Here is a 57,671-nt window from a genome sequence, read left to right on the forward strand (position 1 = left end):
CTGATCTGATACTACGGGCTGAAATATAAAGGATATAACTTTTTTTATGATTTTCAGCCTCTGAAAAGCCCCTGACGAATAACGGACTCACCGCATGGGGGTTGGGCGCATCAAGGAAACCTGGCGAGAACGCAGGCGCGCATCCAGGACTGGCCGCCAGGACGGCGGCCAGAGGGCGGGTCGAGACAGGGACAAAATTGCCGGGAGCAATTTTGAACAGCGCTTGCGCTGGCCCTGGAAGGGCGAGTCCCAGGGATGGGACGAGTAGCGTCGAGTCCCGCCCGGTCCGCCAGATGAAGCCGGAGTGGAGCGGACCGCGCAGCGGCAGGTTTTCAGCGCAATGCCGGGGGTGCAGGGGGACGGGCGAAACGTCCCCCTGCCCGTTCACACGCTGTGGATATAACGAATATCCGCGAATTTATCGTGAACGGAACAGACCACGGAATCTGAATGGGTGAAAACGAAAAATGCGTCATGCTCGCCAGAACCACCGATCGACAGAACCGCTCAGCCAGCCATAAACACAACTGACACCCCTTAACTGACCAGCATCAGGACGCAGGCAGGGCCTGTTCAGGCAGCGAACAAAGATGCAGCTTGAAGTATGATGGGTATATAGATTAACTTTATTGCAACATGAATGCTCACAACGCCGTAATGGCGACTTAATAAAAGGCATGTACCAATATGATTACGCTGTGGGGCAGAAATAACTCGACCAATGTGAAGAAAGTTCGCTGGGTACTGGATGAACTTGATCTCCCGTATCAGCAAATTCTGGCAGGCCTGGAGTTCGGCCTGAATCGTGATCCTGAATATCTGGCCATGAATCCTAATGGTCTGGTGCCGCTGCTGAAAGATGCGTCTACCGGCATTGTGCTCTGGGAATCGAATACCATTATTCGCTACCTGGCCGCGCAATATGGTCAGAATCGACTGTGGCTTGAGTCGCCAGCCGAGCGCGCGCAGGGCGAAAAATGGATGGACTGGGCCAATGGTTCGCTCTCTCCCGCCCATCGGCCGGTTTTAATGGGACTGGTAAGAACGCCGCCGGAAAAGCGCGATCCTGACGCAATCGACGCGGCTATCGCGCACTGCGAGACGCTGTTCGCTATTCTTGATGGCGAACTGGCGCAACATCAATGGCTTTCAGGCGACGCCTTCGGCCTGGGCGACATCGCCGTCGCACCGTTCGTTTATAACCTGCTGGAAACGGTGAAAACCTGGCAACCGCGCCCGCATCTGCAGCGCTGGTATCAGCAAATTAGCGCGCGTCAGTCCTGGCGCGATGTGATCGCGATCCCGGTGACCTGATTTAGCCCGTCGGGCTCACCTTCAGCAGTTCGCCGTTGGATTCGTCGGTTAAGACATACAGATAACCATCGGGTCCAACGCGCACATCGCGGATGCGTTTACCGCGATCGCGCAAAATTCTCGCCTGTTCAGTCACCTTATCGCCATCAACATTCAACACAATCAACGACTCATCCTTCAGCGCGCCGATAAACAGCTTATGTTGCCACTGCGGGAACCTCTGCGCATGATAAAAGGCCATACCGCTCACCGCCGGAGATTTTTCCCAGACAAACAGCGGCGCTTCGGTTCCCGCCACCACCTTGCCTTTCGCTTCCGGAATCGGCAAGCCGCTATAGTTAATGCCATGTGTCGCCAGCGGCCAGCCGTAGTTCTTGCCTTTTTGCGGAATATTAATCTCGTCGCCGCCGCGTGGCCCGTGCTCATTCAGCCATAGCGTATCGCTCCACGGATTCATCGCCATTCCTTGCGGATTGCGGATGCCATAAGCCCAGATCTCCGGCCTGACGCCGGACTGACCGACAAACGGGTTATCCGCCGGAACATTACCCTCCTCCGTCAGGCGCACCACTTTTCCCTGTAGCTTGTCCAGGTCCTGAGCGGTCGAACGCTGATTATTTTCCCCTAACCCGATAAATAAATGGCCATGACCGTCGAACACCAGCCGCCCGCCAAAATGATTTCCGGTTGACAGCTTCGGCTGCTGGCGAAAAACAACCCTGAAGTGTTCCAGGCTCAGGCGATCCTCGCTCAATCGGCCATAGCCCACGGCAGTCCCGGCTTTACCGTCGTTACCGCCTTCGGCATAGCTTAGCCAGACCCGGCGCGATTGGGGAAAATCAGGCGCCAGCGCCACGTCCAGCAGACCGCCCTGACCGTGGGCCCACACCTGCGGGACGCCGGATAGCGGAGATGAGAGGCCATTATCCTGCTGCCAGTGCCTGAGTTCTCCTCCACGGAGAGTAATCAGTATTCCCTGGTCATCGGGAAGAAAGGCCAGCGACCACGGGTGTTCAAGCTGGTTCTGCAGCACGTCCACCCGTTCACCGGCAGCAGCTGAAGCGGCGAGAAACAACAGCACGGAAAGAGCAATCAGGGTAACGGTCTGGCGCATGGCATACTCCTCGTGTCAGCGATGCTGATAAGAGTAGCCAGCGTGGGGAAACAGAAATAGATTTTTACATAACATTAATAAGGGGGAGCACGCTCCCCCCGGTTTCAGGCATGGGTAACTGGCGCTAACGCATTCAATTTATGAATATTTAACGTCAATACCGCCAGACAGCGTTCCAGCTTATCTACGTTGATAGCAATGTAAGCCGGGCAGTCATGATGCCCACTCATCAGGCATATGGCCGCAGAAGCAACGGCCTCACCCGCAAGTCGCAAGGATTCCCTTTCCTCCGGCGTGGCGGCGTACTGCAGGAGCGGTGCGTGTTCACGCATTTCATGACACAATTCAAACAAGTTATCACGCAGATGGTCGTTTTCGCTGACTGACATATAGCCTTTTGCTTTACGCAACTGCAGATAAGCATCAATGTCAATATTGGCGTTAATCAGCTTATTCATCAGGTTACGATATCGTCTGTCAACGGTCATCACAGGCCCTCCTCTGTCATCCTTTACCCTGTTTATAATATGGCTATTTTTTGTACAAAAGGATGCGTGAGATCAATAATCCTCAAGCCATTAACATCATTTACAATGTTGCAACGATGATAAAGCGTGTTTTTCCCGCTCGGTGTCGCGGTCAACGCAAAAAACGGGCCTCGCAAGGAGGTCCGCTATCCGTTGCAAACATTAAGTTGATATTCTTATTCGGGGGCCGATTAAGGAAAATCATCCGCATAAAAAGAAAAACTTATCGCGCGGCGCGAACAAGAAAACTAGTATAAACTTTCTGCCAATCCCGGTAGAATCCCTGCCCTCATCATCCCAATAACTGAACACTTTTTAAGCTATGAGCAATGTCACCCATCAGCCGAAAATCGGCTTTGTCTCTCTGGGCTGCCCGAAAAACCTCGTGGACTCAGAACGTATCCTGACAGAACTGCGCACCGAAGGGTATGACGTCGTTCCGACCTACGAAAACGCCGATATGGTTATCGTTAATACCTGCGGCTTTATCGATAGCGCCGTGCAGGAGTCTCTGGAAGCGATTGGCGAAGCGTTGAAAGAAAACGGCAAAGTGATTGTCACCGGCTGCCTGGGCGCGAAAGAAGATCAGATCCGCGAAGTGCATCCGAAGGTACTGGAAATCACGGGTCCGCACAGCTACGAGCAGGTGCTTGAGCATGTCCATCACTACACGCCGAAGCCGAAGCACAACCCGTTCCTGAGCCTGGTGCCGGAACAGGGGGTTAAGCTGACGCCGCGCCATTACGCCTACCTGAAAATCTCCGAAGGCTGCAACCATCGCTGCACCTTCTGTATTATTCCGTCAATGCGCGGCGACCTTGTCAGCCGTCCGATTGGTGAAGTGCTGGCTGAAGCCAAACGTCTGGCGGATGCCGGAGTAAAAGAGCTGCTGGTGATTTCTCAGGACACCTCTGCTTACGGCGTCGATGTGAAGCATCGCACCGGTTTCCACAACGGCATGCCGGTAAAAACCAGCATGGTGAGCCTGTGCGAAGCGCTGGCAGAACTGGGTATCTGGGTGCGCCTGCACTACGTCTATCCGTACCCGCACGTGGATGACGTCATCCCGTTAATGGCGGAAGGCAAGATTCTGCCATATCTGGACATCCCGTTACAGCACGCCAGCCCGCGAATTCTGAAGCTGATGAAGCGACCCGGCGCCGTTGACCGCCAGCTGGCGCGCATCAAACAGTGGCGTGAAATCTGCCCGCAGCTGACCCTGCGCTCCACCTTTATCGTCGGCTTCCCTGGCGAAACGGAAGAAGACTTCCAGATGCTACTCGACTTCCTGAAAGAAGCCCGTCTGGATCGCGTTGGCTGTTTCAAATACAGCCCGGTAGAAGGCGCGACCGCCAACGAACTGGCGGATCAGGTGCCGGAAGAGGTCAAAGAAGCGCGCTGGAACCGTTTTATGCAGCTTCAGCAGCAGATCTCCGCCGAGCGCCTGCAGGAAAAAATCGGCCGCGAGATTCTGGTCCTGATTGACGAAGTCGATGACGAAGGGGCGATTGGCCGCAGTATGGCTGATGCGCCGGAAATCGACGGCGCGGTGTATCTGAACGGGGAAAACAAACTCAGGCCCGGCGACATTGTGCGGGTAAAAGTGGAACACGCCGACGAATACGACCTGTGGGGCAGCCGGGTTTAATTCCGCTTTCTGAAATTATCCAGGGCGACAAAACGACGCCGCTCCCCAGGCCCGGTAAGCGCCAGTTAGCGCCGCCGGGCATATAAGCCACCGCATCCAGTGGTGGCTTATATCTTATCCGACCTGTGGTTCCGGCCGGGAATAACCCCGACGACAACCGCCCGCCTACTCAGCTTCCCGTTACCCTTTTATCTTCGGATCCAGCGCATCGCGCAGGCCGTCGCCAAGCAGATTAAACGCCAGCACGGTGAGAAAAATGGCAATCGCCGGGAACAGCGCTACGTGCGGCGCCATCACCATATCCGCCCGTGCCTCATTGAGCATCGCCCCCCACTCCGGGGTCGGCGGCTGCGCGCCGAGGCCAAGAAACGAAAGACTGGCGGCAGAGATAATCGATACCCCGATGCGCATAGTGAAATAGACCACAATCGACGATACCGTACCGGGCAGGATGTGATTAAACAGAATATTGGCATCGCTGGCGCCAATACTGCGCGCCGACTCGATAAACGTCTGCTGTTTAAGCACCAGGGTATTGCCGCGCACCAGGCGCGCGAATGCCGGGATCGAAAAGATCGCCACCGCAATGATCACGTTTGACATCCCGCTGCCCATCACCGCCACCACGGCAATGGCCAGCAAAATGCCGGGGAAAGCAAATAGCACATCGCAGATGCGCATAATGATACGATCCCACCAGCCTTCGTAATATCCAGCCAGCAGCCCGAGCACAGTGCCGATCGCTGCGCCAATCAGTACCGCCAGCACGCCAGCGGCCAGCGAGATCCGCGCCCCGACCAGTACCCGGCTAAAAATATCCCGCCCCAGCGAGTCAACGCCGAACCAGTGCGTCATCGACGGTCCATCATTGAGCCGATCGTAGTCAAAATAGTTTTCCGCATCGAACGGCGCAATCCACGGCGCAACGATCGCCACCGCAATCAGCAGCAGAACAAATATCCCCGCCCCCACCGCCACCGGTTGATGGCGGAAACGCCGCCAGAACTCATGCCACGGCGTACGTATCTGTCCAGGTTTCACCCCCGGCATCGCGTCGATAATCGCTTGTCTTCTCCAGTTGAGCAATCGCACCTTACTTATACCTGATAGCCGGATTAATGGCGGCATACAGTACATCCACCACTAAATTGATAAGAATAAATTCCAGAGAAAACAGCAGTACTTCCGCCTGGATCACCGGATAGTCGCGCATCTCCACTGAATCCACCAGCAAACGCCCCAGCCCAGGCCAGTTAAAGACCTTCTCCACCACGATTGAACCGCCGAGCAAAAAACCGAACTGCAGGCCCATCATGGTCACCACCGGGATCATCGCATTACGCAGGCCATGTTTAAGCACCACCAGCGTTTCGCGTACGCCTTTCGCCCTGGCGGTACGCATGTAGTCTTCATGCAGAACATCGACGAACGACGCACGGGTAAAGCGCGCCATCACCGCCGCCACCGCCGCGCCCAGCGTCAACGAAGGCAAAATATAATGCCGCCAGCTATCGGCCCCCACGGTCGGCAACCAGCCCAGTTCGACGGAAAAAACCTGCATCAGCAGCATACCGAGCGCAAACGCCGGAAATGAGATCCCGGTAACCGCCAGCGCCATGCCGAGACGATCCGGCCAGCGATTACGCCAGACCGCCGCCACAATTCCCGTCGCCATACCAAACAAAACCGCCCAGCTCATACTGGCGAGCGTCAGCCAGAGCGTGGGCATAAAACGGCTGGCGATTTCGCTGCTCACCGGACGGCGCGAAGCCATCGAGCTGCCAAAATCCCCTTGCAAAATATTGCTGATATAGTGCCAGAACTGAACATACAGCGGCTGGTCGAGCCCCAGTTGCTGGCGCACCATGCCCACCACCTGCGCATCCGCTTCCGGTCCGGCAATCAACCGCGCCGGGTCACCGGGCAGCATATGCACAAACAAAAACACCAGCACCGCCACAATCAGTAGCGTCGGGATCAGCCCCAGCAGGCGTTTAATTACATAATTGAACATGCTTCTCCTTGCGCAACCTACCCACAGCCTGTGTCAGGGAGCGATGGCTATCCCTGAACAGGTCATACTGCAGAATAGCGGTAAATGCGTAAATCCTGGTCACCAACGTAAGCAAGTGACCAGGACGGGCAACACACCGGCCTGAAACAGGTTTAGACATCCCAGAATGCGGCCCGTACTCATCAATCGACCGTCTATTTGTAGCCAATACATCTGCAATGTGAAATATCACGGGGAGACTACTGCAGATCCGCGTGATCGAAGCTAAATCCCGTATCCGGCTGGATATAGAACCCGGTCAAATTTTTACTGTGCGCCGAGACCAGTTTCTCCACCACCAGCGGCACCCACGGCGACGCTTTCCAGATGATGTCCTGCGCATCCTTATAAAGCCGCGCTTTTTCCTGCGTGTCAGTGGTTTTCAGCGCCTCCTTCAGATCTTTATCAACCTGAGGATTGCTGTAGAACGCGGTATTAAACAGAGTGGGCGGCCAGTTTTGCGAAGCAAACAGCGGCGACAGCGCCCAGTCGGCTTCGCCGGTCGACGCTGACCAGCCGGTATAGAACATCCGTACACCGCTCTCTTTCTGCCCTTTGTCTTCCACTTCCGCCGCGCGTTGCCCTGCGTCCATCGCCGTCAGTTGCGTTTTAATCCCCACCTGCGCCAGCTGCTGCTGGGTGAATTGCAGTACTTTCTGCGCGGTACTGTGGTTATGCGACGACCATAGCGTGGTGCTAAAACCATTCGGATAACCCGCTTCTTTCAGCAGCTCACGCGCTTTCGCCGGATTGTATGGCCAGGCGGGGAAGCTTACAGCATACGCAATCGATGGCGGCACCACGCCGGTCGCCGGGGTGGCATAGCCCGCAAAAGCCACTTTCACCAGCGCCTGACGATTGATCGCGTAATTAATCGCCTCGCGTACTTTCGGATTATCAAACGGCTTCTGCGTCACGTTCATGCTGATATAGCGCTGCATAATGGACGGGCTGGTCACCAGCTCCAGCTTACTGTTCTTCGCCAGCAGCGGGGCCTGCTCATAAGGGATCGGGAAAGCAAACTGCGCTTCGCCGGTCTGCAACATCGCCGCACGGGTGTTGTTATCCACCACCGGACGCCAGGTGATGGAATCCAGTTTTGGTAATCCCGGCTGCCAGTAGCCAGCAAACTTCTTCACTTTAACAAAATCGGTCTGATTCCAGGTGTCGAGCTGATACGGACCGGTGCCGACCGGATGAAAACCAATCTCTTTACCGTATTTCTTCAGTGCCGCCGGAGAAATCATCGCCGTCGCCGGATGGGCCAGGATATTAATAAACGCGGAGAAAGGCTGTTTGAGGGTGATTTTCACCGTTGTCGGGTCAACCGCTTCGGTGCTGGCGATATCTTTATACAGATTATAGCGCTTGAGGTGATTGTCCGGGTTGCTGGCGCGATCGAGATTGATCTTAACCGCTTCGGCATTAAAATCAGTACCGTCCTGGAACTTCACGCCCGAATGCAGCTTGATGGTATAAACCAGCCCGTCCGGGGAAACGGTATAGCTTTCCGCCAGCACGTTTTGCAGTTTCATGTCTTTATCAAGACCGAACAACCCTTGATAAAAGGACTTCGCCACCGCCTGCGATAACGTATCGTTGGCGTCGTACGGGTCGAGGGTCGTAAAGTTAGAACCGACCGCCACCACCACATCTTTTGCGGCAAACGCTGGCGTCACGACCAGCGCCGAAGCGATGCTTATTGCCAACAGCCATTTACCTGAAACACGTTGAGTCATGTTGTTCTCCTGAAATGCTGCGTTATTGATGTCGTTGTTATCTTGCCAGTACGTCGGCGACAGGTTCTCTGGCCACAAAATGCCCTGGCCCGACCTGCTGTAACGGCGTACCGATCCCCGCTTCCCCTCGTTGGTAGATATTGCCCGGCAGTTCGTCGGAGAGCAGTATGCGCTGCGGATGACGATGCGCCGGATCGGCCACCGGAACGGCGGCCATCAATTTCCGGGTATAAGGGTGTTGCGGCTGTTCAAACACGGCGCGGCGCGGGCCAATCTCAACAATGCGCCCGCGATACATTACCGCCACCCGATGGCTGATTCGCTCAACCACCGCCATATCATGGGAAATAAACAGAAATGCGATGCCCATCTCACGCTGTAAATCGAGCATCAGGTTGATAATTTGCGCGCGAATCGACACATCCAGCGCCGATACCGATTCATCGGCGATAACCACCTTCGGATTGAGCGCCAGCGCGCGGGCAATACAGATGCGCTGCCGCTGGCCGCCAGAAAACTCGTGCGGATAGCGCCACGCGTGCTCCGGCTCCAGCCCGACGCGCTCCAGTAGCCAGGCCACGCGTTCACGGGCTGCATCACCTGCCAGCAGCCGATGCACGCGTAGCGGCTCCATAATCGAATAACCCACCGTTTTCCGCGGATCAAGCGAGGCGTAAGGATCCTGGAAAATAAACTGAATATCGCGGCGCAACGCCTGAAGCTGACTACCTGTCAGGCGATCGATTTTCTGGCCGTTGAAAGTAATACTCCCGCCCTGGGTTTCCACCAGCCGCAGCAGCGCCCGGCCGGTCGTGGATTTACCGCAGCCGGACTCCCCCACCAGGCTTAAGGTTTCGCCAGGCCATAAATCAAAGCTGACTTTTTCAACCGCATGCACCTCACGGGTAATACGATTGAGAATACCGCTGCGCAGCGGGAAGCGCGCCACCAGATCGCGGACTGAAAGAATCGGTTCACCGGCAACGACGGTATTCTGCCCCTCTTCCTCCACACTTTGGTTTGATAACGGAAAACGACGCGGCAGATCGCTGCCATGCATCGCGCCCAGTCGCGGCACAGCCGCCAGCAGCGCCTGAGTATAAGGGTGCTTCGGCGCGCGAAAAATGGCTTCAACGCTACCGGTTTCCACCGCTTCACCACGATGCATCACCAGTACGCGATCGGCGATATCGGCCACCACGCCCATATCATGAGTTATAAAGATAACGCCCATCGCCATCTCTTTTTGCAGGACGGCGATCAGCTGTAAAATCTGCGCCTGGATGGTCACGTCCAGCGCGGTGGTAGGTTCGTCGGCAATCAGCACCGCCGGACGGCACGATAACGCCATGGCGATCATCACCCGCTGACGCATCCCACCGGAGAGCTGATGCGGATAGCGCGAAAGCATCGTTTCCGCTTCTGGTATCCGCACCTGATCGAGCATCTTTTTCGCTTCGCGAAGCGCCTCATCATGCTTTAAGCCTTGATGCAGGCGGATCGACTCGGCAATCTGTTCGCCGATAGTGAACACCGGATTCAGCGACGTCATCGGCTCCTGAAAGATCATTGCCATATCCGCGCCGCGCACTCTGCGCATGGCCGCATCAGACTGTTCGCTGAGCGAAATCACCTGTCGGTTACGACGACGCAGCAACAGCGCATCACTGCGTACTTCGCTGGTCGTCCGATCGAGCAGGCGCATTAATGCCAGCGCGGTGACCGATTTCCCCGAACCAGACTCCCCGACAATCGCCAGCGTCTCGCCTCGCCGCAGAGTGAATGAGAGGTTGCGAACGGCGACAAAAGTCTGCTGCTGGTTAAACGCGACGTTCAGACCGCGCACCTGCAGAACATCATTAGCATCGATTTCTTGACTCTGCAGCAACGCCCTTTCCTCTTATTCGCGATAAATACCAATCGTGGGCGTATCACCCGCATAACACCAGGCCCGGTACATGCCTTCGCTATTAAACGGCAGCGCCACGTTGCCTTCTCTGTCGATGGCAATCAGGCCGCCGCTGCCGCCCAGCGCGGGTAGCTTCTCCATCACTACCCGCTCACACGCCTCCTGCAGGCTAAGATGGCTGTACCCCATCAGCGCCGAAATATCGTAAGCCGCCAGCGCGCGTATAAAGACCTCGCCGGTGCCGGTACAGGAAACGGCAACGCTGGCGTTATTGGCGTAACAGCCCGCTCCCGGCAGCGGGCTATCGCCGACGCGCCCCGGTAGCTTATTGGTCATCCCGCCGGTTGAGGTCGCCGCCGCAAGGCTACCCGCCAGATCCAACGCCACCGCGCCGACGGTGCCCATTTTGTGCCGCTCATCCAGTGGCGCGGCGTGATGATCGAGCACGATATCGCCGCCCTCCTGCGCCCGCCGTAGCTGTAACAGGCGATCGGGCGTCGAAAACAGATCGTTTTCCACTCGCGTCATACCGTGGGAAGCGACAAAGTTTTCCGCGCCTTCGCCAATCAGCAACACGTGCGGGCTTTGTTCCAGCACCAGACGCGCCGCCAGCACCGGATTACGTAAATGTTTCACTCCCGCGACGGCTCCCGCCTGTAAACTGTAGCCATCCATCACGCAGGCATCGAGCTCATGAGTGGCATCGCGGGTAAACACTGAACCAATACCGGCGTTAAATAATGGGCACTCCTCCAGTAGTCGAACCGCCTCGGTCACCGTATCCAGCGCACTGGCCCCGGCAGCCAGCATTTTTTGTCCGCTATCGACAATCGCCGACAGCGCCGCCACATACTCCTGTTCGCGTTCCGGCGTCATCTGGGCGCGGGTAATCGCCCCCGCGCCGCCGTGAATTGCTATAACCGCCTTACCCATTGCGCCATTCCTTAACCATAAAGTGTATACACACAATCATTCGAGATGCATCAAAGCGACAAAGGAAGAAATCCCCAGAAGCATAGATAACTATGTAACAGGGAGTTCTGAGCTCAGCCGACAAAGAGGCAGCTTAAAAGATAACGTGTATAAATATCATTATCTTGCTGACAGTCCTATACAATTTTTGAATATAGAAAGAGCAGACATTGATGTAAAGCTTGTACTCAGATGGCATATAGCCCGCCTCTCTTTTCTGCCATAATAGGCGTTTTCGATGTTTGCCCGCAGGAGAAAACCATGGATTTTACCGCCGGACTGATGCCGCTCGACACAGCCCTGACCCAGATGCTCAATCGTATTACGCCGCTGGATGCGACGGAAAACGTACCGCTGTTGCAGGCCTTTTCGCGCGTGACCGCCCATGACATTATTTCACCACTTAACGTTCCCGGTTTTGATAACTCGGCGATGGATGGTTATGCCGTACGCCTGGTGGAACTCACCGACGGCGCGGTGCTGCCGGTGGCGGGCAAAGCCTTCGCGGGTCAGCCTTTTCACGGCGTCTGGCCCGCAAATACCTGTATCCGTATTATGACCGGCGCGCCCGTGCCGGAGGGCTGTGATGCGGTGGTCATGCAGGAGCAGACCGAACAAACCGATACCGGCATTCGCTTTATCGCCCCGGTGAAAAACGGGCAGAACATTCGCCGTCTTGGGGAAGATATTGCCTGCGGAGCGGTCGTTTTCCCTGCCGGAACCCGTCTGACCGTCGCCGAACTGCCGGTATTAGCCTCGCTGGGGATCGCTGAGGTTACCGTGATACGTAAAGTGCGCGTCGCGGTTTTCTCCACCGGCGATGAGCTACAGCTACCGGGGCAGCCGCTCGCCGACGGGCAGATTTACGATACCAACCGTCTGGCAGTGCATCTGATGCTGCAGGCGCTGGGCTGCGAGGTCATTAACCTCGGCATTATTCCCGACGATCCGGCCAAACTGCGCGAAGCCTTTATTCAGGCAGACCAACAGGCAGATGTGGTCATTAGCTCCGGCGGCGTTTCTGTCGGCGAGGCGGACTACACGAAAACGATCCTTGAAGAACTGGGTGAAATCGCCTTCTGGAAGCTGGCGATTAAACCGGGCAAACCTTTCGCTTTCGGCAAACTCAGCCACAGCTGGTTCTGCGGTCTGCCGGGCAACCCGGTTTCCGCCACGCTGACCTTCTATCAACTGGTACAGCCGCTGCTGGCGAAGCTATCGGGCAACATCGGGCAGTCACAAGCGATGCGTCTGCGCGTGCGCGCCGCTTCACCCCTGAAAAAATCGCCGGGGCGCCTCGATTTTCAGCGCGGCGTGCTGCAACGCAACCCGGACGGGGAACTGGTGGTGAACAGCACCGGCCACCAGGGCTCGCATATTTTCAGTTCATTCAGCCTCGGCAACTGTTTTATCGTACTGGAACGCGAACGCGGCCATGTTGAAGCCGGTGAATGGGTGGAAGTTGAGCCGTTTAATCATCTGTTCGGAGGCATGTAATGGGCACAGAGCTGAGCGATGCGGAAATGCTGCGCTATAACCGACAAATCATTCTGCGCAATTTCGATTTTGACGGTCAGGAGCAGTTGAAAGCCTCCAGCGTGCTGGTTGTTGGCCTGGGCGGGCTCGGCTGCGCTGCCGCGCAATATCTGGCGGCGGCTGGCGTCGGTCAGCTCACCCTGCTCGATTTCGACACCGTGTCGCTCTCCAACCTTCAGCGCCAGATCCTGCACAGCGATGCCGCCATCGGTCAGCCGAAGGTTAACTCAGCCCGCGCGGCGCTGGCGCGAATTAATCCCAACGTTAAGCTCACGACGCTAAACGCATTGCTGGAAGAAGAGGCGCTATCGGCGCAAATCGCCGCCCACGATCTGGTGCTCGACTGTACCGATAATGTTTCTATCCGCAACCAGCTTAACGCCGGATGTTTCCGCCATAAAACGCCGCTGGTTTCCGGGGCTGCGATTCGTATGGAAGGGCAAATCAGCGTCTTTACCTGGGGAGAAAACGAACCCTGCTACCGCTGTCTGAGCCGCCTGTTTGGCGAAAACACCCTTACCTGCGTCGAAGCAGGAGTAATGGCGCCGCTGGTCGGCACCATTGGTTCGTTACAGGCGATGGAAGCCATTAAGATACTGACCCACTACGGCAGCCCCGCTGTCGGCAAAATCGTGATGTATGACGCGATGCGCTGCCAGTTTCGCGAAATGAAGCTGCTGCGGAATCCGCAATGTGAGGTGTGCGGTACGCCTTAGCCCCTCTCCGGCGGTACTTTCCGCCGGATTATTTGTGACCGCCCGCGACTTTTCCCTCCTGCTTTTATCCCTCACCCGGCTTGTTGACTTATATCAATGTAACTTTCATTCGAAAGTCATTTAATCTTCATATGCAAAATAAAGGGTGAAATATGATCTTCAATATTCAGCGTTACTCAACCCATGATGGCCCGGGGATCCGCACCGTCGTGTTCCTCAAAGGTTGCTCGCTGGGCTGCCGCTGGTGCCAGAACCCTGAAAGCCGCGCCCGCGCGGCGGATTTGTTGTATGACGCTCGTCTTTGCCTTGACGGCTGCGATCTCTGCCAACAGGCCGCGCCGGATGTGATGACCCGCACGCTGGATGGCCTGATTATCCACCGGGAAAAGCTCACCGCTGCGCATATCGGCAAGCTGCGCGACTGCTGCCCGACGATGGCATTAACGGTCTGCGGCGAAGAGAAAAGCGTCGAAGAGATTATGACCACGGTATTGCGGGATAAACCCTTTTACGATCGCAGCGGCGGCGGCGTCACCCTTTCCGGCGGCGAGCCATTTATGAACCCGGAACTGGCCCGCCAGTTGTTTGCCGCCAGCCGCAGCGCGGGGATCCACACCGCGGTCGAAACCTGCCTGCACGTACCGTGGAAATACGTTGAACCTTCCCTGCCTTTTATCGACCTGTTTCTCGCCGACCTGAAGCATGTCAATGAAGCCATTTTCCGTCAGTGGACCGACGGCAGCGCCCGCCGGGTGCTGGAAAACCTGCAACGGGTCGCGCAGGCGGGAAAGAAGCTCATCATTCGCGTACCGCTGATTCAGGGTTTTAACGCTAACGAAGCCGATATTACCGCCATTACCGATTTTGCCGCTGACCGTTTAAAGGTCGGGGAAATTCACTTCCTGCCCTATCACACGCTGGGAATGAACAAATATCAATTACTTGGTCAGCCCTATACCGCCCCGGATAAACCCCTTGCCGCCCCTGAACTGCTCACTTTCGCGCAGCATTACGCGCAAAGCAAAGGTTTAACGGCGACTTTACGAGGATAAGCTTATGACAACATTGAAACTGGATACCCTGAGTCCACGCATTCAGGCGCATAAAATGGCGCTGGTGCATATCGTCAAGCCGCCGGTTTGCACCGAGCGCGCCCGCCACTATACCGAAACCTATCAGCAGCATCTGGATAAACCGATTCCGGTGCGCCGCGCGCTGGCGCTGGCTCATCATCTGGCGGAGCGCACAATCTGGATCAAGCATGATGAACTGATTGTCGGCAACCAGGCCAGCGAGGTCCGCGCCGCGCCGATCTTCCCGGAATACACTGTTAGCTGGATAGAAAAAGAAATTGACGATCTGGCGGATCGTCCCGGCGCGGGCTTTGCGGTCAGCGAAGAGAACAAACGCGTGCTGCATGAAGTGTGCCCGTGGTGGCGCGGCCAAACCGTGCAGGATCACTGCTACGGCATGTTTACCGATGAGCAAAAAGCGCTGCTCGCCACCGGGATCATCAAAGCGGAAGGCAATATGACCTCCGGCGATGCTCACCTTGCGGTCAACTACCCGCTACTGCTGGAAAAAGGCCTCGACGGTATGCGCGTTAAAGTTGCCGAGCGCCGTTCGCGCATTAATCTTACCGTGCTGGAAGATCTGCACGGCGAGCAGTTCCTGAAAGCCATTGATATCGTGCTGGAAGCGGTAAGCGCACACATCCAGCGTTTTGCCGAACTGGCGCGCAGTATGGCCGCCGAGGAGCCCAGAGAATCCCGTCGCGACGAACTGCTGGCGATTGCCGAGAACTGCGACATCATCGCCCATGAGCCGCCGAAGACCTTCTGGCAGGCGCTACAGCTGTGCTATTTCATTCAGCTAATTCTGCAAATCGAATCCAACGGCCACTCGGTCTCTTTTGGTCGTATGGATCAGTACCTCTATCCGTACTATCGTCGCGACGTCGAACTCGAACAGTCTCTGGATCGTGAGCACGCCATTGAACTGCTGCACTGCTGCTGGCTGAAGCTGCTGGAAGTGAACAAAATTCGCTCCGGCTCGCATTCCAAAGCCTCCGCCGGGAGTCCGCTGTATCAGAACGTCACCATCGGCGGCCAGAATCTGGTTGACGGCAACGCGCAGGACGCGGTGAACCCGCTCTCTTACGCAATCCTGGAATCCTGCGGTCGTCTGCGCTCGACTCAGCCAAACCTGAGCGTGCGTTACCATGCCGGCATGAGCAATGACTTCCTCGATGCCTGCGTACAGGTGATTCGCTGCGGTTTCGGTATGCCAGCGTTCAATAACGACGAAATCGTTATTCCGGAATTTATCAGGCTGGGGATTGCGCCGCAGGATGCTTACGATTATGCCGCAATTGGCTGCATCGAAACCGCCGTCGGCGGCAAATGGGGCTATCGCTGCACCGGGATGAGCTTTATCAACTTTGCCCGGGTGATGCTGGCGGCGCTGGAAGGCGGTCGCGATGCCACCAGCGGTCAGATCTTCCTGGCGCAGGAACATGCGCTATCAAAAGGCAATTTCGCCAATTTCGATCAGGTGCTGACGGACTGGGATACGCAGATCCGCTACTACACACGCAAATCCATCGAGATTGAATATGTGGTCGATACCATGCTGGAAGAGAACGTCCACGATATTCTCTGTTCGGCGCTGGTCGATGACTGCATCGAGCGGGCGAAGAGCATCAAACAGGGCGGCGCAAAATATGACTGGGTTTCCGGTCTGCAGGTGGGTATCGCCAATCTCGGCAACAGCCTGGCGGCGGTGAAAAAACTGGTATTCGATCAGGGCGTGATTGGTCAGCAACAGCTGGCGAAAGCGCTGGCTGACGACTTTGCGGGCCTGACCCACGAGCAGTTGCGCCAGCGTTTGATCAACGGCGCGCCGAAATATGGCAACGACGAAGACAGCGTCGATATTCTGCTGACCCGTGCTTACCAGACCTATATCGACGAACTGAAGCAGTATCACAACCCGCGCTATGGCCGGGGCCCGATTGGCGGTAATTACTATGCCGGCACCTCGTCCATTTCCGCGAATGTTCCATTTGGCGCGCAGACCATGGCGACGCCGGATGGCCGTAAAGCGCATTCGCCGCTAGCGGAAGGAGCAAGCCCGGCTTCCGGCACCGACCATCTGGGGCCGACCGCGGTTATCAGCTCAGTGGGTAAACTGCCGACCGGTGCCATTCTTGGCGGCGTGCTGCTCAATCAGAAGCTGAATCCGGCGACCCTGGAGAACGAATCCGATAAACAAAAACTGATGCTGCTGCTGCGCACCTTCTTCGAAGTGCACAAAGGCTGGCATATTCAGTACAACATCGTGTCGCGCGAAACGCTGCTGGCGGCGAAGAAACACCCGGATCAGTATCGCGATTTAGTGGTCCGGGTAGCCGGGTACTCGGCGTTCTTTACCGCCCTGTCGCCGGATGCCCAGGACGATATTATCGCCCGTACCGAGCATACGCTGTAAGGTGGACAATAAATTCGTCACAAGGAATTGACCAGCCCAAGGCCGTAGAGGCTGCTGACAAATCCGTATCAGTCAGTGGCCCCGTTTACGCCGGGTGGCGGCTAACGCCTTACCCGGCCTACATTTCCTGAAATATCCATCTCCTGTACCTCACTTTTAGACCTGTGCAAGCAAATGGCATGCCGCCGGGCAGTTCCTGAACAACGCTCGTTGTCAGTAATCTGGTGAGGGACGCGGATGTTCCTCATGCATCCTCGGGAGCCGGGCTTCCATAAACGGACGGGATAAGGCAGCGCATCAGCGGTTCAAAAAGCGCTGGATAAACTTTCATTCGAAATAAATTTGTGCTCTCCATCACATTGTAATTAGAATGTTACTGGTCGAAGTTAAGCCAGGAGCACTTGTTATGACCGTTAAAGTTATCGTCACTGATATGGACGGAACTTTTCTCAATGACGCCAAGCAGTATGATCGCCCGCGTTTTCTCGCGCAGTTTGCGCAACTCCAGCAACAGGGTATTGAATTCGTTGTCGCCAGCGGCAACCAATACTACCAGTTGATCTCTTTTTTCCCGGAAATCCGCGAGCAGATCTCCTTCGTCGCCGAAAACGGCGCGCTGGTTTATGAACACGGCCAACAACTGTTCCACGGCGAACTGACCCGTCACGAATCCCAGGTGGTGATTGGTGAATTGCTTAAAGATCCCCAGCTCAACTTCGTCGCCTGTGGCCTCGCAAGCGCTTACGTCAGCGACCGGGCGCCCGATGCCTTTGTCGCGCTAATGTCAAAGCACTACCATCGCCTGCAGCGCATCAGCAGCTACCATGATATTGACGACACGCTGTTTAAGTTCTCGCTTAATCTGCCGGATAGCGATATTCCGCAGTTGATCGATAAACTGCACGTCTCGCTGGACGGTATTATGAAGCCGGTCACCAGTGGCTTTGGTTTCGTCGATTTGATCATCCCCGGCCTGCATAAAGCTAACGGCATCAGCCGCCTGCTTAAACGCTGGAACCTCTCACCGCAGACCTGCGTCGCTATCGGCGACAGCGCGAACGACACTGAAATGCTAAAACTGGTGAAATACTCCTTCGCGATGGCCAACGCCGTCGAAAGCATCAAGGCAGTGTCCCGTTTTGCGACCGATGACAATAACCATAATGGCGCGCTAAATGTGATTCAGGCAGTACTCGACCACACCGCCCCCTTCAACGATTGATCCCGCGCCGGGGGGCGCATAAGCTACCCCGTTTTTTGTATTTTGTCTCTCCATGCAACCACGACCAAATAATTGCTTGAAACTCATATCCTCTTCGAATGAAGAGATTATGAGAGATTGATAGTTATTAGCTGAACGGGCAAGGCAATTATTTTATGCACGTTTTGACCTTCCGGTGTCATCGAATGTTTTTTACTGATAAGGCGTACAGATACGTTATGTCAGCGTCATATTGATGGACTGTACGGCTTAGCCGGACATAACGCAGGCACAACATAAATGACTATCATGATAATAAGGGCAATAGGGAGGACGCTTAAAAGTTATACAAATGTGACAATACCATACCAACCCCGCTATTAATTGCAAAAATATAATTATTTGACAAAGATCTCAAAACATCGTTTCAAACTGTGTAAAATAATATTCCATTGAATGGTGTAGTTTTTCACACTAAAACGATTGCTTAATAATAAAGAGTGGATATTACAACGATATACCAGGGGTGATTAAATAATTACTGACAATAAGTAAACTCTGGTGTGATTTAAGAAGTCACTAAAAGCTGCATTAAAGATAATGGTAATATTTCAAAAAATAAAGATGTTGCACTGGATAATGTGGTTTCTAACTCTTACGCCATGACCGTAGACTATGATTATGCCTTGTCTGACACATTAATCCTGACACCAAATATCGAAGCACGCTTTTACTCTGGCGGTACCCGTGGCGAGGAACGGAAAACGATCCGGGCGACACGCAAAAAGCAGGTGCCCGTTATACACCAGGCGAAAAATTGAGCTGGCAGGCCAGCGACCCGTTTGGGGTATATACCCAATATCGTTATGATTACCGAAAAATCACCCGCTCGCTGGCCAGCGATGATGAACAGAATAAACATCGCCACCGTCTGGAAGGCGGCATCAGTTATACGCCGGTCGATACCTTGACCCTTTCATACAAAGCCTGTTATTACCACGCCGATTATATTCTGGCGAACAACAAAAAACATGATTATCAGCAGGATGTCAATATCGACTGGGCCTTTCTTCCGGACTGGCAAATTAACCTCGGCCTTGAGGACGTCGCCAAAAACAAAACCCGCGGTGGCCGCGAAGCATTACTGAAAGCCGGATTCACTTATCGCTTCTGACCACAACGCTTTTCAGGAGAAATAGATGAACACCCCCATGAAACTACTGGCGCTGCTCTGTACTTTTGCAACGACGGCTCAGGCCAGTACCTTACTGCAAGGCGTCGTGTTAGCTGAGACGCCCTTTCGCGGCGCACAGGTAAATATTGTCGACAGTAATGGAATGAAGCTGTCGACACAAACCGATAATACTGGTCGCTATTCGCTGGTAATTGATAGCCTCCGCCCGCCGCTTGCGTTATCCGCCAAAGCCGCTGGCACCGCAACGGACTGTCTGCACAATGATAAGTTACGCGCCCGTTGTATGGCTTCGCTACTGCTGAGCGTAAAAAAAGACAGCGCCAATACCGCCAATATCACTCCATTCAGCGATCGGTTAGTTTCAGAAGTCGCGGGGGAACTGGGATATATTGGCCCGCAACAATGGATCGAACAGGGCCGTCCCGCCGATCTCCGGCCTGAACTGTTAACCGCTCCGCTGACCAATTTTCGCCGGGGTATGGAGAAGGCGTTTATTGCCCTTGGGACTGAATCAGCACGCATAGATCCCATTAAAACGCCGATTATCCCCGGCGATGCCATGACCACAGTGCTCTCGGTTATTAACCACAATCGCGGCTACGATAACAACAGTGGCGAAGCGGGAACTGCCATACTGACCGACAGCGCTTTCCGGCCGATTGTCGGGCTGAAAAACAGCGGCCCCTGGGAGCCCTTCGATCTCAACCAGGCATTGCAGGATAAAGCCCGTATCGCGACGGCAACAAAACGTATTCTGATTGTCAGTGACTCTACGGCCGCCACGTATGAAGTGAGTCGTCTGCCGCGAATGGGATGGGGACAGGTATTTCAGAACAGATTTCTTGCCGATTCAGGGGTTGTGGTTCTTAATGGCGCACGGGCCGGACGCTCCAGCCGGGATTTTTATAATGAGGGCTGGTATCAGCAAATGGGGCGCTATTTGCAGCCCGGCGATTATGTTTTCATTGCCCACGGTCACAACGATCAAAACTGTAATGGCAATAAGCCTATTCGCGGCGCTGCAGATGTGCGCAATCTCTGTACCTATCCGAATGACGCCAACGGTAAACCACAATATCCACAAGGCCATCCGGAGCTGTCGTTTCAGCACTCACTGGAGCGTTACATTAAGATTGCCCGTGATAAAGGCGCTATCCCGGTCCTTTTCACTCCCACGACGCGGGTAAAAAATGCGGCGGGGAAAACGGCATTCCAGCATGGTCCCCAGGATGTCGTGGTCAGCAGCCACCATACCCAGTCAAACCCCGGCTATTTATTCAGCGGCGACTATATCGCCACTATCAAACAAACCGCTGAGCGAAATCAGGTGCCGTTAATCGACCTGGAACAAGCGACTATCGACTTCGCAAATGCCCATCCCAATGACTGGATGGACTATTGGCTGGCGGTGGATGCCAATGATCCGCGTTATCCCTGGTATAAAACCCAGAAGTCAGGGATCCGCACCCATCCCGACACCACGCACTTTCAGCAAAAAGGGGCGGAGGCCGTGGCGGAAATTGTCGCCCGGCGTATTCGTCAGACACCACAATTGCAAGAGTTAGCCAACAAACTCTATCCCTGAGGCGCAAACAATGAAAAAAATCCTCTTCGCCAGCACCCTCCTGGCCAGCGTTAACGCCTGCGCTTTATCCACACAGGCAACACAATGGAATGCGGTGGTTTCAGCCACGCCGCAGGCTGGTCAATATGCGACCATCGCGCAGGCGCTATCGGCGGCCCCCACGCAAGGCACACCATGGCGCATCCTGATCAAAGATGGCCGCTGGCAGGAACGGCTTGTTATCGACAGACCCGTCACCCTGATCGGCCAGTCACGGGAAAAAACGATAATCGAAGCCGATACGCCAGCGGGATCTCTGGACAGTAACGGCAACAAACTCGGCACCTCGCGCACCAGTACCGTCGAGATTCGGGCCAACGGCGTCACCATGGAGAACCTGACGATTCGCAACAGTTTTGACTTTCCCGCCAATCGGGCATTGCCCGAAGGCGATCCGCGTAAGTTGAAAGATACCCAGGCCGTCGCGCTAATGATTGCGGATAACGTGGATCAAGCACGTTTCCGTCGCGTCAAACTGGAGGGTTACCAGGATACGTTTTATAGCAAAAGCGGCAGCCGGAGCTATTTTACGGACTGCATCGTGACCGGGCATGTTGATTTTATTTTTGGGTCCGGTATCGCCGTCTTCGACCGTTGCGACATTATTGCCCGCAACCGTACCGATGTCTCATCACCGCTGGGGTATATCGCCGCGCCGTCGACGCCATCAACGGCGAAATATGGGCTGATCTTTATTAAAAGCAAAATCAGCAAGGAAGCAGAGGTTCCGGCCAGAAGCTTTGCGCTTGGTCGCCCCTGGCATCCAACAACCCAGTTTAGCGATGGTCGTTACGCCGATCCCAACGCTATTGGGCTGGCGGCATTTATTCACTGCGACATCGATGAGCATATCTACGGCTGGGACAAAATGTCCGGTAAAAATAAAGCCGGAGAAAAAACCTGGTTCTACCCACAAGACAGTCGTTTTTATGAGTTCTCAAACAGCGGCCCGGGCGCGGGTCAGGGAGGAGAGCATTACCAGTTAAGCGCCGTTGATGCGGCACACTACACCATCGAAACCATTTTCTCCGGCTGGCAGCCAGAATTACTCAATTAAGGAGTCATCATGTTTCGTCGTTTCACTTTTAACGCCTGCTTCTGCCTGGTCGCACTGGCTTGTCATAGCGCCTACGCCGACAGTCAGCGTTTACAGGCGGTTAAAACCTTCGCCGACAATGTCCTGGACAAAGCGGGGGATAAATATCATGGCGCCACGCCCTCTCCGCTACTTGCCAGCGGCGTCGATCCGCGTACTGGTAAGCAGATGGAATGGATTTTTCCCGATGGCCGCACCGCCGTGTTATCTAACTTTTCCGCCCAGCAAAATCTGATGCGCGTGCTGGTGGGCCTCAGCAACCTGACCGGCGATGATAAATACCAAAAACGCGCGGAAGAGACCGTTCGTTATTACTTTAACCACTATCAGGATAAAAGCGGCCTGTTGATTTGGGGTGGACATCGTTTTGTCGATCTGAAGACTCTGCAGCCGGAGGGACCCAGTGAAAAAGAGCAAGTTCATGAATTAAAGAACGCTTATCCCTGGTATGAACTGATGTTCGCCGTCGATAAACCCGCCACCGTGCGCTTTATTCACGGCTTCTGGAACGCACACGTTTATGACTGGAAAGTCCTGGAAACCAGCCGTCATGGTCAATATGGCAAAACGCCAGGCAAACTCTGGGCGAACGATTTCACGCAACAGCCGCCCTTTTTTGCCACTAAAGGATTAAGTTTCCTCAATGCGGGCAATGATCTGATCTATTCGGCTTCTCTGTTATACAAATACAATAATGAAACTGGCGCGCTGGTCTGGGCAAAGCGCCTGGCGCAGCAGTATGTCCTGCCGCGGGATCCGAAAACCGGCCTCGGCGTATATCAGTTCACTCAGCCGCTCAAGCGGGCGCAGACCACCGACGACAGCGACACCAATTCTAAATACGGCGATCGCGCCCAGCGTCAGTTTGGCCCGGAATTCGGCACCGATGCACTTGAAGGCAATATGCTGCTGAAAGGCCGAACCAGCACGATTTATTCAGAAAATGCATTGATGCAGCTGGCGTTAGCTAAATCTCTCGGGCCGGATGGCCAGGATATTAAGAAGTGGACACTGGATGGACTGAAAGCATTTGCCCGTTATGCCTATGATCCGAGTAACAATACATTCCGTCCACTACTGGCTAACGGTACCGACCTTTCCAACTACAGGCTCCCGCGTGATGGTTACTATGGGAAAAAAGGTACCGTACTCAAACCTTATCCGGCCGGGAGCGATTTCCTGCTCTCTTATGCCCGCGCTTATACGCTGGAGCAGGATAATGAACTGTGGAAAGTGGCGCGGGGTATCGCGAAAGGCCAGGGATTAGGCGATATTGGCGAGCCAAATGGCAAAAAGAGTCAGATGAATTTAGAAACCAGCAACAGTGATGCTTACGCCATCTTCGCGCTCATCGATCTGTGGCAGGCCACAAAGCAGCAGGCCTATCTCGATGTGGCGCAAAAAGTGGCGGACAACATCCTGGCCACTCATCGCCTGAATGGTTTCTTCGTTAAGGATCAACATGTGCAGTACGCCAGTATTGACAATATTGACCCCTATGCCCTGCTGGCGCTTGAAGCGACGTTACAAAATAAAGCGGACGCCGTAGCGCCATTTCTGAATGGTTCTGGCTTTACCGAAGGGGCTTATCGTCTGCCTGACGGCAGCGTACGCGTTTCGACGAGAGATAACGAACTTTTTGCCTTGAAAACAGGCGAACAGCTGAAACCGAATGGCAAAAAATAGCGTTCATCTAAATTGATATTCCTGGCTTGTCCCGCTTTTGCGTTGCCCACCGTTTATTTGTGCCGCGCGTAAAGGCTCAATAACCGCCAGCACCGCGCGCACTATTGCGGGACACAGCCGGAATGCTTCGAATGAAGCATCGACACGTTGTAGCCGTGATTTCCGCGCGGAAAAGTCGTTTCACGCGGGACACGTTAAATATCTACGGTAAACGTGCAGAGGATTGTAGATTAATCGTCATACAATCCCTTAGGTTCGACAGAGGTACGGCGGTTACCAGAACGTATCCGCCGTACCGAATCTCGTACCGCCAGCGTACCATGCAAGAGTAACGATCCATGCTGCGCATCAGGACGAAGCAGTTGCCGCTGTAATAAATGTACCGCCTCATCCCCCAATTCATCACGCGGCACATGTACTGCGGTTAGAGGCACATCCTGAATCGCAGACAGGTTAAAACCATCGATGCTCATGACAGAAGTATCCTGTGGAACACGTAAACCTCGCTTTTGTAAAGCAACCATCGTTCCTGCCGCCATAAAATCGCCACCCACCAAAAAAGCCGTTGGTAGCGCGCGATCGTTCCGTTGATCCAGCCAGGCTCCGACCTTTTCTTCTGTCTCCCTGGCGCTGAAATTAGCCACATCAATTAAATCCATACTATCGACAAAACGCAGATTCCGCGCACGCCACGCTTGCTTAATACCCAGTAAACGTAACTCCATGGTATAGCGACGCAGACACATCACGTTTATTACTGACTGGTGCCCCATATCAAACAGATAACGGGCGGCAAATTGACCAATCAATCGGTGATCCGGCGCAACGGAAGATAAACGCATTCCTGAATCGTGGCAGTTGATCATCACACAGGGTTTTCCCAAATCTGCCGCCAGATCGTGAATATGCGGATCATCAATACCCAATAAAATAACAGCCTGCGTAGATGCGTCATGCATACGCTGCAAAAATAAATTCGCATCACTGTCATTCTCCTCCAGCGCGCAGTATCGCAAGTGGACATCGTGCGGCTTGAGTGCATTGTTGATGCTTTGAATAACGCGATAGTAGTAAATGTCCGTTCGCTCGTCGAAGGCCCGTTGAGGAGCAAATACCAGCAAATTGTTGAGCAACATTCTTCCGGCGGCGAGACCGTCCATCACCCCCAACTCGTGAGCGCAATCAAGTACTTTCTGACGAGCCTTTGTACTGGTATTGGATTTCCCTGCTAACACTCGCGATACCGTACTGGGTGACAGCCCGGTACGCAGCGCAATTTCAGTCACTCTGAGCTTTTTATCCATTTTGTGATCGCGCTCCAATTTGTAAATGAAAAAATTTTCATATTAAAAACAGGAATATTTTTAAGTAAATTTCGCGCGAATTACTGCGATATAGCGCGTTTTATGAAAAAAGTTGCAGAAAAATCGCTACTGCGCACCCCCCTTCTTCCTTAGCCTGAATTGGTCCAACACCTTTGATATTAGTCAACCAAGAGTGGCGGAATATAAACCTTATCAAACAATGAAATACAAAATTTTAGCGACAACTCAGGAAATGGGTTGGTCAATTTTCCCTACTACATGTCTCGTGGAGAGTTCTATGAGCCAAGGCCTCAATAATGATATGGCGGTCAGTAAATCGCGCCGCATAGTAAAGAATCTGCGCTGGTGGATGCTTGTGTTGTTTTTGCTGGGCGTCACCGTCAATTACATCACACGCAATTCACTGGGGATTATCGCCCCGGAATTAAAAACCTCTCTGGGCATTTCTACCGAACAATACTCATGGATAGTCGGCGCGTTTCAACTCGCCTATACCCTTTTCCAGCCGCTCTGTGGTTGGCTTATCGATGTCATTGGCCTCAAGCTCGGCTTTATGATTTGCGCCACGCTGTGGGCTATCGCCTGTATTGCCCATGCTGGCGCCGGAAGCTGGTTGCACCTGGCGATCCTGCGCTTTTTTATGGGCGGCGCTGAAGCGGCGGCGACACCAGCGAATGCCAAAACCCTGGGTGAGTGGTTTCCAAAATCCGAGCGCCCTATCGCCGCGGGCTGGGCAGGGGTCGGTTTTTCTATCGGCGCAATGCTGGCACCGCCGATAATCTATTTCGCGCACGCCTCATTCGGCTGGCAGGGCGCATTCATGTTCACCGGCGCGCTGGCGCTATTATGGGTCGTGCTCTGGTGGGCGTTCTATCATAATCCAGAAAAACATCCGAATCTGGGCAAATCTGAACTGGCGCTGATAAAGCAAGACAATGAAGCGCCACCGCTCAAACAGCCCTTTTTTACCGCGCTAAAAACCGTATCGAAAAACAAACGCTTCTACGGTATCGCTATTCCGGCCTTTATGGCTGAACCCGCCTGGGCGGTATTGAGTTTCTGGGTACCGCTCTATCTGGCGAAAGAGCACGGTATGGATTTAAAGCAAATCGCCATGTTTGCCTGGCTACCGTTTCTGGCAGCCGACCTCGGTAGCGTCGCCAGCGGCTATCTGACCAAACTTTATACCCGCTGGTTCGGCTGCTCGCGGGTGAATTCAGTGATCGCCAGTTCCGTCACCGGCGCCTTTCTGATGATTTCGCTCGCCACCGTTGCGATTACCCGCGATCCGTATATCACCATCGTGCTGATTTCGATAGGCGGTTTCGGCCACCAGATCATTTCCTGCATGCTTAGCGCGCTGGTGGTGGAGTCTTTCGATAAAGGACAGATGGCGACTGTTAACGGTATGCGCGGATCCGCCGCATGGATCGCCAGCTTTCTGTTCTCGCTGTTAATCGGAGTCACCGCCGACAAAATCGGCTTCAACCCACTATTTATCGCCATGGGATTCTTTGACCTGATCGGCGCGGTATTCCTGGTGGCATTTATTGCTGAACGTCGCGCAAAGCGCGCCTGAGAGAGTGGATGTAAAAATGAAGACGTTGAAAAACTGGACCTTACGCCAACAACTGGATCACCACGTTGAGTTGACCGTCGATGGCCAGCACATCCTGTGCCTGTATGTCCTGGAAGAGAATATGTTCCGCGTGTTGCTGAAGCGGCACGGTCAGTTGGCGCTGGATCGTACCTGGAGTATCGCCCCACAGCAGGATGTGCCGTGGGAAGGACGCCCGCGCGAGGATTTGAGCGGCTTTAGCCTTCCCGCCTGGCAGCTAACAGAGCGCGACGGCATGCTGAGCATCGCCACCGAGCATCTGCGCGTCACCGTCCACCAGCCGCTGTGGCTGGAATGGTGCTACCGCGATGAAGTCGGCGAGTGGCAGCCGCTCGTTAATGACCGCCCTACCAGCGCCTATCTGGCGAATGCGCACGGCGACGGCGTTGCCCACTACCTTAGCCGCCGTAAAGATGAACGCTTCTATGGTCTTGGTGAGAAGGCTGGCAATTTGCAACGTACCGGCAAACGCTATGAGATGCGTAACCTTGATGCCATGGGTTATAACGCGGTGAGCACCGACCCGCTGTACAAACATATTCCATTTACCATCGCTCAGCGCAGCGATATTAGCTACGGTCTGTTTTACGATAACCTGAGCAACTGCTGGCTGGATCTCGGGAACGAAATCGACAACTATCATACCGCCTATCGCCGCTGGCAAGCGGAAGCAGGCGACATCGATTACTACATCTTTACCGGCAAGCGCGTGCTGGATGTCACCAAAGCCTTTGTGCGCCTGACGGGGAAAACGCTGTTCGGGCCGAAGTGGAGCCTGGGTTACAGCGGCTCAACCATGCATTACACCGACGCGCCGGATGCGCAAAACCAGCTGATGAACTTTATCCGTCTGTGCAATGAACACGCCATTCCATGCGACTCGTTCCAGCTCTCATCCGGCTATACCTCAATTAACGGCAAACGGTACGTCTTTAACTGGAACTATGACAAGGTGCCGCAGCCGAAGGTAATGAGCCAGGCATTCCACGATGCGGGGTTGCGGCTTGCGGCAAACATTAAACCGTGTCTGTTGCAGGATCACCCACGCTACAACGAAGTCGCGGAAAGAGGGTTATTTATCCGTGATTCGGAAACCGACGCGCCGGAACGTTCAAGTTTCTGGGATGACGAAGGCTCTAACCTTGATTTCACCAATCCGCAAACCGTCGCCTGGTGGCAGGAAGGCGTCACCACGCAGTTGCTGAAGATGGGGATCGACGCCACCTGGAACGATAATAACGAGTATGAAGTGTGGGACGGCGAAGCCCGTTGTCACGGATTTGGGCAGGAGATCGCCATCAAACATATTCGCCCGGTCATGCCGCTGCTCATGATGCGCGCTTCGCAGGAAGCTCAGCAGCGCTTTGCGCCGCACAAACGCCCGTATCTTATCTCTCGTTCCGGTTGCGCCGGGATGCAGCGCTACGTTCAGACCTGGAGCGGCGATAACCGTACCAACTGGGACACTCTGCGCTACAACATCCGTATGGGACTGGGAATGAGTCTCTCCGGGCTATTTAATATCGGCCACGATGTCGGCGGTTTCTCTGGCGAAAAGCCGGATCCGGAACTGTTCGTGCGCTGGGTACAGAACGGCGTCATGCATCCACGGTTCACCATTCACTCGTGGAATGACGATCATACGGTGAATGAGCCGTGGATGTACCCAGGCGTGACGTCGGCGATTCGTAGCGCGATTGAGCTGCGCTATCGTCTGCTGCCGTACCTCTACACGCTGCTGTGGCAGGCGCACGCCGACGACGAGCCGATGCTGCGCCCCACTTTCCTCGACCACGAACACGACGCGCAAACCTTCGCAGAGTGCGACGACTTCCTGCTTGGCCGCGATATTCTGGTGGCGAGCGTGGTGGAGCCCGGTCAACGTGAACGCCGCGTCTGGCTGCCGGATAACGAAACCGGCTGGTACGATTTCGATAGCCACGAATGGTTTTCTGGCGGTCAGTGGATCACCCTGAGCGCGCCGCTGGAAAAACTGCCGCTGCTGGTACGCGCTGGCGCAGGTGTGCCGCTGAGCGAACGGATCGCTCATGTCAGCGCTGAGCACGACGATACCCGCGAACTGAAACTGTTCCCGGTCAAAGGCGTGGGGACAACATCCGGTCTGCTGTTTGAAGACGATGGCGAAAGCTGGGGTTATCAGACGGGCAATGCCTTGTGGGTGGAGTGGGAGATGGCGTGTGACGGTTCCACCATCAACCTGAAAATCAACGCACGCGGTGATTATCGTCCGGCGTGGAACGCGCTGAAGGTATCGTTACCGGCGGGGGAAAAACGCACGCTGCGGGTGAATGGCGTTGAAGGGAGTGAGTGGGTGCTCTGAAAATTGCCGGGTGGCGGCTTCGCCTTACCCGGCCTACAAACTGTAGCGCAGGCCCGGTGAGCGTAGCGCCGCCGGGCATCAGCGTGTTACTCGATCCCTTTACTACGCAGATAATCTTCGTAGTTGCCGCTGAAGTCCACCACGCGCTCAGGCGTAATTTCTATCACCCGGGTCGCCAGCGAGCTGACGAATTCGCGGTCATGGGAGACGAAGATCAGCGTGCCCTGATACATCTCAAGCGCCATGTTCAGCGATTCGATCGATTCCATATCCAGGTGGTTGGTCGGTTCGTCCATCACCAGAATATTCGGTTTCTGCATCATTAGTTTACCGAACAGCATACGGCCCTTTTCACCACCGGAGAGCACTTTTGCGGGCTTCTTGATATCGTCCTGGCTAAACAGCAGACGACCAAGAATGCTGCGCACCGCCTGCTCGTCGTCACCTTCCTGTTTCCACTGGCTCATCCAGTCAAACACCGTCAGGTCATTTTCAAATTCATATTCATGATCCTGCGCGTAATAGCCAATGCGCGCATTTTCTGACCATTTCACGGTGCCGTTATCCGGCGCCAGATCGCCCACCAGGGTTTTCAGCAGCGTCGATTTACCCACGCCGTTGGTACCGAGGACCGCCAGCTTTTCACCCACTTCCAGCAGCAGATTGACGCCTTTAAACAATGGACCGTTATCAAAGCCTTTCGCCAGCGCTTCCACTTCCAGTGCGTTACGGAACAGCTTTTTATCCTGCTCGAAACGGATGAACGGGTTCTGCCGGCTGGAGGCCTTCACCTCATCAAGTTTGATTTTGTCAATCTGGCGAGCGCGGGAGGTGGCCTGGCGAGATTTAGAGGCATTGGCGCTAAAGCGGCTAACGAAGGATTGCAGTTCAGCAATTTGCGCCTTTTTCTTGGCGTTATCAGCCAGCAGACGCTCACGGGCCTGCGTCGCTGCGGTCATGTACTCGTCATAATTGCCCGGATAGACACGCAGTTCGCCGTAATCGAGATCCGCCATATGGGTGCAGACCATATTCAGGAAGTGACGGTCGTGCGAAATGATGATCATGGTGCTGTCACGTTCGTTCAGCACCTGCTCCAGCCAGCGAATAGTATCGATATCCAGGTTGTTCGTCGGTTCATCAAGCAGCAGAATATCCGGGTTGGAGAACAACGCCTGAGCCAGCAACACACGCAGCTTCCAGCCGGGGGCAACTTCGCTCATTGGGCCATAATGCTGTTCGATCGGAATACCGACGCCGAGCAGCAGTTCACCAGCGCGCGCTTCGGCGGAATAACCGTCCATCTCGCCATACTGCACTTCGAGATCGGCGACTTTATAGCCATCCTCTTCGCTCATCTCTGCCAGAGAGTAGATGCGATCGCGCTCCTGCTTTACTTGCCACAGTTCAGCATGGCCCATAATGACCGTATCCAGCACGCTGAATTCTTCAAAGGCAAACTGATCCTGACGCAGTTTACCGATACGCTCGTTAGGGTCGAGGGAAACGTTGCCCAGCGTTGGCTCCAGATCGCCGCCGAGGATCTTCATAAAGGTGGACTTACCGCTACCGTTGGCACCAATCAAGCCGTAGCGGTTGCCGCCGCCAAATTTGACGGAAATATTTTCGAACAGCGGCTTACTGCCGAACTGCATGGTGACGTTACTGGATACTAGCACGGGGTTATCCTGACAAATGAGAATGAGAAGTGTGATAAACCAGACATTATGCCAGCAAATGCTTCACTTTTCACGGGCCGTTATAAAATCATCAATGTGGCTTGTGTTAGGGTCAGTGTCATATTGCGCGGTTACACTGTTTATTACTGCGTGATTTTTCTACTTAAACATGGAAGGAACCTATGAAAAGACTCTCCAGCCATCCGGCTTTCTTATCGCTACAGGGCGGTATCAACTTTCGCGATCTGGGCGGCCAGCGTACCGCCGATGGCCGCCGCGTGCGCTCAGGTAAACTGTTCCGCTCCGGCTCGCTGCATATGATGACCGCCGATGACTTAAGCCATCTCGACGCAATCCCCCTTAGCCGGGTGATTGATTATCGCGACCCGGGAGAAGTCAGGCGCAGTCCCGACAAGCTAAACGAACTGGCTCACTACCTTAATGCTCCCGCTAACCCACTCGTTCACCACGTCAACGCAAAAGTGACCGAGTTTAACGCCGCGACGCTTAATGCCGTTGACGGTCAACAGTTTATGCTGGAGCTGTATCGTCAGTTGCCGTTCAACAACCCTGCCTACCGCCAGTTGGTCAAATGGCTGATGGAGCCATTCGACGGCGCGCTGTTACAGCATTGTGCGGTGGGTAAAGACCGTACCGGCATTGGCTGTGCGCTGACGCTGTTGGCGCTCGGCTGCGATCGACATACGGTGATGGAGGAATACCTGCTCACCCAGGGCATGCTGATGCAGGTTGAAGAATTCATGCTCGAATCGCTCGGCGACGCATTGACCGCCCGCGGACGGCAGACCCTGGCGGAAATCATGACGGTTCATGAGTCATATCTTACCGCGGCTCTCGCCCAGATTGATGAACGCTACGCAAGTATTGACGCCTGGCTTGAGCAAGAGTATCAGCTCACGCCGTCGGCGCGCGAAGCCCTTCAGTCGCGGCTTCTGGAGGGGTAACCCCCTCCCGTTTTCACACCGGCAATTGTCCTGATGGTCAGTAACCGCACATGGCATGCATAGCAGCAGGAAAAAAATGTGATTTCGTACACATCTCATTTACCTGTTTGCCAGAATGCACATATAATGCGCTCCCATCGACTTCCTGTTTAAACTGACAAAGGCCAGTGTGGCATTAACATCGCCCACGACATAAAGCATATGAAATTATCAACTCTCATCGCGGCAGCCTTCGCAATCGTGGGCTTTTGCAACACAGCTTCTGCTGTAACCTATCCACTGCCTACTGACGGCAGCCGTCTGATTGGCCAGAATCAGGTCATTACCGTTCCGGAAGATAACAAGCAGCCGCTGGAATATTTTGCCGCTGAATACCAGATGGGTTTGTCCAACATGCTGGAGGCCAACCCTGGCGTGGATACCTTTCTGCCGAAAGGCGGTACCGTGCTGAATATCCCGCAGCAGCTGATCCTGCCGGACACCGTTCATGAAGGGATTGTTATCAACAGCGCGGAAATGCGCCTCTACTACTATCCGAAAGGCACCAACACCGTCATCGTGCTGCCTATCGGTATCGGCCAGTTAGGTAAAGACACGCCGATCAACTGGGTCACCAAAGTTGAGCGCAAAAAAGCAGGCCCGACCTGGACCCCTACCGCGAAAATGCACGCGGAATATATTGCCGCAGGCGAACCGCTGCCAGCCGTTGTCCCGGCCGGCCCTGACAATCCGATGGGGCTGTATGCGCTCTATATTGGCCGCCTGTACGCCATTCATGGCACCAACGCCAACTTCGGTATCGGCCTGCGCGTCAGCCACGGCTGCGTGCGTCTGCGTAACGACGACATCAAATTCCTGTTTGAAAACGTGCCGGTCGGCACACGCGTTGAGTTTATCGATGAGCCGGTGAAAGCCACCACCGAGCCTGACGGCAGCCGTTTCATTGAAGTGCACAACCCGCTGTCTACTACCGAAGAGCAGTTCCAGGGCAATGAAATCGTGCCAATTACCCTGAGCAAGGCGGTACAGGCGGTAACGGGTCAGAGTGATGTTGACCAGAGCGTGCTGGAACAGGCCATTCACAACCGTTCCGGCATGCCGGTGCGCCTGAACTAACGGCACATAATGCACAGCGGCGGGCCAGGGCCCGCCCTTTTTTTATCCGTTATTGACCAGAATAATGCCGCCGTGATCGTAGCGATAGTGGCAATGGGCATACTCCAGCGGCGTACCGTCCTCCAGATAGACGACCTGTTCCACTTCCAGTACCGGATCGCCGGGCTCGCAGTTGAGGTATTCTCTATCCAGTTCTTGCGGTTTCATCGCCCGAACCACACGATATGAACCCATTATTTTTAGCCCCAGCGTCTCCCGCACGTAGCGAAACACCGAGCTTTCCAGATGCGTTTTATTCAGGCCGGGAACCAGCGCCACGGGCATCACGGTCAGATCCAGCGACACGGGTTCATCATTAAGCAGCCGCAGGCGAACAAAATCATAGACTGGCGCATCAGCGTCAATCAGCAGCGAACTTTGCTCTTTTTCTGTCGGAAAGCGCAGCTCAAAACGAATCACCCGGCTTGCCACTTCGCCCAGGTGTTCCCAGGTTTTGGTCGCGCCAAAATAGTCGCTACCGGGCAAATCCCACTGCGAAAGCTGCAGGAAATTTTTGCGCACGAACGTGCCCTGCCCCTTACGGGTATAAATTAGCCCTTCAACGATAAGCTGGCGCATCGCCTGCTGGATCGTCATTCGGCTGGTACTGAACTCCGCTGCTAACGCGAACTGATCCGGTAATGGCGCGCTGGCGGGATACTGCTGACTGATAATTCGCTTTTTAATTTCCCGCGCAATCAAAAGATACTTTGCCGCCATTACCGTTCCTTATTGTTTGTTTATCCCGTTGTTTTTTAAGGCCACTCGCTCAGCAACCTTGAGGAAAGGCAGGTAGAAGAATACACCAAAGATGATGATGATCAACTGTACCACGACCGCCCGCCAGTCTCCCGCCGTCGCCAGCCAGGCGCTGAGTATCGGCGGCGTGGTCCACGGGATCATGACCACGCAGCGCGACATGAGTCCCAGCGTGGTGCAAAGCCAGGCGAAATAGATGCCGATGGCGGGTAGCAGCACAAACGGGATCATCAGCGGCACGTTAAACACGATCGGCAAACCGAAAATCACCGGCTCGTTGATATTAAACAGCCCGGGCGTAATGGCAAGACGCGCCACCTGCTTCGAGGCCCGCTGACGCGAAAAGAGAAAAATAGCGATCAGCAAGGAAACGGTGCTGCCGGTGCCGCCAATCATGCCGAAGGTCGGCACAAAGATATTATTAATAATGTGCGGGATCGGCTGGCCGCTGGCGTAGGCCAGCATATTCTCATTGGTATTAATCAGCAGGAACGGCTCCAGCACCACCCCGTTCACCACAGTCTGATGAATACCCAGCGTAAACAAGAAGTTGCCAAAACTGTAGATAAAAAGGGTTCCCGGCAGACTGGTATTAATCAGCCGCAACGGCTGCTGGATAAGTGTGGTAATCAGATGAATCAGATCGGTATGCAGCAGGTTATTCAGCAGGGCGGCAAGCACCGCGAACAGCGACAGCGTCAGAATGGCCGGGATCAGCGAGGAGAACGATTGCCCCACCGCCGGCGGAACGTTCTCTCCAAGATTGATTGTCAGACGCTTGATACTGGCGATCCGCATAAAGATTTCAGTCGCCAGCAGGCCAATAAGCACGCCCGCGAAGATCCCGGTGGAACCAATGTTGGCGAAGGTCAGCACCGAGGTCAGGCTTACCGTCGTTTTCCCGCCGACGGGCACCAGTTCCACCTGAATGGGCATCATAATAATAAAACTGCATAGGGAAATGACGACAGTCGAAACCGGATTAGCGAAATTTTTGTTGCGCGCCAGCGCCCACGCAATCATCGGCGCAATCAGCAGCGCGGCAATATTCAGGGTCCCGTTGATAATCGCCTCGCCCCATACTTTAAAGTGCGCCAGCGTGTCGCCCTGTAATAGCCAGGGAAATACCACATTATTCACCAGCACCGCCAGCCCGGCCAGAATGAAAATGGGCATGACGCCGGCAAATGCATCGCGCAGTGAACGCAAATGTACCTGATTTGCGATCCGCGCGGAAAACTCAACAAAGCGATCGGTCAAAGACTGCATACTGGACGTTGTATTATCAGACATTTTGCAGAATCCTCTTTATCACTTACCCGTACTCCCCTGAATAATTCAGTTTGCAGACAGGGATTCAGCGAATGCATCCCTGCTCGCTTAGCGAAAATCCAACCACCGGGGCAATAAGTCTGCCGAAAACAGATTTATCGCTGTTTTCAGCCCCCGGGATGAGGACGATGGATAAACGCCCCTGCTGCCTGAAATATGACGGGGATAACCTGGCGCGGACTGCGCCGCTACATCTCTTCGCCGTTGCTGTGAATCACCCGTTTCAGCCACGCGTAGCTTTTCTTTGGTACCCGTTTAAGGTCTTTTAAATCATGGTTTTCGCGGTTGACGTAAACCACGCCATAGCGTTTACGCATATCGCCCTGCGAGCTGAGAATGTCGATAAGCCCCCAGCCGAGATAGCCGATCACCTGCGCGCCATCTTCAAAAATCGCCGCTTTCATGGCGTTGAGATGATCGCGGTGATAGGCGATGCGGTAATCGTCAGCAATTTGGTTTTCGCCATCCCAGGACTCAATAACTCCGATGCCGTTTTCAATCGGGAACACCGGCAGTCGCCAGTCGTTGTAGTAGCGGGTAATAATGGTCCTGAAGCCCAGCGGGTCGATCTGCCAGTCCCACTCGGTGGCCTTCAGATACGCATTCTTTTTATTGCCAAATCGCATGTAATCGTTCACCGGCGTGTCCGGCGGAATGAGATCGCTATCGAGAACCTTGCTGGCGTAGTAACTAAAAGCCAGATAGTCGACTTTTATCGTCGCCATCAGCGCCAGATCCTCCTCACGGTAGATATCATCAAAACCTTGTCGGGCGACAAAATGCATCACCTCCGGACTGTAGCCCTCTCCAGCGTAAGCCCGCAGCAGATTCTGATTGAAGAATTCATCCAGTTGTTGGGCGCAAAACATATCGCGCGGTTTGCAGGTCGCCGGATAGACCAGCGCATGGGCCAGCATCCCCCCCATCAGACACTGTGGCTTAGCCTGATGCAGGTATTGCGTCAGATGAACATGGGCCATCATCACGTGATGCTGGATCTGATACAGCTCGCGGAGCGTTTTCTCTCCCCGCATATAGCCTGAGATCTGAAACGCGTCCGGCATATGATAAAGATTCTGCTCATTGAAGGTCAGCCACCACTTCACCTTGTCGCCAAAGCAGTCGATCATCTTCTTCCCGTAGCGAATAAAAGCGTCCATCACGCGGCGATCGGTGAAACCGTTGTCGCGTTCCGCCAGCGACAGCGGCATATCGAAGTGATACAGGCAGATCATCGGCTCAATATCGCGGGCGATCAGCGCATCAATAAACTGGTGATAAAAGGCGATCCCTTCGTCATTGAACTCACCATCACCTTGCGGGCAGACGCGGCTCCAGGAAATCTGAAAGCGATAGCAGTTCATGCCCAAATCCTGCATAAGGTCGAAATCTTCCCGGTAACGGTGATAAGCGTCGGTGGCCACCTTCCAGTCGGAAGCAAACTCTGCAGGCGGGCGGATATCGTAGACCGACATCCCCTTACCGCCCTCGTTCCACGCCCCTTCGGTTTGCATACTGGAAACTGAATTGCCCCATAAAAAATCGGCCGGCAGTGTTTTCTTCATCACCCTCACCTATATGACTAGTCATTTTAATTTAATGACTAGTCATATAGGTGAGAAACGATCGCAACGCAAAATCTGCGTTCGATTTTTGTGAGCACAATAGATAAAAAAAGCCGGATCGCGATATTCACGATCCGGCTTGCGGAGAGAAGATTACTGTTGTGCGAGCTGATTGCGGCGGTATTCCCCCTGGCGCTCCAGCATCCAGCCCGGATACTCTCGCGGCAGCGCGCTAACCTTGTCCAGTTGCTCCAGCTCGGCATCACTCAACGCAATGGTGGTCGCCGCAAGGTTATCGGCCAGTTGCTCCGCACGCTTCGCGCCAATAATCACGCTACTTACCACCGGCTGATGCAGCAGCCAGGTCAGCGCAATTTGCGCGACCGAAACGCCTTTAGCGGCGGCGATGTCACGCATCACATCGATACAATCAAAAGCGCGATCTTTATTCACCGGCGGGAAATCAAATTCCTGACGACGACCGCCGCTTGCCGACTGCCCGTTACGATCGTACTTCCCGCTGAGCAGTCCTCCCGCCAGCGGGCTCCAGACCATCAGGCCCAGCCCTTCGCTCTGCATCATCGGCGCCAGCTCGCGCTCAAGATCGCGTCCGGCAATGGTGTAGTAAGCCTGTAAAGAAGCAAAGCGCGCCAGCCCCAGGCGTTCGGAAATCCCCAGAGCTTTAACGATCTGCCAGGCCGCCCAGTTAGACACGCCGATATAGCGGACATGCCCCTGCTGCACCAGACTATCCAGCGCATACAGCGTCTCTTCAATGGGCGTCGCCGGATCAAAACCGTGCAACTGGTAAAGATCGATATGGTCGAGCTGCAGGCGACGCAGGCTCTCTTTCACGCTGCCGATAATGTGATAGCGCGAACTGCCGCGCGAATTGACACCCGCAGTCCCGGTTTCGCCAAAGACTTTGGTCGCCACGACTACATTTTCACGCGGCACTTTCAGGTTTTTCAGCGCCTGGCCGGTAATCTCTTCCGAACGCCCTTCCGAATAGATGTTAGCGGTGTCGATAAAGTTAATGCCCGCATCCAGCGCGCTGCCCACCAGTTGCTCTGCTTCCGCCTGACGCAACTGGCCCACTTTCCCCCACAGACCACCTTCCCCCCCGAAGGTCATCGTCCCCAGGCACAGTTCTGAGACAAAAAGGCCGGTGTGGCCCAGTTTTTGATAACGCATAGGACTCTCCTTAATCAGGATGGTTAACCTCAGAAGAGAGTTATACCCCTGAGTCGGAGTACGCGAATGGGGCGTTTCTGTCTGTTTCTTGCCCAATTCTCTGAAAATCAAATCTGCAGCAGAGCATACCCCACCAGCGCCGCCCACAGCAGCATCGGTACAGAGTAGAGATGGAAACGCCACCAGATACGGCGATCGCCCGCCATTCGCAGCGCGATCAGATTCGCCAGCGAACCGGGCAGCAAGCCAAAGCCGCCCACGTTAACCGCCCACGCCAGCAGTACCGACGGGGGAACATAGTGAAGCAGCAAAATGGTGGCCGGGACATTGCTGATAAACTGCGACAGGCCAATCGTCGTCAGCCACAATCCGCCTGTCGGAAGTTGCGCAACGCCATTGAGCGTATGCTGTAAAACCGGGAGTTGGATCAGCAGGTGCACATCAATAAACATCACTATAAAGACCAGCAGCAGCGTCCAGTCAACGTGGATAATCACCGCCCGCGCCAGCAGCAGAAACCCCAGCGCAACGATTGCCAGCCCCCACAGTTCCTGCTTGATCTCTAGTGCCGCCAAAAAGGCCAGATACAATGCCAGACAGCTCCAGACCAGCGTCGGCTGCCATGAAGGCGCCCTGTCACGACTCTGATAGCTGAGATGCTTAGGGGGAAAACAGAACCAGCACAGCGCCAGCAGGGTAATCATCATCGCCGCGGCCAGAGGCAGCATCTGACCGATAAAAGCCGGAAATGAGAGGCCGGAGCGCCCCCACAGCAGGATATTTTGCGGGTTACCAATAGGGGTTAATAAAGACCCGGCATTCACTGCCAGCGCTTCGAAAATAATCAATCGACTGGTCGGAATCGCACACCACTTTTTGAGCGTTAACGTCAATGGCACGACGATAAACAGCGCCACATCGTTGGTTAAGAAGGTGGAAAGCAGCGCGGCGGCCAGCACCATAAAGATGGCCAGTTGGCGTTCGGTCACAAAGCGGCGCGCCATTTTACGGCCAAGCACATCGAAATAGCCGCTCAGTTCAATGCCTTTGGTCAGTAGCATCAGCCCGCTGAGGGTGATAATGGTATGCCAGTCAATGGCATGCGGCCAACGCCCGGGAGCAAACGGGACAAAGACGCTTAAAACAATGCCGACAATTAGCAGCAGATGTAAAAAGCGGTCGCGCAGCAGCGACTGAACAAAGGCGAGGTTCATTCTCCCTGCGGCCCCTGCCTGAGGGTAAATTGCTTAAACATTTCCAGCGTCTCTTCGCTAACGTGATGCTCCATCCCTTCCGCATCGCGACGGGCAATTTCCGGGCTCACGCCAATCACCAGTAAAAAGTTTTCCACAATCTGGTGACGTTCGCGGCTCTCCTGCGCCAGCTTCTCACCCTCCGGCGTTAAAAAGATCCCCCGCCACGGGATCTGTTCGATCAGCCCGACGCTGGCCAAACGTTTTAACATCTTTGCAACCGTTGGCTGCGACACCCCAAGACGCGCGGCCATATCCACCTGGCGGGCTTCCCCCACCTCCAGAATCAGATCGGAGATCAGTTCGACATAATCATCAATCAGCTCGCGACGATGCGCCTCACGCACCTGGCGAAATCCCTCAACATGTTCTTCGACATTCACTAACTGCGTCACTTTTTTTGTTATTGGCTTACCTGCGCGACGGTTCATTGTGCTTCCTCATTCCTGTGACGCATCAAGCATCATATAAAAGGATCCCCATTGTAATAGATCGCGCACAGAGAACAAAAAATTAACGTTTTAGCCATAGCTATAAGATATAGCCTGTGCTATATCTGTATGTAATACACACATTGCTTCAGGGAGTGAAGGGCGAGTTCACAGGAGGTTGTTATGAACGAATTCAAGAGGTGCTTAAACGTGTTTACTCATTCTCCTTTTCAAGTTCGCTTAATGCTTATCGGTATGCTGTGCGATCTGTTCAACGGTAAAGCCCCGCAGGATAAACCGGGTAACTAACGCGGCGTCGCGGTACGCCGCTTTATTTTTTATCATCCCGTCACGTCAAACTGTCTGATTACTCAGCACTTCAGCGACTTTTTTCAAGTTTTGTAAGCGCCCTCCCAAAACAATCCCTTATGAAGAGTTGATCTTAATATTCGCAGAACCTATCTTTTGTCAGCCCTGCCACTACTGCGGCTCGCAGAGACCCTCTTCACGCATTGTCCAGCAGGTTTCTCCCCCTGATGCCAGGAGATGCACATGGCTCTTTTTGATTGTTTATTATGAATGTCACAATAAAAGAAACGCTGGCCGCTCGCGGGCTGATGCCAAATCCATGGACAGGATTCTACTTTTTACAATCCCTGTTGATTAACCTGGCGTTTGGCTACGACTTTAGCCTGCTCTATACCGTCGCCTCTACCTGCGCCCTGCATCTGCTGTGGCGACGCTTTCCGCGCGCGCAAAAAGTCGCCATCGGCTTCTGGTCGCTGCTGGCGGCCATATACTACCCTTTTGGTCAGGCCTACGGCGCGCCGAATTTCAATACGCTGCTGGCGCTGCATGCCACCAATATTGAAGAGTCCACCGAGATCCTGACCATTTTCCCGTGGTACAACTATCTGCTGGCTGTGTTTATCTTTGCACTCGGGGTCATTGCCGTGCGCCGTAAACCGGAAATATCAACGCGCTGGGGTAAAATGGATACCCTGGGGCTGCTGTTTTGTATCGGTATTTTCTTCCTGCAGCCTGTGCAAAATCTTGCCTGGGGCGGCGTCTTTAAGGTCATTGATACCGGCTACCCGGCCATGCGCTTCATTAAAGATGTGGTGGTCAATAATAATGAAGTGCTGGATGAACAGGCGCGGATGGCGCGACTGGCAAACATGAAAGATAGCTGGCACGTGCTGGCGGTAAAGCCAAAATATCATCTGTATGTTGTGGTTATCGGGGAGAGCGCGCGACGCGATGCGCTCGGCGCTTTCGGCGGCCACTGGGATAACACGCCGTTCGCCAGTTCAGTCAACGGTTATTTGTTCAATGACTACATCGCCGCCAGCGGCTCAACGCAGAAATCTCTCGGTTTAACCCTCAACCGGGTCGTTGATGATAAACCGCAGTATCAGAATAACTTTGTCAGCCTTGCCAACCGCGCGGGTTTTCAGAGCTGGTGGTTTTCCAATCAGGGGCAGATTGGCGAATACGATACCGCGATTGCCAGTATCGCCAGACGTGCGGACGAAGTACAGTTTCTCAAAAACGGGGATTTTGAAGCCAATAAAAATAGTCAGGATACGCAGTTATTAAAGCTAACCGCGCAGGTGCTTGCCGTCCGTCGCCCTCAGCCGCAGTTGATTGTCCTGCATTTGATGGGCTCACACCCCCAGGCCTGCGACCGCACCAAAGGCAAATACACGGCTTTTGTGCAGTCGAAAGAGACATCGTGCTATCTCTTCAGCATCACGCAAACCGATTCGCTGCTCAGCAAACTCTACGACCAGTTGCAAAACTCAGGTGAAACCTTCTCAATGACCTATTTTTCCGATCATGGTCTGGCGTTTAAAGAACGGGGAAAAAAGGTGCAGTACCTGGCGCACGATGATAAGTACCAGCAGAACTTTCAGGTGCCGTTTATGGTGCTCTCCAGTGATGATAAATCCCACAAGATCATTAAAGCGCGACGTTCCGCCAATGACTTTCTCAGCTTCTTCTCACAGTGGACCGGGATTAGCGCAGAGGAAATTAACCCACGCTATCGTTTTATTTCCGAACAGCAGGCCGGACCAACGTACATCACCAACTTCCAGTTGCAAAAAGTGGACTATAACCATCTGGATACCGATGCGTTTACCCTTAACTAAGCCGCCTCAGCCGCGAACAGGCAAAAAAAATCCGCCCAACGAGGCGGATTTTTTCATCACCGATGTGAGGTGATTAGAAGCGGTAACCGACGCCAGCGATCCAGGTGCCAACATCAACGCTACGAATGCGAGACTGCTCATAGGAGAAGTCCAGCGCAACGTTTTCGATCGGGTTGAACTGCAGGCCCGCACCGTAAGAGAAACCGTAGTCGCTCATATCAGATTTATTCGGGTAGCTGTTATCCTGGAATTTACCGTAACCAACGCCCACGACGCCGTAGATGCTTGCCCAGTCATTCAGACGGTAAGCCGGACCTGCGGTGATACCGTAGTACTGGCCTTTTTTGTAAACGCCATCTTCGGTACGATCTTTTTCAGTGTAGGTAAAGGAACCGATAACGCCCAGCGGGTTGTTGTCTTGCTCGTAGCGATATTTCAGGTTGAAGCCCGATGCTTTATTCGCTGCACCCTGCATATCGCTCTGCGCGTAACCACCGGTAACGGTAGACGTTGCAGCGTATGCAGTGGTGCTTACGGACGCAGCCAGAACAACGGCCAGTGCTGAAAAACGTGCAATTTTATTCATAACCACCTCAAATGTGTTTCCAATAAGTCCTAAGCTTTAAATATAACAAAAACTTCTGGGAAACTCTTTTCACTTTACATTGTCTAAAGCGCTTTTTCCTGTAACTAAAGATTTCCCGGTTTCGATAACAATCTGGAATTTAACTCTTTTTAGCGGATATTTTGCTATTAAACCCCGCTAAACGTCGGACATGCATCCAGATTATTCCTAATCCTTTGGTCAATTTATCTTCGTAATTCCTCGTATTGTACTGCTTTCATCGCCTTATTTTTCAACATTAGCTCAACCGCCGTCGGGTATTTCCATTACACTGGGGTTTTTACTCCATTTGACAAAATCTGACAGGAGAAAGGATGCCCCGCTCGTCTCGTAAAGTACCGGCCTGGTTGCCGATACTGGCTATTTTTATCGCCATGCTCTCTATCCAGAGTGGCGCATCGCTGGCCAAATCCCTGTTTCCGCTCGTCGGTGCGCCTGGCGTCACCGCCCTACGTCTGGCGCTTGGAACCTTAATCCTGGTGACGATCTTCAAACCCTGGCGTCTTCGCTTTGCCCCTGAACAGCGTCTGCCGCTGCTTCTGTACGGCATTGCGCTGGGAGCGATGAACTATCTGTTTTATTTGTCAATTCAACGGATCCCGCTGGGCGTTGCGGTGGCGCTGGAGTTTACCGGGCCGCTGGCGGTGGCGCTCTTTGGCTCTCGTCGCCCGCTCGACTTTGTGTGGGTGGTTCTGGCAGTGCTTGGATTGTGGTTCCTGCTGCCGCTGGGGCAAAACGTGACGCAGATAGATCCGCCTGGCGCGCTGCTGGCGCTCAGCGCAGGCGCCTGTTGGGCGGTTTATATTCTGACCGGACAGCGGGCCGGTGCAGGGCACGGGCCCGCCACGGTATCGATGGGGTCGCTTATCGCTGCGGTCATTTTCGTGCCGATGGGAATGATACAGGCCAGTGATACGCTGTTTCAGTGGGCGTTGTTGTTGCCCGGACTCGGGATCGCTATTTTATCTACCGCGCTTCCTTACTCGCTGGAGATGATTGCCCTTACCCGTTTGCCCAGCAAGACGTTCGGCACCCTGATGAGCATGGAGCCCGCTCTCGCCGCGCTTTCCGGGATGCTGTTTCTTGGCGAAACGTTGACGGCTTCCCAGACGCTGGCGCTGGGCGCGATCATTCTTGCTTCAATGGGTTCCACGCTGACCATGCGCCGGGAAACAAAAATCAAGGCGGTAGATATCAACTCGCCACGAGATCCTCTGTAATAGCTGAAAGCAACGCGGAGCACATAAATGCAATAAACTGATTTATAAATAAAAAATTACATTTTGCAGACCGTCTCTATCGAACTGATAGAGACTACCGCCCCTGCAAAGTTCATATCCGTTGCTATACTTAAACCCGTAAGTTATTGGGATGAGACACTCCGCATAATTCAAATTTGAAGTATGACGAGTACAAATATCAAGAGGATATGACACTATGAGTACCGCAAAACTGGTTAAAACGAAAGCAACGAATCTGCTCTATACCCGTAACGACGTCGCTGATAGTGAGAAGAAAGCGACCGTTGAGCTGCTGAATCGCCAGGTGATCCAGTTCATTGACCTGTCGCTGATCACTAAACAGGCTCACTGGAATATGCGCGGTGCAAACTTTATTGCCGTTCATGAAATGCTGGATGGTTTCCGCACTGCCCTGGTCGATCACCTTGATACCATGGCTGAGCGCGCTGTACAGCTTGGTGGCGTGGCTCTGGGAACCACGCAGGTCATCAACAGTAAAAGTCCGCTCAAAAGCTATCCGCTCGATATCCATAACGTCCAGGATCATCTGAAAGAACTGGCCGACCGCTATGCCATTGTTGCCAATGATGTGCGCAAAGCCATTGAGGAAGCAAAAGATGAGGATACGGCTGACATCTTCACCGCCGCATCCCGTGACCTGGATAAATTCCTGTGGTTCATTGAAGCCAATATTGAGTAATGCCAACTGCCGTCAGCATCGCTGGCGGTTTTTTTATTTCCCCCACCCCGCAATGCACTGTTTTAGTGCTCTCCGACAACCGCAACCGGCGTCAAAGTAAATCAATTGTAATAATAAGCTCACACAATCGTTATAATAAGATTGTTTTAACACCATGAATTGCGTTAAAAATAGTCTGATTATGCGAGATTCTTATGACGCACCAAAATAGAGCCCCAGTTTAGTGCAATTACTCTTACGGGTTATCAAAACTGTGCAACAGGATTAATCCTGGTTGTTATAAAACAATAAGTTGTAAAACTGGCATGATTTTTTCATATAAGAGTACTTGTTCTCGCAGGGGATCGTCCCGTGGATAAAAAAGGAAATGCTATGAAGTCTGTATTAAAAGTTTCACTGGCTGCACTGACCCTGGCTTTTGCGGTTACTTCTCACGCCGCTGATAAAAAACTGGTTGTCGCTACCGATACGGCATTTGTGCCGTTCGAATTTAAACAGGGCGATAAATACGTTGGTTTCGACATTGATCTGTGGGCGGCTATCGCCAAAGAACTGAAACTGGATTACACCCTGAAGCCTATGGACTTCAGCGGCATCATCCCGGCGCTGCAGACCAAAAATATCGACCTCGCGCTGGCGGGGATCACCATTACGGACGCACGTAAAAAAGCGATCGACTTTTCTGATGGCTACTACAAAAGCGGCCTGATGGTAATGGTTAACGCTAATAATAACGACATTAAAAGCGTTAACGATCTGAACGGTAAAGTGGTTGCCGTGAAGAGCGGTACAGGCTCCGTTGACTACGCGAAAGCCAATATTAAAACCAAAGATCTGCGTCAGTTCCCGAACATTGACAACGCCTATATGGAACTGGGTACCGGTCGTGCCGATGCTGTCCTCCACGATACCCCGAACATTCTTTATTTCATCAAAACGGCTGGCAACGGCAAGTTCAAAGCGGTAGGTGAATCTCTGGAAGCGCAAAGCTACGGTATCGCCTTCCCGAAAGGCAGCGACGAACTGCGTAACAAAGTGAACGGCGCGCTGAAAACGCTGCGTGAAAACGGCACTTACAACGAAATTTATAAAAAATGGTTTGGTACTGAACCTAAATAATAATCAGCATTTCTCTTCCTGGCCTGCTATGGCCGAGTAGACCTGGAACTTACCGGCGCTACCCGTCAGCAGGCCTGAATAGTTTCCCCAGAGATTTTCTTCTGTTTTCAACACGGTAACAGGAACACATTATGCAGTTTGACTGGAGTGCCATCTGGCCCGCTATTCCTATTCTGCTGGAAGGCGCCAAAATGACGCTGTGGATTTCCATCCTCGGCCTGATCGGCGGTCTGATAATCGGCCTTGTGGCTGGCTTCGCTCGCTGTTTCGGCGGCTGGATAGCCAATCACATCGCCCTGGTGTTTATCGAAATCATTCGCGGTACCCCGATTGTGGTGCAGGTGATGTTTATCTACTTCGCCCTGCCAATGGCGTTTAACGATCTACGCATCGATCCCTTCTCCGCAGCAGTGGTCACCATCATGATCAACTCCGGCGCCTATATTGCGGAAATTACCCGCGGCGCGGTACTGTCGATCCATAAAGGTTTTCGCGAAGCAGGCCTCGCGCTGGGTCTTTCTCGTCGGGAAACCATCCGTTACGTGATCCTGCCGCTGGCGCTACGCCGTATGCTGCCGCCGCTGGGCAACCAGTGGATTATCAGCATCAAAGATACCTCGCTGTTTATTGTCATCGGCGTCGCTGAACTGACCCGTCAGGGGCAGGAGATCATTGCCGGTAACTTTCGCGCGCTGGAGATCTGGAGCGCGGTGGCCGTTATCTATCTGATTATCACTCTGGTGCTGAGCTTTGTTCTGCGTCGTCTTGAAAGAAGGATGAAAATCCTGTGATTGAATTTAAAAACGTTTCCAAACATTTTGGCCCAACTAAAGTGCTGCATGATATCGATCTGAAGATCAACCAGGGTGAAGTGGTGGTGATCATCGGGCCTTCCGGTTCCGGTAAATCGACCCTGCTACGCTGCATTAATAAACTGGAAGAAATTACCAGCGGGGATCTCATCGTCGATGGTCTGAAGGTCAACGATCCGAAAGTCGACGAGCGCCTGATCCGCCAGGAGGCGGGGATGGTGTTCCAGCAGTTTTATCTGTTCCCTCACCTGACGGCATTGGAAAACGTCATGTTCGGCCCGCTGCGGGTTCGCGGCGCGGATAAAGCGGCGGCAGAAAAACTGGCGAAAGACCTGCTGGAGAAAGTGGGCCTCGCGGAACGCGCGCACCACTATCCTTCCGAGCTTTCCGGCGGCCAACAGCAGCGCGTCGCCATTGCCCGCGCGCTGGCGGTAAAACCGAAAATGATGCTGTTTGATGAACCGACTTCCGCGCTGGACCCTGAACTGCGTCACGAAGTTCTGAAAGTGATGCAGGATCTGGCCGAAGAAGGCATGACCATGGTCATCGTCACCCATGAGATCGGCTTTGCCGAAAAAGTGGCTTCGCGTCTGATCTTTATCGATAAAGGGCGCATTGCGGAAGATGGCGATCCGCAGGTGCTGGTCAACAACCCGCCAAGTCCCCGTCTGCGCGAGTTCTTGCAACACGTCGCCTGATGTTCAATGGCTCTCTCCAGTCAGGGGAGAGCCGCTTTCCGTTTCCGGAATCATCTCAGCCCTTTTCTCCAGACATCGTCTTCTATACTTAACGGTTTGAGACACAATGGAGGGGATTGTGGCGCGGATTCTGTTACTGCTCACACTGCTATTCACCCTGCCGCTATCGGCCGCGACGCAGCCAGCGGTTCCGGCAAACACGGCTGACCAGTCCAGCAGTAGCGAACCCGATCTCGCGCAGAAGAAAGCCGCTTACGCCGCGCTGGCCGACGTGCTCGAAAATGCCGACGCCCGACAGGAGCTTATCGACCAGTTACGTAAAGCCGCCGCCACGCCGCCTCCGGCCAGCGCGCCGACGTTAACGCTGCCAGAGGAAGAAGATAAGACCACGGTGCTGGAAAACGTCACCCACATCAGCCGCGAATACGGTGCAGAGATCTCGTCACGCTTCTCGCAGTTGTGGCGCAACATCACCGGCTCTCCGCACAAACCTTTCAATTCACAAACCTTCACCAACGCGGCCTGGCATTTTTTATTGCTGGCCGGACTGGTCTTTGCCTTCTGGTGGCTGGTGCGCCTCGCCGTCCTGCCGCTATACCGCAAAATCGGCCACTGGGGACGACATAAAAATCGCGAACGACGTAACTGGCTCCAGCTCCCCGCCACCATCGCCGGCGCTTTTATCTGTGACTTGCTTCTGCTGGCGGTAACGCTGTTCATTGGTCAGATTTTAAGCGAGCACCTTAATGGTAATAATCCCACCATCGCCTTCCAGCAAAGTTTGTTTCTCAACGCCTTTGCCCTGATTGAGTTTTTCAAAACGCTTCTGCGGGTAATTTTCTGTCCACAGGTCCCGGAACTACGCCCGTTTACTCTCAGCGATGAGACGGCGAAATACTGGAACCTGCGCCTTAGCGCACTAAGCAGCCTGATTGGCTACGGGCTGATCGTCGCCGTGCCGATTATTTCCAATCAGGTCAACGTTCAGTTTGGCGCGCTGGCCAACGTAATTATCATGCTGTGCATTACCCTGTGGGCGCTATACCTGATATTCCATAATAAAAAAGCGATCGCTCAGGAACTTATCCAGCTTGCCAACCGCTCTCTGGCCTTCTTTAGTCTCTTTATCCGCACCTTTGCCCTGGTCTGGCACTGGCTGGCCTGCGCCTATTTTATCGTGCTGTTTTTCTTTTCTCTCTTCGACCCCGGCAACAGCCTGAAATTTATGATGGGCGCGACGCTGCGCAGTCTGGCAATTATCGGCGCCGCCGCGCTGGTCTCCGGCGTACTCTCGCGCTGGATTGCAAAAACCATCACCTTGTCGCCGGAAACCCAGCGCAACTATCCGGAACTGCAAAAACGGCTTAACGGCTGGCTATCCGCATCGCTGAAAGCCGCACGAATTCTGACGGTCTGCGTGGCGATTATGCTGTTGCTTAGCGCGTGGGGACTCTTCGATTTCTGGCAATGGCTCCATAACGACAGCGGGCAAAAGGCAGTGGACGTTCTTATTCGCATCGCGCTGATCCTGTTCTTCTCGGCGATCGGCTGGACGCTGCTCGCCAGTCTGATTGAAAATCGACTGGCATCAGACATTCATGGCCGCCCGCTGCCCAGCGCCCGCTCCCGGACGCTGCTGACGCTCTTACGCAACGCGCTGGCAGTGGTGATCAGCACCATTACGGTGATGATCCTGCTCTCCGAGGTGGGCGTGAATATCGCCCCGCTGCTGGCAGGTGCCGGTGCGCTGGGCCTCGCTATCTCTTTCGGCGCGCAAACCCTGGTCAAAGATATTATTACCGGTATTTTTATCCAGTTTGAAAACGGCATGAATACTGGCGATCTGGTGACGATCGGGCCATTAACCGGAACGGTGGAACGGATGTCGATTCGCTCCGTCGGCGTGCGCCAGGATACTGGCGCTTATCATATTATTCCGTGGTCTTCGATAACCACCTTTGCTAATTTCGTTCGCGGTATTGGCTCAGTGGTCGCCAACTATGACGTCGACCGGCAGGAAGATCTGGATAAAGCCAGTCAGGCATTAAAAGAGGCGGTAGCGGGCGTGATGGCCCAGGAAGAGATTCGCGGACTGATCATTGGCGATCCCGCTTTCGCCGGGCTGGTTGGCCTGAGCAATAATGCCTTTACCCTGCGAGTCACCTTTACCACCCTGCCGCTGAAGCAGTGGACGGTACGCTTCGCCCTCGATACCCAGGTGAAAAGGCAATTCGACCGCGCGGGCGTGCGGGCACCGGTACAAACTTACCAGCTACTGCCTGCGCTCACGCCAGACGAGCCGCCGGCCCCCACAGCGCCGACGTTATAAAGTCCGCCGACGTCTGGCGTCGTCCATAAAGCTCCAGGCGATAAAACGGCTTTGCTTATTGCCCTGCGCCATCTCTTTTTTCACCACCTTCACCGCTCCGACCTCAGTCAGGGCGCGGTAGAGCGGCGGCAGATTATCGCCGCGGGAAACCAGCGAAGTAAACCACTTCACCTGATGGCCAAACTGCTGGCTTTCCCGGATCATCTGGCTAATAAAGGCCACCTCGCCCCCCTCGCACCACAGCTCCTGCTGCTGGCCGCCAAAGTTCATCGCGCCATCTGCGCCCAGGCCCAGATTGCGGCGTTTACGCTCGCCGCCCGCCTGCGCGCTGGCAGCAGAATCATGAAATGGCGGGTTACACAAAGTTGCATCGTAGCGTTCGTTTTTATGGATAATCCCCGTCAGAATCGCTTTTTCATCTTTTTGGCGACGCAGGCGAATCTGGCGAGTCAGCCCAGTATTACCGTTAACGATAGCCTGCGCGCTGGCGAAAGCTTCAGCATTCACTTCGCTACCGGTAAAACGCCAGCCGTATTCGTGCGCGCCAATCAACGGGTAGATGCAGTTTGCGCCAACGCCGATATCAAGAATGCTGGCATTCGCTGGGATCGTTTCGCTATCCAGCGCCAGCAGATCGGCAAGATGATGAATATAGTCCGCCCTGCCCGGCACCGGCGGGCAGAGAAAGCCGTCGGGGATATCCCAGTATTTCACCGCGTAAAAGTGCGCCAGCAGCGCTTTATTCAGCGCCTTTACCGCCAGCGGACTGGCAAAGTCGATGGTCTGCTCTCCCAGAGGATTAAGGATGATAAAGCGCTGTAGCTCAGGGTAAGTCTGGCACAGCGCGGGCAGATCGTAGCGTTGGTGATGACGGTTACGCGGATGTAACCCCGGTTTCTGGGCTTTCATGGCAATCTCCTTTGGACAGCCGCGTAAGATACCCGTTGACGGCGACGCGGTAAATAAGTGAGTCTGGATATCTACTTTTTTGTTGCAGGTGGCGTATGTACTTCTATCAACCTTCGCACGGGCATGGTCTGCCGCACGACCCGCTGAACGCTATCATTGGCCCCCGGCCCATCGGATGGATAGCCTCGCTTGATAGCCACGGCCAACGTAATCTGGCGCCCTACAGCTTTTTCAACTGCTTTAACTATCGGCCGCCGATCATTGGTTTTGCCAGCTGCGGCTGGAAAGATAGCGTGCAGAATATCATCGAGACCAAAGAATTCGTCTGGAACCTGGCAACTCGCCCTCTGGCGGTCGCCATGAACGAAACGTCCGCCAGCATACCGCGTGATGAGGATGAATTTGTCCGTGCCAGGCTGACCCCCGCCCCCAGCCGTATTATCAACGCCCCGCGCGTTGGCGAAAGCCCGGTGAACTTCGAGTGTCGTCTTTCTCAATGCATCCAGTTAACCACCGCAGCAGGCGTGTCGATTGAAAGCTGGCTGGTGCTGGGCGAAGTGGTTGCAGTCCATATTGACGAATCGCTGCTGGAGGAAGGGATTTACCAGACCGCCAAAGCCCAGCCAATTCTGCGTGCCGGCGGCCCCAGCGCCTATTACGGCATTGATGAAAGTTTACGTTTTGACCTTGTTCGTCCCGACACCCGCTAAACGCTTTCCCTGCCCGGTCATCTCTTTCACATCAAGGTCGGGACAACCACGTACCGACCCCAATACATTCCACTTCTCTCCCCTCGCGGTGTCGCCTGCTGTTTATGTAGAAAAAATGCAGTGAATGTAAATAAATGTATTTATTTTTTTATAAATGAGTGATAAAAGATCGCGCGGTGTTTGATAATGATTATCACAATCAATATCAAAAGCATTGCTATTGTTAAAAATCACCTGCAGTGGTCGGGACGAAAACTCACTTCGTCTACGGTCGTTTTGGCCTAATTAAAACGATAAGTCATTTATTGATATGGAAAAAAATAACAATTTACCGTTCAGTAGCTTCAACTCGCTGACTATCTTCACCGGCTTGTGTCTGAGCCTCTCTCCAACGGGTCATCTGCTTGCCGCAGACAGCACAGAGAAAAATACCGGCGAAACGCTGGTGGTCGAAGCGCAGTCTCCATCGTTGTATGCACCGACTCAATCCGCCGATCCTAAGTTTTCTCGCCCGCTCGCCGACACCACGCGAACTGTGACCATCGTCCCCGAACAGGTGATGAAAGATCAGGGCGTCACCAACCTCACCGATGCGCTGAAAAACGTTCCCGGTGTGGGTGCGTTCTTTGCGGGTGAAAATGGCAGCTCAACAACCGGCGACGCCGTCTATATGCGCGGGGTAGATACATCCAACAGCATTTATCTCGATGGCATCCGCGATATCGCCAGCGTCAGTCGCGATACCTTTAACACCGAGCAGGTTGAGGTCATTAAAGGACCGTCAGGCTCCGACTATGGGCGTAGCGCGCCGAGCGGCTCGATCAATATGATCAGCAAACAGCCGCGCCTTGACTCCGGTATCGACGCTTCCGCCAGTATCGGCAGCGCCTGGTTCCGCCGCGGTACGCTGGATATCAACCAGGCGATTGGCGACACCAGCGCCGTTCGCCTGAATCTGATGGGCGAGAAAACCCATGATGCGGGCCGTGACAAGGTGAAAAATGAGCGTTACGGCGTAGCGCCGTCGGCGGCTTTTGGTCTCGGCACCGAGAATCGCCTTTATCTTAACTACCTGCATGTGACTCAGCACAACACGCCAGATGGCGGTATTCCGACCATCGGTCTGCCGGGCTATTCCGCGCCTGATGCCAAAACTTCAGCGCTTAATCACTCCGGCAAGGTTGCCACCAGCAACTTCTACGGCACCAATTCCGATTACGATGATTCTACGACTGACACCGTGACCATGCGTTTTGAGCACGATTTCAACGACACGACCACGATCCGTAACACCACCCGCTGGTCACGCGTGAAACAGGATTATCTGATGACGGCGGTAATGGGCGGGGCGTCAAATATTTCCACAAATAGCTCCGACGACGTCGGCGACTGGACCTGGTCACGGCTGGCAAACACCAAAGACACCAGCAACAAAATCATCACCAACCAGACTAACCTGACCTCGAAGTTCTATACCGGACCTGTTGGTCACGACATCAGCACCGGGGTGGAATTCACCCGCGAAACGCAGACCAACTATGGGGTTAATTCGATCACGGCCCCGGCGGTCAATATTTATCATCCAAATAGCGATATCTCGGTCGGCGGCCTGAACCGCAACGGGGCCAACGCTAACGGGCAGACGGATACCTTCGGCATCTATGCTTTCGATACCCTGCAGATTACTCAGGACTTCGAGCTTAACGGCGGAATTCGTCTGGATAGCTATCAGACTAAATACAACAGCGCAACCGCATGCGGCGGCAGTGGACGCAGCGCTGTCGCCTGTCCGGCTGGCGTGGCGAAGAATACCCCCGTCACCACCATCGATACTTCCACCAGCGGTAACCTGGTGAACTGGAAAGCCGGGGCGCTGTACCACCTGACCGAGAACGGCAATATCTACGTGAACTACGCCGTTTCCCAACAACCGCCGGGAGGCAGCAACTTCACCCTGTCAGCAAGCAGCAACAGCGCCAACAACCCTGACTTTAAACCGCAAAAAGCGAAAACCAGCGAAGTGGGCACCAAATGGCAGTTGATGGACAAACGCCTGCTGCTGAGCGCCGCCCTGTTCCGCACCGATATTGAGAACGAGGTGGAAGCGAACGACGATGGCACCTATTCACAGTATGGTAAGAAGCGCGTTCAGGGTTACGAGATTTCTCTGGCCGGTAATATCACGCCTGACTGGCAGGTTATCGGCGGATACACGCTGCAGCACGCCAGTATCCGCGAAGGCGCGAATACCGCCCAGGATGGCACCAGCTCGCTGCCGTATACCCCAGAACACGCGTTTACCGTCTGGAGCCAGTATCAGGCCACCGATGCGATCTCAGTGGGCGCTGGCGCACGTTACGTCGGCAGCATGCACCGCGGCAAAGACGGCGCGGTCGGTACGCCATCTTATACCGAAGGCTACTGGGTGGCTGACGCTAAAGTCGGCTATCGCATTAACCGTAATCTCGACCTGCAGCTGAACGTCTACAACCTGTTTGATACCGACTATGTCGCCTCTATCAACAAAAGCGGCTATCGTTATCATCCGGGCGAACCGCGGACCTTCCTGCTCACCGCCAATATGCATTTCTGATCTACAACGGGGCGCTAACGCCCCGTTTTCTCAGGAGACAAAACCATGATGTACCATATTCCCGCCATTCTCAGCCCTGAGGAAGTCGACTACTTTGCCACCCGGCTCCAGCAGGCGGAGTGGGTTGACGGACGCGTCACCACCGGCGATCAGGGGGCCCTGGTCAAAAACAACCAGCAGGTGGATACCCGCAGCAGCCTGTACAATGAACTTCAGGGTAAAGTGCTGGCGGCGCTGAATCGCAGCTCGCTGTTTTTCGCGGCCGCGCTGCCGAAGTCGATTTCCAGCCCGCTGTTCAACCGCTACCAGCAGAGTGAAACATACGGTTTCCACGTTGACGGCGCGGTACGCAGTCAGGCTCAGGGCGGCTGGATGCGTACCGATCTTTCTGCCACGCTCTTTTTATGCGCCCCCGATAGTTACGAAGGCGGTGAACTGGTCGTTAACGACACCTACGGCCAGCACTCGGTTAAGCTCCCGGCCGGAGACCTGGTGCTCTATCCCTCAAGCAGCCTGCATTGCGTCACCCCGGTCACATCGGGCGCCAGGGTTGCCTCATTTTTATGGATCCAGTCAATGATCCGCGACGATAAACGCCGCAGCATGCTGTTTGAGCTGGATGGCAATATCCAGAAACTCAAAAGCCGCCACGGCGAAAGCGAGGAAGTGCTGTCCCTTTTAAACCTGTACCATAATCTGCTCCGCGAATGGTCAGAGATCTGAGCCTTGCCTGAGCCATTTTTCGCCCCATATTCTCTATACTGAACAGCGTTCAGGTTGCGAATAAGCGAGTCACGATGATTCCGCTTATGGCCAGGGCTCGCCACATCGGGACCAAAATGCCGCTGCGGTTTTGCCATATAACCTGCACAAATGAGATGAAAAACAAAAATAGCGGGGTGAACCATCATGGCATCAGGCTGGGCGAATGATGACGCCGTACAGCAGCAAATTGACAGCACGGTTGATGATGCGGTTGCACGGGCGAGAAATGCGCTGCCGTCGGGTAAAAGCAACAAATTTTGTGAAGAATGTGGCGAACCGATCCCGGAAGCGCGTCGACGGGCGGTAGCCGGGGTTAAATACTGCCTTCAATGCCAGCAGAATAAAGATTTACATAACAATACATTTTCAGGATATAATCGCCGTGGCTCTAAAGACAGCCAGCTTCGCTGACCGATATTTACCGTTCATTACCGCATATCCCATTATCTTTTCGAGCACGTTTTTCCGCGATCGGAGTGGCAAAATGTGCCCTTATCGCCGCCCTTACTTCGCCACCGCGTGTTTTGCTTTCGGGGATTAAAATAATTTATTAATATTCAATAAATTATTATTCATTCAAAAAATTCGATGAAGACTGTTAATTTCCTTCGATTTTATCTCTCGCCAAAAGTCGTGATACTTATCACATCGACGGAACATCGTCCCCTGAACAGAACAACCTGCGAGAGATTAACTATGAAAACCATCAAATATACTGCCGCTGCTATCGCCCTTTCCGCACTCTCCTTCGGCGCGTTTGCCGCCCAGCCAGTCACATCGGCTCAGGCAGCAAGCATGACCAAAATCGGTGTTGTCTCTGCAGAAAGAGCAACGACGCTGGATGGACTTGAAGCCAAACTGGCTGCGAAGGCGGATGCCGCTGGCGCGACCGCTTACAGCATCACCTCCGCTAACACCAATAACAAAGTTAGCGGTACCGCGGTTATCTACAAATAATCGCCTGAAATCATTGTAGTAAGACCCTGTAATGCCACTGTTTTAACCCCGAAAGATCCTTTATTACCCTTGTTTTGCCCGCCCACGCCAGTGGACGGGCTTTTTTTTATCGGCTAAATACGGTTATACGATCTCTGCAACCTTCTCCAGCCCCTGTTCCAGCGACACCGCTTCTCCGGTTGCTAACAGACAACAGGCCAGCTGAATTTTCAGCGACTGCGGTAGCGGCTCGCTACCCGCAAGGCAACGCTCAATCCAGCGCGCGGTCACTTCAGGATCTTTTGATTCCGGCAGCAAAACAGCCTGCGCTGTGGCACTATCCTGGCGCTCATTGACAACCCGCGTCGCAGCGGCTGAAATCAGGCTAATCTGTGGACAGCGCTGCGGATTGGCGTAAACTTCGCCTTCAGTACCGTGCAACAGCAATGCCCGCCCGCCGATTTCCGCAAAAAATTGCGCCACCCGCCCGACGTATTCCGGATGCGAAACGCTCGACAAACGCAATGCCGCATCTTCCGCAAACGGCGTTGCCAGCTTGGCCAGGGTGTGCGCGCTGTTGCGCACCCCCATCCGCCAGCGCATCGCCAGTTGTTTTTCCAGCGGCGGGCAAAATGCGCTTATCGGCATATAAACCGGCTGATGGCTATCTAACCGCGCCTGAGCCTGACCCGCATGACGCGTCGCTGGCATCCCCATCAGCTCGAAAATAGTTTCCGTCAGCACCCGGGTTGGATCGTGACTCACACCATGAACAATGACCGGAAAACCAAGCTTGTGCAGCATAACCGCAAGCAGAGGCGTCAGGTTTGCCTGTTTGCGCGCGCCGTTGTAGCTGGGGATCACAACCGGCATTGGCCTTGAGACCGGTGGCGTCAGTTTAATGGTATGAGCCTGCATCGCTTCATAGAAACCCTTCATCTCCGCTTCGCCTTCGCCCTTGATGCGCAGGGCAATAAGAATGCCGCCCAGTTCAAGATCAGGTACCTCGCCGTTAAGCATCCGCGAGTAGAGCGCACGGGCCGTTTCCGCATCCAGGTCGCGGGCATGGTTTTTTCCGCGGCCGACTTCTTTAATGATTTTGCTGTAGTCCATTGCAGGTTCCTCTGAACGTCTCACATCGTCGACATTGCATGGTTAACGTCGTTTGCGACGCGTCTGTTTTGCTTTAGTTTTTACTATAACTTCAGGGACGTCAGGCTGCTCTATCGGAAATACAGGTAATGCATTCAATAAACGCTTACCGTAGTTTTTGCTCAGCAGACGTTTGTCATAAATCACCACTTCACCCCAGCAGCTATGGCTACGGATCAGGCGACCAACCTGCTGAATAAGATTGAACGATGCGCTGGGGAGACTCTGGACGTCGAACGGATAGCGGTTGAGGCTTTTAAGCCATTCGCCTTCGGTTATCACCACCGGGCTGTCTATCGGCGGAAAAGCGATTTTATGGATATGCACCTGACTTAACAGCTCGCCTTTTAAATCCAGACCTTCGGCAAAGGATTGCAGGCCAACCAGTATGCTGCGCTCCCCCGCAGCAACACGCTTACGGTGCAGTTCGACCAGCCGGTAGCGCGGCTTATCGCCCTGAACCAGCAGCAGCAGGCGCAGGTCAGTCACCTGTTCGAGAAATCGTTGCATCGCTCTCCCGCTGGCAAATAGCACCAGCATACCGAGATGCTTTCTGCTCTCGACCTGCTGCCGAAAATAAGCCGCCATCTCCGCAATATGCTGCTCTTCATGCTCAATAAGCGGCTCGTAATGCATTTTAGGGATGACGATTTTGCCCTGTTCGACGTGGTTAAAAGGCGAATCCAGCGCCACAAAACGGTCCCCGGCCTGCTCTTTGAGCCCGCTCATCTCCTGCAGACGAGAAAAGCTATTCAGCGAACGTAGCGTGGCTGAAGTCACGACGATATGCGGCACGCTGCGCCAGAGCAGCTTTTCCAGCTGATCGCTGACGCGGATCCCCACGCAGTGGAACCACAGATGTATCTGCCCGTCTCGCAGATCGCGGGTGGCCCATTTGGTCACCGGCGCGCCGGAAGAGTGTGCCAGCGATGCCAGCCGCCACAGTTTGCTTTGGCTTTCCAGCATCCCCAACGCGCGATTCATCTGTAACAGAACCCGGTGCAGGCGCACCACGTCATGGCTGCCGGTTTTATCCGCAAGATCGTTGAGGAACAGTTCCGCCAGGCCACGCAGCATTTCTGTCAGTTTGACCAGCCGCTGGCAAATCTCCATCACTTCCTGAGGCAGTTCCCCCATCGGGAAGCGGTGTTCTGCCGCCTGCCCGGCAGGCATATACAGATTAAGAATATTATTCAGGGAGGAGATATGCTCAAACAACTCTTCGCAATGTGCGTTCAGACGTTCTGGATTCGCCAGCGGCGGCGTGGTTTTAGGGCGAAACTGTTCCATGCAGGTGGCGACCAGCTTAGTAAACAGATCCAGTTGCAGGCGATACCACGGCGCGGTAATTTCCGCGCTCATCTCCAGCGCGTCGCGGGCGACGTCCGGCAAATGATGGCCTTCATCAAGCACCAGCAGTAAATGCTTCGGCTCCGGCAGCACCGCTTCGCTCTCCATCGCCGCCATCACCAGCGCGTGGTTCGCCACCACCA

At 54.1% G+C, this 57,671-nt stretch carries 47 protein-coding genes (1 of these 47 running past the window's edge); 28 read left to right on the forward strand and 19 right to left on the reverse strand.

Going from position 1 to position 57,671, the window contains the following annotated elements:
* Positions 1 to 687: 687 nt before the first annotated feature.
* Complete coding sequence (locus FE839_RS09215) at positions 688 to 1,314, forward strand: glutathione S-transferase family protein (RefSeq protein WP_138360535.1); 627 nt, start codon at positions 688 to 690, stop codon at positions 1,312 to 1,314.
* Between the two features lies 1 nt (position 1,315).
* Here FE839_RS09215 and FE839_RS09220 read toward each other — a convergent pair whose 3' ends face one another.
* Positions 1,316 to 2,428 carry a PQQ-dependent sugar dehydrogenase gene (locus tag FE839_RS09220; RefSeq protein WP_138360536.1) on the reverse strand — a complete coding sequence of 371 codons (1,113 nt, stop codon included), beginning with the start codon at positions 2,426 to 2,428 and terminating at the stop codon, positions 1,316 to 1,318.
* A 104-nt stretch (positions 2,429 to 2,532) separates the two neighbouring features.
* Positions 2,533 to 2,916, reverse strand: a complete 384-nt coding sequence (bssR, locus tag FE839_RS09225; protein WP_138360736.1) for a biofilm formation regulator BssR — start codon at positions 2,914 to 2,916, stop codon at positions 2,533 to 2,535.
* 361 nt (positions 2,917 to 3,277) lie between these two features.
* Between bssR and rimO the strand changes: the two genes are divergently transcribed.
* Positions 3,278 to 4,603, forward strand: coding sequence for a 30S ribosomal protein S12 methylthiotransferase RimO (gene rimO, locus FE839_RS09230; protein ID WP_138360537.1), 1,326 nt, complete (start codon positions 3,278 to 3,280; stop codon positions 4,601 to 4,603).
* 180 nt (positions 4,604 to 4,783) lie between these two features.
* Here the strand turns inward: rimO and gsiD are convergent, their stop codons facing one another.
* The 5 genes from gsiD to iaaA all read right to left on the reverse strand — a co-directional run bounded on the left by gsiD (position 4,784) and on the right by iaaA (position 11,237).
* Positions 4,784 to 5,695, reverse strand: a complete 912-nt coding sequence (gsiD, locus tag FE839_RS09235; protein WP_138360538.1) for a glutathione ABC transporter permease GsiD — start codon at positions 5,693 to 5,695, stop codon at positions 4,784 to 4,786.
* A gap of 1 nt (position 5,696) precedes the next feature.
* Positions 5,697 to 6,617 (reverse strand): glutathione ABC transporter permease GsiC, encoded by a 921-nt coding sequence (gsiC, locus tag FE839_RS09240; protein ID WP_138360539.1) that lies wholly within the window; start codon positions 6,615 to 6,617, stop codon positions 5,697 to 5,699.
* A 239-nt stretch (positions 6,618 to 6,856) separates the two neighbouring features.
* On the reverse strand, positions 6,857 to 8,395 hold the full coding sequence (gene gsiB / locus FE839_RS09245) for a glutathione ABC transporter substrate-binding protein GsiB (RefSeq protein WP_138360540.1): 1,539 nt from the start codon (positions 8,393 to 8,395) through the stop codon (positions 6,857 to 6,859).
* A gap of 37 nt (positions 8,396 to 8,432) precedes the next feature.
* On the reverse strand, positions 8,433 to 10,283 hold the full coding sequence (gsiA, locus tag FE839_RS09250) for a glutathione ABC transporter ATP-binding protein GsiA (RefSeq protein ID WP_138360541.1): 1,851 nt from the start codon (positions 10,281 to 10,283) through the stop codon (positions 8,433 to 8,435).
* Positions 10,284 to 10,295: 12 nt separating this feature from the next.
* Positions 10,296 to 11,237: a beta-aspartyl-peptidase gene (iaaA, locus tag FE839_RS09255; protein ID WP_138360542.1), complete on the reverse strand. Its 942-nt coding sequence runs from the start codon at positions 11,235 to 11,237 to the stop codon at positions 10,296 to 10,298.
* Between the two features lie 300 nt (positions 11,238 to 11,537).
* Between iaaA and moeA the strand changes: the two genes are divergently transcribed.
* From moeA to FE839_RS09300, 9 genes are all read left to right on the forward strand, one after another.
* Positions 11,538 to 12,773: a molybdopterin molybdotransferase MoeA gene (gene moeA / locus FE839_RS09260; RefSeq protein WP_138360543.1), complete on the forward strand. Its 1,236-nt coding sequence runs from the start codon at positions 11,538 to 11,540 to the stop codon at positions 12,771 to 12,773.
* On the forward strand, positions 12,773 to 13,528 hold the full coding sequence (gene moeB, locus FE839_RS09265; RefSeq protein WP_138360544.1) for a molybdopterin-synthase adenylyltransferase MoeB: 756 nt from the start codon (positions 12,773 to 12,775) through the stop codon (positions 13,526 to 13,528). The genes moeA and moeB overlap by 1 nt, the downstream gene beginning before the upstream one ends.
* A gap of 152 nt (positions 13,529 to 13,680) precedes the next feature.
* Entirely contained in the window at positions 13,681 to 14,580 is a 900-nt protein-coding gene (locus FE839_RS09270) for a glycyl-radical enzyme activating protein (RefSeq protein ID WP_138360545.1), read from the forward strand.
* Between the two features lie 4 nt (positions 14,581 to 14,584).
* On the forward strand, positions 14,585 to 17,017 hold the full coding sequence (locus tag FE839_RS09275; protein ID WP_138360546.1) for a formate C-acetyltransferase/glycerol dehydratase family glycyl radical enzyme: 2,433 nt from the start codon (positions 14,585 to 14,587) through the stop codon (positions 17,015 to 17,017).
* A 406-nt stretch (positions 17,018 to 17,423) separates the two neighbouring features.
* Complete coding sequence (locus FE839_RS09280) at positions 17,424 to 18,239, forward strand: Cof-type HAD-IIB family hydrolase (RefSeq protein ID WP_138360547.1); 816 nt, start codon at positions 17,424 to 17,426, stop codon at positions 18,237 to 18,239.
* A gap of 676 nt (positions 18,240 to 18,915) precedes the next feature.
* On the forward strand, positions 18,916 to 19,392 hold the full coding sequence (locus tag FE839_RS09285) for an oligogalacturonate-specific porin KdgM family protein (RefSeq protein ID WP_138360548.1): 477 nt from the start codon (positions 18,916 to 18,918) through the stop codon (positions 19,390 to 19,392).
* A 25-nt stretch (positions 19,393 to 19,417) separates the two neighbouring features.
* A complete protein-coding gene (locus tag FE839_RS09290; protein ID WP_138360549.1) occupies positions 19,418 to 20,998 on the forward strand; it encodes a rhamnogalacturonan acetylesterase in 1,581 nt (526 codons plus the stop codon).
* A 10-nt stretch (positions 20,999 to 21,008) separates the two neighbouring features.
* Positions 21,009 to 22,094 carry a pectinesterase family protein gene (locus FE839_RS09295; protein WP_138360550.1) on the forward strand — a complete coding sequence of 362 codons (1,086 nt, stop codon included), beginning with the start codon at positions 21,009 to 21,011 and terminating at the stop codon, positions 22,092 to 22,094.
* Positions 22,095 to 22,103: 9 nt separating this feature from the next.
* Positions 22,104 to 23,819, forward strand: a complete 1,716-nt coding sequence (locus tag FE839_RS09300) for a pectate lyase (RefSeq protein WP_138360551.1) — start codon at positions 22,104 to 22,106, stop codon at positions 23,817 to 23,819.
* Between the two features lie 230 nt (positions 23,820 to 24,049).
* On the opposite strand, the gene FE839_RS09305 is transcribed toward FE839_RS09300, so the two are convergent.
* Positions 24,050 to 25,123 (reverse strand): LacI family DNA-binding transcriptional regulator, encoded by a 1,074-nt coding sequence (locus FE839_RS09305; RefSeq protein WP_138360552.1) that lies wholly within the window; start codon positions 25,121 to 25,123, stop codon positions 24,050 to 24,052.
* A 298-nt stretch (positions 25,124 to 25,421) separates the two neighbouring features.
* Here FE839_RS09305 and FE839_RS09310 point away from each other — a divergent pair, with 298 nt between their 5' ends.
* Together FE839_RS09310 and FE839_RS09315 are read left to right on the forward strand one after the other, a co-directional pair.
* Complete coding sequence (locus tag FE839_RS09310) at positions 25,422 to 26,723, forward strand: MFS transporter (RefSeq protein ID WP_138360553.1); 1,302 nt, start codon at positions 25,422 to 25,424, stop codon at positions 26,721 to 26,723.
* A gap of 16 nt (positions 26,724 to 26,739) precedes the next feature.
* Positions 26,740 to 29,103 (forward strand): glycoside hydrolase family 31 protein, encoded by a 2,364-nt coding sequence (locus FE839_RS09315; protein ID WP_138360554.1) that lies wholly within the window; start codon positions 26,740 to 26,742, stop codon positions 29,101 to 29,103.
* Positions 29,104 to 29,189: 86 nt separating this feature from the next.
* On the opposite strand, the gene FE839_RS09320 is transcribed toward FE839_RS09315, so the two are convergent.
* A complete protein-coding gene (locus tag FE839_RS09320) occupies positions 29,190 to 30,782 on the reverse strand; it encodes an ABC-F family ATPase (RefSeq protein WP_138360555.1) in 1,593 nt (530 codons plus the stop codon).
* A 182-nt stretch (positions 30,783 to 30,964) separates the two neighbouring features.
* On the opposite strand from FE839_RS09320, the gene FE839_RS09325 reads away from it, so the two are divergent.
* Together FE839_RS09325 and ldtB are read left to right on the forward strand one after the other, a co-directional pair.
* A complete protein-coding gene (locus FE839_RS09325; RefSeq protein WP_138360556.1) occupies positions 30,965 to 31,747 on the forward strand; it encodes a tyrosine-protein phosphatase in 783 nt (260 codons plus the stop codon).
* A 201-nt stretch (positions 31,748 to 31,948) separates the two neighbouring features.
* Entirely contained in the window at positions 31,949 to 32,863 is a 915-nt protein-coding gene (ldtB, locus tag FE839_RS09330) for a L,D-transpeptidase (protein ID WP_138360557.1), read from the forward strand.
* 42 nt (positions 32,864 to 32,905) lie between these two features.
* Here the strand turns inward: ldtB and FE839_RS09335 are convergent, their stop codons facing one another.
* From FE839_RS09335 to mntR, 6 genes are all read right to left on the reverse strand, one after another.
* Entirely contained in the window at positions 32,906 to 33,622 is a 717-nt protein-coding gene (locus FE839_RS09335; protein WP_138360558.1) for a GntR family transcriptional regulator, read from the reverse strand.
* A gap of 9 nt (positions 33,623 to 33,631) precedes the next feature.
* On the reverse strand, positions 33,632 to 34,954 hold the full coding sequence (locus FE839_RS09340; protein ID WP_138360559.1) for a PTS sugar transporter subunit IIC: 1,323 nt from the start codon (positions 34,952 to 34,954) through the stop codon (positions 33,632 to 33,634).
* A 227-nt stretch (positions 34,955 to 35,181) separates the two neighbouring features.
* Complete coding sequence (locus FE839_RS09345; RefSeq protein WP_138360560.1) at positions 35,182 to 36,558, reverse strand: glycoside hydrolase family 1 protein; 1,377 nt, start codon at positions 36,556 to 36,558, stop codon at positions 35,182 to 35,184.
* Positions 36,559 to 36,711: 153 nt separating this feature from the next.
* The gene (locus FE839_RS09350; protein ID WP_138360561.1) at positions 36,712 to 37,752 is read right to left on the reverse strand and encodes an aldo/keto reductase; all 1,041 of its coding nucleotides are present in this window, start codon (positions 37,750 to 37,752) and stop codon (positions 36,712 to 36,714) included.
* A 107-nt stretch (positions 37,753 to 37,859) separates the two neighbouring features.
* A complete protein-coding gene (locus FE839_RS09355; protein ID WP_138360562.1) occupies positions 37,860 to 38,966 on the reverse strand; it encodes an SLC13 family permease in 1,107 nt (368 codons plus the stop codon).
* Entirely contained in the window at positions 38,963 to 39,436 is a 474-nt protein-coding gene (mntR, locus tag FE839_RS09360; RefSeq protein ID WP_138360563.1) for a manganese-binding transcriptional regulator MntR, read from the reverse strand. The genes FE839_RS09355 and mntR overlap by 4 nt, the downstream gene beginning before the upstream one ends.
* A gap of 183 nt (positions 39,437 to 39,619) precedes the next feature.
* On the opposite strand from mntR, the gene mntS reads away from it, so the two are divergent.
* Positions 39,620 to 39,745 (forward strand): manganase accumulation protein MntS, encoded by a 126-nt coding sequence (gene mntS / locus FE839_RS09365; RefSeq protein ID WP_138360564.1) that lies wholly within the window; start codon positions 39,620 to 39,622, stop codon positions 39,743 to 39,745.
* Positions 39,746 to 40,011: 266 nt separating this feature from the next.
* Positions 40,012 to 41,589 (forward strand): phosphoethanolamine transferase, encoded by a 1,578-nt coding sequence (locus FE839_RS09370; protein ID WP_138360565.1) that lies wholly within the window; start codon positions 40,012 to 40,014, stop codon positions 41,587 to 41,589.
* Between the two features lie 73 nt (positions 41,590 to 41,662).
* On the opposite strand, the gene ompX is transcribed toward FE839_RS09370, so the two are convergent.
* Entirely contained in the window at positions 41,663 to 42,175 is a 513-nt protein-coding gene (ompX, locus tag FE839_RS09375; protein WP_138360566.1) for an outer membrane protein OmpX, read from the reverse strand.
* Positions 42,176 to 42,528: 353 nt separating this feature from the next.
* Between ompX and rhtA the strand changes: the two genes are divergently transcribed.
* The 6 genes from rhtA (at position 42,529) to ybiO (ending at position 49,113) form a co-directional block, all read left to right on the forward strand.
* Complete coding sequence (rhtA, locus tag FE839_RS09380) at positions 42,529 to 43,434, forward strand: threonine/homoserine exporter RhtA (protein WP_138360567.1); 906 nt, start codon at positions 42,529 to 42,531, stop codon at positions 43,432 to 43,434.
* Between the two features lie 217 nt (positions 43,435 to 43,651).
* The gene (gene dps / locus FE839_RS09385; RefSeq protein WP_138360568.1) at positions 43,652 to 44,155 is read left to right on the forward strand and encodes a DNA starvation/stationary phase protection protein Dps; all 504 of its coding nucleotides are present in this window, start codon (positions 43,652 to 43,654) and stop codon (positions 44,153 to 44,155) included.
* A 372-nt stretch (positions 44,156 to 44,527) separates the two neighbouring features.
* A complete protein-coding gene (glnH, locus tag FE839_RS09390; protein ID WP_138360569.1) occupies positions 44,528 to 45,274 on the forward strand; it encodes a glutamine ABC transporter substrate-binding protein GlnH in 747 nt (248 codons plus the stop codon).
* 131 nt (positions 45,275 to 45,405) lie between these two features.
* Positions 45,406 to 46,065 carry a glutamine ABC transporter permease GlnP gene (gene glnP, locus FE839_RS09395; RefSeq protein WP_138360570.1) on the forward strand — a complete coding sequence of 220 codons (660 nt, stop codon included), beginning with the start codon at positions 45,406 to 45,408 and terminating at the stop codon, positions 46,063 to 46,065.
* Positions 46,062 to 46,784 (forward strand): glutamine ABC transporter ATP-binding protein GlnQ, encoded by a 723-nt coding sequence (gene glnQ, locus FE839_RS09400; protein WP_138360571.1) that lies wholly within the window; start codon positions 46,062 to 46,064, stop codon positions 46,782 to 46,784. The genes glnP and glnQ overlap by 4 nt, the downstream gene beginning before the upstream one ends.
* A 106-nt stretch (positions 46,785 to 46,890) precedes the next feature.
* Positions 46,891 to 49,113 carry a mechanosensitive channel protein gene (ybiO, locus tag FE839_RS09405; RefSeq protein WP_421808288.1) on the forward strand — a complete coding sequence of 741 codons (2,223 nt, stop codon included), beginning with the start codon at positions 46,891 to 46,893 and terminating at the stop codon, positions 49,111 to 49,113.
* On the opposite strand, the gene rlmF is transcribed toward ybiO, so the two are convergent.
* Positions 49,108 to 50,022, reverse strand: coding sequence for a 23S rRNA (adenine(1618)-N(6))-methyltransferase RlmF (gene rlmF / locus FE839_RS09410; protein ID WP_138360573.1), 915 nt, complete (start codon positions 50,020 to 50,022; stop codon positions 49,108 to 49,110). The two genes, ybiO and rlmF, sit on opposite strands and share 6 nt — an antisense overlap.
* Before the next feature lie 95 nt (positions 50,023 to 50,117).
* Between rlmF and FE839_RS09415 the strand changes: the two genes are divergently transcribed.
* The 5 genes from FE839_RS09415 (at position 50,118) to ybiJ (ending at position 55,047) form a co-directional block, all read left to right on the forward strand.
* Positions 50,118 to 50,732: a flavin reductase family protein gene (locus tag FE839_RS09415; protein ID WP_138360574.1), complete on the forward strand. Its 615-nt coding sequence runs from the start codon at positions 50,118 to 50,120 to the stop codon at positions 50,730 to 50,732.
* Between the two features lie 310 nt (positions 50,733 to 51,042).
* A complete protein-coding gene (locus FE839_RS09420; RefSeq protein WP_138360575.1) occupies positions 51,043 to 53,325 on the forward strand; it encodes a catecholate siderophore receptor Fiu in 2,283 nt (760 codons plus the stop codon).
* Positions 53,326 to 53,370: 45 nt separating this feature from the next.
* Complete coding sequence (ybiX, locus tag FE839_RS09425; RefSeq protein WP_138360576.1) at positions 53,371 to 54,048, forward strand: PKHD-type hydroxylase YbiX; 678 nt, start codon at positions 53,371 to 53,373, stop codon at positions 54,046 to 54,048.
* Between the two features lie 186 nt (positions 54,049 to 54,234).
* Positions 54,235 to 54,501, forward strand: a complete 267-nt coding sequence (locus tag FE839_RS09430; protein WP_138360577.1) for a DksA/TraR family C4-type zinc finger protein — start codon at positions 54,235 to 54,237, stop codon at positions 54,499 to 54,501.
* A 285-nt stretch (positions 54,502 to 54,786) separates the two neighbouring features.
* Positions 54,787 to 55,047, forward strand: a complete 261-nt coding sequence (gene ybiJ, locus FE839_RS09435) for a DUF1471 family protein YbiJ (RefSeq protein ID WP_138360578.1) — start codon at positions 54,787 to 54,789, stop codon at positions 55,045 to 55,047.
* A gap of 123 nt (positions 55,048 to 55,170) precedes the next feature.
* Here the strand turns inward: ybiJ and ybiB are convergent, their stop codons facing one another.
* Both ybiB and dinG read right to left on the reverse strand, forming a co-directional pair.
* A complete protein-coding gene (gene ybiB / locus FE839_RS09440) occupies positions 55,171 to 56,139 on the reverse strand; it encodes a DNA-binding protein YbiB (protein ID WP_138360579.1) in 969 nt (322 codons plus the stop codon).
* Positions 56,140 to 56,181: 42 nt separating this feature from the next.
* On the reverse strand, positions 56,182 to 57,671 hold the 3' portion of the coding sequence (gene dinG / locus FE839_RS09445) for an ATP-dependent DNA helicase DinG (RefSeq protein WP_138360580.1). The gene runs 655 nt beyond the window's last position; 1,490 of the gene's 2,145 nt are visible here — the last part of the coding sequence; the start codon falls outside the window, past its right edge; its stop codon occupies positions 56,182 to 56,184.

The organism is Klebsiella indica (assembly GCF_005860775.1).
Classification (GTDB): Bacteria; Pseudomonadota; Gammaproteobacteria; order Enterobacterales; family Enterobacteriaceae; genus Klebsiella; species Klebsiella indica.

Excerpts from the sequence above, each read along its gene's own strand:
- FE839_RS09215 (WP_138360535.1), top strand. The coding sequence starts at position 688 with ATGATTACGCTGTGGGGCAGAAATAACTCGACCAATGTGAAGAAAGTT.
- FE839_RS09220 (WP_138360536.1), bottom strand. The coding sequence starts at position 2,428 with ATGCGCCAGACCGTTACCCTGATTGCTCTTTCCGTGCTGTTGTTTCTC.
- bssR (WP_138360736.1), bottom strand. The coding sequence starts at position 2,916 with ATGACCGTTGACAGACGATATCGTAACCTGATGAATAAGCTGATTAAC.
- rimO (WP_138360537.1), top strand. The coding sequence starts at position 3,278 with ATGAGCAATGTCACCCATCAGCCGAAAATCGGCTTTGTCTCTCTGGGC.
- gsiC (WP_138360539.1), bottom strand. The coding sequence starts at position 6,617 with ATGTTCAATTATGTAATTAAACGCCTGCTGGGGCTGATCCCGACGCTA.
- gsiB (WP_138360540.1), bottom strand. The coding sequence starts at position 8,395 with ATGACTCAACGTGTTTCAGGTAAATGGCTGTTGGCAATAAGCATCGCT.
- iaaA (WP_138360542.1), bottom strand. The coding sequence starts at position 11,237 with ATGGGTAAGGCGGTTATAGCAATTCACGGCGGCGCGGGGGCGATTACC.
- moeA (WP_138360543.1), top strand. The coding sequence starts at position 11,538 with ATGGATTTTACCGCCGGACTGATGCCGCTCGACACAGCCCTGACCCAG.
- moeB (WP_138360544.1), top strand. The coding sequence starts at position 12,773 with ATGGGCACAGAGCTGAGCGATGCGGAAATGCTGCGCTATAACCGACAA.
- FE839_RS09270 (WP_138360545.1), top strand. The coding sequence starts at position 13,681 with ATGATCTTCAATATTCAGCGTTACTCAACCCATGATGGCCCGGGGATC.
- FE839_RS09275 (WP_138360546.1), top strand. The coding sequence starts at position 14,585 with ATGACAACATTGAAACTGGATACCCTGAGTCCACGCATTCAGGCGCAT.
- FE839_RS09280 (WP_138360547.1), top strand. The coding sequence starts at position 17,424 with ATGACCGTTAAAGTTATCGTCACTGATATGGACGGAACTTTTCTCAAT.
- FE839_RS09290 (WP_138360549.1), top strand. The coding sequence starts at position 19,418 with ATGAACACCCCCATGAAACTACTGGCGCTGCTCTGTACTTTTGCAACG.
- FE839_RS09295 (WP_138360550.1), top strand. The coding sequence starts at position 21,009 with ATGAAAAAAATCCTCTTCGCCAGCACCCTCCTGGCCAGCGTTAACGCC.
- FE839_RS09300 (WP_138360551.1), top strand. The coding sequence starts at position 22,104 with ATGTTTCGTCGTTTCACTTTTAACGCCTGCTTCTGCCTGGTCGCACTG.
- FE839_RS09305 (WP_138360552.1), bottom strand. The coding sequence starts at position 25,123 with ATGGATAAAAAGCTCAGAGTGACTGAAATTGCGCTGCGTACCGGGCTG.
- FE839_RS09310 (WP_138360553.1), top strand. The coding sequence starts at position 25,422 with ATGAGCCAAGGCCTCAATAATGATATGGCGGTCAGTAAATCGCGCCGC.
- FE839_RS09315 (WP_138360554.1), top strand. The coding sequence starts at position 26,740 with ATGAAGACGTTGAAAAACTGGACCTTACGCCAACAACTGGATCACCAC.
- FE839_RS09325 (WP_138360556.1), top strand. The coding sequence starts at position 30,965 with ATGAAAAGACTCTCCAGCCATCCGGCTTTCTTATCGCTACAGGGCGGT.
- ldtB (WP_138360557.1), top strand. The coding sequence starts at position 31,949 with ATGAAATTATCAACTCTCATCGCGGCAGCCTTCGCAATCGTGGGCTTT.
- FE839_RS09335 (WP_138360558.1), bottom strand. The coding sequence starts at position 33,622 with ATGGCGGCAAAGTATCTTTTGATTGCGCGGGAAATTAAAAAGCGAATT.
- FE839_RS09340 (WP_138360559.1), bottom strand. The coding sequence starts at position 34,954 with ATGTCTGATAATACAACGTCCAGTATGCAGTCTTTGACCGATCGCTTT.
- FE839_RS09345 (WP_138360560.1), bottom strand. The coding sequence starts at position 36,558 with ATGAAGAAAACACTGCCGGCCGATTTTTTATGGGGCAATTCAGTTTCC.
- FE839_RS09350 (WP_138360561.1), bottom strand. The coding sequence starts at position 37,752 with ATGCGTTATCAAAAACTGGGCCACACCGGCCTTTTTGTCTCAGAACTG.
- FE839_RS09355 (WP_138360562.1), bottom strand. The coding sequence starts at position 38,966 with ATGAACCTCGCCTTTGTTCAGTCGCTGCTGCGCGACCGCTTTTTACAT.
- mntR (WP_138360563.1), bottom strand. The coding sequence starts at position 39,436 with ATGAACCGTCGCGCAGGTAAGCCAATAACAAAAAAAGTGACGCAGTTA.
- mntS (WP_138360564.1), top strand. The coding sequence starts at position 39,620 with ATGAACGAATTCAAGAGGTGCTTAAACGTGTTTACTCATTCTCCTTTT.
- FE839_RS09370 (WP_138360565.1), top strand. The coding sequence starts at position 40,012 with ATGAATGTCACAATAAAAGAAACGCTGGCCGCTCGCGGGCTGATGCCA.
- ompX (WP_138360566.1), bottom strand. The coding sequence starts at position 42,175 with ATGAATAAAATTGCACGTTTTTCAGCACTGGCCGTTGTTCTGGCTGCG.
- rhtA (WP_138360567.1), top strand. The coding sequence starts at position 42,529 with ATGCCCCGCTCGTCTCGTAAAGTACCGGCCTGGTTGCCGATACTGGCT.
- dps (WP_138360568.1), top strand. The coding sequence starts at position 43,652 with ATGAGTACCGCAAAACTGGTTAAAACGAAAGCAACGAATCTGCTCTAT.
- glnH (WP_138360569.1), top strand. The coding sequence starts at position 44,528 with ATGAAGTCTGTATTAAAAGTTTCACTGGCTGCACTGACCCTGGCTTTT.
- glnP (WP_138360570.1), top strand. The coding sequence starts at position 45,406 with ATGCAGTTTGACTGGAGTGCCATCTGGCCCGCTATTCCTATTCTGCTG.
- ybiO (WP_421808288.1), top strand. The coding sequence starts at position 46,891 with ATGGAGGGGATTGTGGCGCGGATTCTGTTACTGCTCACACTGCTATTC.
- rlmF (WP_138360573.1), bottom strand. The coding sequence starts at position 50,022 with ATGAAAGCCCAGAAACCGGGGTTACATCCGCGTAACCGTCATCACCAA.
- FE839_RS09415 (WP_138360574.1), top strand. The coding sequence starts at position 50,118 with ATGTACTTCTATCAACCTTCGCACGGGCATGGTCTGCCGCACGACCCG.
- FE839_RS09420 (WP_138360575.1), top strand. The coding sequence starts at position 51,043 with ATGGAAAAAAATAACAATTTACCGTTCAGTAGCTTCAACTCGCTGACT.
- ybiX (WP_138360576.1), top strand. The coding sequence starts at position 53,371 with ATGATGTACCATATTCCCGCCATTCTCAGCCCTGAGGAAGTCGACTAC.
- FE839_RS09430 (WP_138360577.1), top strand. The coding sequence starts at position 54,235 with ATGGCATCAGGCTGGGCGAATGATGACGCCGTACAGCAGCAAATTGAC.
- ybiJ (WP_138360578.1), top strand. The coding sequence starts at position 54,787 with ATGAAAACCATCAAATATACTGCCGCTGCTATCGCCCTTTCCGCACTC.
- ybiB (WP_138360579.1), bottom strand. The coding sequence starts at position 56,139 with ATGGACTACAGCAAAATCATTAAAGAAGTCGGCCGCGGAAAAAACCAT.